52 protein-coding genes, 3 pseudogenes and 1 riboswitch (2 of these 56 cut by a window edge) are annotated in these 56,125 nt (G+C 75.2%); of the genes and pseudogenes, 25 read left to right on the plus strand and 30 right to left on the minus strand.

What is annotated here, in order from left to right; translation table 11 throughout:
- Together Ae505Ps2_RS15070 and Ae505Ps2_RS15075 are read right to left on the minus strand one after the other, a co-directional pair.
- Positions 1–236, minus strand: partial view of an LLM class flavin-dependent oxidoreductase gene (locus Ae505Ps2_RS15070; RefSeq protein WP_075307383.1) — the 5' portion only. 1,171 nt of this gene lie to the left of the window's left edge; 236 of the gene's 1,407 nt are visible here — the first part of the coding sequence; the start codon lies at positions 234–236; the stop codon falls past the left edge of the window.
- A complete protein-coding gene (locus Ae505Ps2_RS15075; RefSeq protein ID WP_075553721.1) occupies positions 233–1,456 on the minus strand; it encodes an acyl-CoA dehydrogenase family protein in 1,224 nt (407 codons plus the stop codon). The genes Ae505Ps2_RS15070 and Ae505Ps2_RS15075 overlap by 4 nt, the downstream gene beginning before the upstream one ends.
- 523 nt (positions 1,457–1,979) lie before the next feature.
- Here Ae505Ps2_RS15075 and Ae505Ps2_RS15080 point away from each other — a divergent pair.
- Complete coding sequence (locus Ae505Ps2_RS15080; protein WP_075333617.1) at positions 1,980–3,149, plus strand: LLM class flavin-dependent oxidoreductase; 1,170 nt, start codon at positions 1,980–1,982, stop codon at positions 3,147–3,149.
- Between the two features lie 76 nt (positions 3,150–3,225).
- On the opposite strand, the gene Ae505Ps2_RS15085 is transcribed toward Ae505Ps2_RS15080, so the two are convergent.
- The 9 genes from Ae505Ps2_RS15085 to Ae505Ps2_RS15125 all read right to left on the minus strand — a co-directional run bounded on the left by Ae505Ps2_RS15085 (position 3,226) and on the right by Ae505Ps2_RS15125 (position 11,991).
- A complete protein-coding gene (locus Ae505Ps2_RS15085) occupies positions 3,226–4,209 on the minus strand; it encodes an ABC transporter substrate-binding protein (protein WP_020623945.1) in 984 nt (327 codons plus the stop codon).
- On the minus strand, positions 4,206–4,616 hold the full coding sequence (locus tag Ae505Ps2_RS15090) for a cupin domain-containing protein (RefSeq protein WP_075312065.1): 411 nt from the start codon (positions 4,614–4,616) through the stop codon (positions 4,206–4,208). The genes Ae505Ps2_RS15085 and Ae505Ps2_RS15090 overlap by 4 nt, the downstream gene beginning before the upstream one ends.
- Before the next feature lie 68 nt (positions 4,617–4,684).
- Positions 4,685–5,770, minus strand: a complete 1,086-nt coding sequence (locus tag Ae505Ps2_RS33435; protein WP_075553722.1) for an Rrf2 family transcriptional regulator — start codon at positions 5,768–5,770, stop codon at positions 4,685–4,687.
- Positions 5,767–6,882: an LLM class flavin-dependent oxidoreductase gene (locus Ae505Ps2_RS15100; RefSeq protein ID WP_075307375.1), complete on the minus strand. Its 1,116-nt coding sequence runs from the start codon at positions 6,880–6,882 to the stop codon at positions 5,767–5,769. The genes Ae505Ps2_RS33435 and Ae505Ps2_RS15100 overlap by 4 nt, the downstream gene beginning before the upstream one ends.
- On the minus strand, positions 6,879–7,577 hold the full coding sequence (locus Ae505Ps2_RS15105; protein ID WP_249265275.1) for an ABC transporter ATP-binding protein: 699 nt from the start codon (positions 7,575–7,577) through the stop codon (positions 6,879–6,881). Before Ae505Ps2_RS15105 ends, Ae505Ps2_RS15100 begins: the two co-directional genes overlap by 4 nt.
- Positions 7,578–7,594: 17 nt before the next feature.
- Positions 7,595–8,440 (minus strand): ABC transporter permease, encoded by an 846-nt coding sequence (locus Ae505Ps2_RS15110; protein WP_075307371.1) that lies wholly within the window; start codon positions 8,438–8,440, stop codon positions 7,595–7,597.
- 741 nt (positions 8,441–9,181) lie between these two features.
- On the minus strand, positions 9,182–10,057 hold the full coding sequence (locus Ae505Ps2_RS15115; protein ID WP_233147604.1) for an ABC transporter permease: 876 nt from the start codon (positions 10,055–10,057) through the stop codon (positions 9,182–9,184).
- A gap of 10 nt (positions 10,058–10,067) precedes the next feature.
- Positions 10,068–10,868, minus strand: a complete 801-nt coding sequence (locus tag Ae505Ps2_RS15120) for an ABC transporter ATP-binding protein (protein WP_075307369.1) — start codon at positions 10,866–10,868, stop codon at positions 10,068–10,070.
- 28 nt (positions 10,869–10,896) lie between these two features.
- Positions 10,897–11,991, minus strand: a complete 1,095-nt coding sequence (locus Ae505Ps2_RS15125; protein WP_075307367.1) for an ABC transporter substrate-binding protein — start codon at positions 11,989–11,991, stop codon at positions 10,897–10,899.
- A gap of 583 nt (positions 11,992–12,574) precedes the next feature.
- A riboswitch (SAM riboswitch) is annotated at positions 12,575–12,669 on the plus strand.
- Between the two features lie 5 nt (positions 12,670–12,674).
- On the opposite strand from Ae505Ps2_RS15125, the gene Ae505Ps2_RS34240 reads away from it, so the two are divergent.
- The 8 genes and pseudogenes from Ae505Ps2_RS34240 (at position 12,675) to Ae505Ps2_RS15160 (ending at position 20,946) form a co-directional block, all read left to right on the plus strand.
- Positions 12,675–12,773: a putative leader peptide gene (locus Ae505Ps2_RS34240; protein WP_337819522.1), complete on the plus strand. Its 99-nt coding sequence runs from the start codon at positions 12,675–12,677 to the stop codon at positions 12,771–12,773.
- Positions 12,774–12,893: 120 nt separating this feature from the next.
- Complete coding sequence (locus Ae505Ps2_RS15130; RefSeq protein ID WP_075553723.1) at positions 12,894–14,147, plus strand: LLM class flavin-dependent oxidoreductase; 1,254 nt, start codon at positions 12,894–12,896, stop codon at positions 14,145–14,147.
- Positions 14,144–15,520 carry an NtaA/DmoA family FMN-dependent monooxygenase gene (locus Ae505Ps2_RS15135; RefSeq protein ID WP_075307363.1) on the plus strand — a complete coding sequence of 459 codons (1,377 nt, stop codon included), beginning with the start codon at positions 14,144–14,146 and terminating at the stop codon, positions 15,518–15,520. Before Ae505Ps2_RS15130 ends, Ae505Ps2_RS15135 begins: the two co-directional genes overlap by 4 nt.
- A complete protein-coding gene (locus Ae505Ps2_RS15140; RefSeq protein WP_249265276.1) occupies positions 15,517–17,148 on the plus strand; it encodes an ABC transporter substrate-binding protein in 1,632 nt (543 codons plus the stop codon). Before Ae505Ps2_RS15135 ends, Ae505Ps2_RS15140 begins: the two co-directional genes overlap by 4 nt.
- On the plus strand, positions 17,145–18,095 hold the full coding sequence (locus tag Ae505Ps2_RS15145) for an ABC transporter permease (protein ID WP_075307361.1): 951 nt from the start codon (positions 17,145–17,147) through the stop codon (positions 18,093–18,095). The genes Ae505Ps2_RS15140 and Ae505Ps2_RS15145 overlap by 4 nt, the downstream gene beginning before the upstream one ends.
- Before the next feature lie 95 nt (positions 18,096–18,190).
- Positions 18,191–18,994 (plus strand): annotated as a pseudogene (locus tag Ae505Ps2_RS15150) (ABC transporter permease).
- Positions 18,991–20,620, plus strand: a pseudogene (locus tag Ae505Ps2_RS15155) (ABC transporter ATP-binding protein). The pseudogenes Ae505Ps2_RS15150 and Ae505Ps2_RS15155 overlap by 4 nt, the downstream one beginning before the upstream one ends.
- A 122-nt stretch (positions 20,621–20,742) precedes the next feature.
- Positions 20,743–20,946 carry a hypothetical protein gene (locus Ae505Ps2_RS15160; protein ID WP_020622181.1) on the plus strand — a complete coding sequence of 68 codons (204 nt, stop codon included), beginning with the start codon at positions 20,743–20,745 and terminating at the stop codon, positions 20,944–20,946.
- A 186-nt stretch (positions 20,947–21,132) separates the two neighbouring features.
- On the opposite strand, the gene Ae505Ps2_RS15165 is transcribed toward Ae505Ps2_RS15160, so the two are convergent.
- Positions 21,133–22,053 carry a TIGR03564 family F420-dependent LLM class oxidoreductase gene (locus Ae505Ps2_RS15165; protein WP_043276436.1) on the minus strand — a complete coding sequence of 307 codons (921 nt, stop codon included), beginning with the start codon at positions 22,051–22,053 and terminating at the stop codon, positions 21,133–21,135.
- Between the two features lie 47 nt (positions 22,054–22,100).
- Between Ae505Ps2_RS15165 and Ae505Ps2_RS15170 the strand changes: the two genes are divergently transcribed.
- Positions 22,101–22,904 carry a helix-turn-helix domain-containing protein gene (locus tag Ae505Ps2_RS15170; protein WP_083695752.1) on the plus strand — a complete coding sequence of 268 codons (804 nt, stop codon included), beginning with the start codon at positions 22,101–22,103 and terminating at the stop codon, positions 22,902–22,904.
- A gap of 101 nt (positions 22,905–23,005) precedes the next feature.
- Here the strand turns inward: Ae505Ps2_RS15170 and Ae505Ps2_RS15175 are convergent, their stop codons facing one another.
- From Ae505Ps2_RS15175 to Ae505Ps2_RS15195, 5 genes are all read right to left on the minus strand, one after another.
- The gene (locus tag Ae505Ps2_RS15175; RefSeq protein ID WP_020622184.1) at positions 23,006–23,494 is read right to left on the minus strand and encodes a carbonic anhydrase; all 489 of its coding nucleotides are present in this window, start codon (positions 23,492–23,494) and stop codon (positions 23,006–23,008) included.
- A gap of 264 nt (positions 23,495–23,758) precedes the next feature.
- Complete coding sequence (locus tag Ae505Ps2_RS34025) at positions 23,759–26,911, minus strand: arabinosyltransferase domain-containing protein (protein ID WP_170917046.1); 3,153 nt, start codon at positions 26,909–26,911, stop codon at positions 23,759–23,761.
- Positions 26,912–27,243: 332 nt separating this feature from the next.
- Positions 27,244–27,918: a fasciclin domain-containing protein gene (locus Ae505Ps2_RS15185; RefSeq protein ID WP_075307353.1), complete on the minus strand. Its 675-nt coding sequence runs from the start codon at positions 27,916–27,918 to the stop codon at positions 27,244–27,246.
- 130 nt (positions 27,919–28,048) lie between these two features.
- The gene (locus tag Ae505Ps2_RS15190) at positions 28,049–29,593 is read right to left on the minus strand and encodes a molybdopterin-dependent oxidoreductase (RefSeq protein WP_233147602.1); all 1,545 of its coding nucleotides are present in this window, start codon (positions 29,591–29,593) and stop codon (positions 28,049–28,051) included.
- A 122-nt stretch (positions 29,594–29,715) separates the two neighbouring features.
- A complete protein-coding gene (locus Ae505Ps2_RS15195) occupies positions 29,716–30,666 on the minus strand; it encodes a LysR family transcriptional regulator (protein WP_075307351.1) in 951 nt (316 codons plus the stop codon).
- Between the two features lie 327 nt (positions 30,667–30,993).
- On the opposite strand from Ae505Ps2_RS15195, the gene Ae505Ps2_RS15200 reads away from it, so the two are divergent.
- The 3 genes and pseudogenes from Ae505Ps2_RS15200 to Ae505Ps2_RS15205 all read left to right on the plus strand — a co-directional run bounded on the left by Ae505Ps2_RS15200 (position 30,994) and on the right by Ae505Ps2_RS15205 (position 33,216).
- The gene (locus Ae505Ps2_RS15200; protein WP_075554244.1) at positions 30,994–32,136 is read left to right on the plus strand and encodes a Glu/Leu/Phe/Val dehydrogenase dimerization domain-containing protein; all 1,143 of its coding nucleotides are present in this window, start codon (positions 30,994–30,996) and stop codon (positions 32,134–32,136) included.
- 172 nt (positions 32,137–32,308) lie between these two features.
- Positions 32,309–32,355: pseudogene (locus Ae505Ps2_RS34245) on the plus strand (hypothetical protein); the annotation flags it as partial.
- Between the two features lie 93 nt (positions 32,356–32,448).
- Complete coding sequence (locus tag Ae505Ps2_RS15205; protein WP_233147601.1) at positions 32,449–33,216, plus strand: aldo/keto reductase; 768 nt, start codon at positions 32,449–32,451, stop codon at positions 33,214–33,216.
- A 10-nt stretch (positions 33,217–33,226) separates the two neighbouring features.
- Here the strand turns inward: Ae505Ps2_RS15205 and Ae505Ps2_RS15210 are convergent, their stop codons facing one another.
- Genes Ae505Ps2_RS15210 through Ae505Ps2_RS15220 form a run of 3 tightly spaced genes read right to left on the minus strand, consistent with a single transcriptional unit; the run spans position 33,227 to position 34,633 of the window.
- On the minus strand, positions 33,227–33,649 hold the full coding sequence (locus Ae505Ps2_RS15210) for a DUF5313 family protein (RefSeq protein WP_075307349.1): 423 nt from the start codon (positions 33,647–33,649) through the stop codon (positions 33,227–33,229).
- A gap of 31 nt (positions 33,650–33,680) precedes the next feature.
- On the minus strand, positions 33,681–34,346 hold the full coding sequence (locus Ae505Ps2_RS15215) for a DUF1990 family protein (RefSeq protein WP_233147600.1): 666 nt from the start codon (positions 34,344–34,346) through the stop codon (positions 33,681–33,683).
- 56 nt (positions 34,347–34,402) lie between these two features.
- The gene (locus Ae505Ps2_RS15220; RefSeq protein WP_043277734.1) at positions 34,403–34,633 is read right to left on the minus strand and encodes a hypothetical protein; all 231 of its coding nucleotides are present in this window, start codon (positions 34,631–34,633) and stop codon (positions 34,403–34,405) included.
- A 58-nt stretch (positions 34,634–34,691) separates the two neighbouring features.
- Here Ae505Ps2_RS15220 and Ae505Ps2_RS15225 point away from each other — a divergent pair, with 58 nt between their 5' ends.
- From Ae505Ps2_RS15225 to Ae505Ps2_RS32045, 8 genes are all read left to right on the plus strand, one after another.
- Positions 34,692–35,444: a DUF1990 family protein gene (locus Ae505Ps2_RS15225; protein ID WP_083695753.1), complete on the plus strand. Its 753-nt coding sequence runs from the start codon at positions 34,692–34,694 to the stop codon at positions 35,442–35,444.
- Positions 35,445–35,468: 24 nt separating this feature from the next.
- The gene (locus Ae505Ps2_RS15230; protein ID WP_020623456.1) at positions 35,469–36,377 is read left to right on the plus strand and encodes an enoyl-CoA hydratase-related protein; all 909 of its coding nucleotides are present in this window, start codon (positions 35,469–35,471) and stop codon (positions 36,375–36,377) included.
- 192 nt (positions 36,378–36,569) lie between these two features.
- On the plus strand, positions 36,570–37,346 hold the full coding sequence (locus tag Ae505Ps2_RS15235; protein WP_075307343.1) for an rRNA adenine N(6)-methyltransferase family protein: 777 nt from the start codon (positions 36,570–36,572) through the stop codon (positions 37,344–37,346).
- A 171-nt stretch (positions 37,347–37,517) separates the two neighbouring features.
- Positions 37,518–38,843, plus strand: coding sequence for an MFS transporter (locus tag Ae505Ps2_RS15240; RefSeq protein ID WP_075307341.1), 1,326 nt, complete (start codon positions 37,518–37,520; stop codon positions 38,841–38,843).
- Complete coding sequence (locus tag Ae505Ps2_RS15245; RefSeq protein ID WP_337819521.1) at positions 38,840–39,811, plus strand: NtaA/DmoA family FMN-dependent monooxygenase; 972 nt, start codon at positions 38,840–38,842, stop codon at positions 39,809–39,811. Before Ae505Ps2_RS15240 ends, Ae505Ps2_RS15245 begins: the two co-directional genes overlap by 4 nt.
- A gap of 21 nt (positions 39,812–39,832) precedes the next feature.
- Complete coding sequence (locus Ae505Ps2_RS34250; RefSeq protein WP_349289827.1) at positions 39,833–40,207, plus strand: hypothetical protein; 375 nt, start codon at positions 39,833–39,835, stop codon at positions 40,205–40,207.
- Positions 40,208–40,516: 309 nt separating this feature from the next.
- Positions 40,517–41,086, plus strand: coding sequence for a hypothetical protein (locus Ae505Ps2_RS32040; protein ID WP_170917047.1), 570 nt, complete (start codon positions 40,517–40,519; stop codon positions 41,084–41,086).
- Between the two features lie 62 nt (positions 41,087–41,148).
- Entirely contained in the window at positions 41,149–41,877 is a 729-nt protein-coding gene (locus Ae505Ps2_RS32045; protein ID WP_075553726.1) for a phosphodiester glycosidase family protein, read from the plus strand.
- On the opposite strand, the gene Ae505Ps2_RS15260 is transcribed toward Ae505Ps2_RS32045, so the two are convergent.
- The 4 genes from Ae505Ps2_RS15260 to Ae505Ps2_RS15275 are packed head-to-tail and all read right to left on the minus strand — an operon-like array spanning position 41,835 to position 46,277.
- Positions 41,835–42,485, minus strand: coding sequence for a TetR/AcrR family transcriptional regulator (locus Ae505Ps2_RS15260; RefSeq protein WP_075312051.1), 651 nt, complete (start codon positions 42,483–42,485; stop codon positions 41,835–41,837). The genes Ae505Ps2_RS32045 and Ae505Ps2_RS15260 overlap by 43 nt on opposite strands.
- Before the next feature lie 27 nt (positions 42,486–42,512).
- Positions 42,513–43,562 carry a PDR/VanB family oxidoreductase gene (locus tag Ae505Ps2_RS15265; protein WP_075553727.1) on the minus strand — a complete coding sequence of 350 codons (1,050 nt, stop codon included), beginning with the start codon at positions 43,560–43,562 and terminating at the stop codon, positions 42,513–42,515.
- Complete coding sequence (locus Ae505Ps2_RS15270) at positions 43,559–44,470, minus strand: metal-dependent hydrolase (protein ID WP_075307333.1); 912 nt, start codon at positions 44,468–44,470, stop codon at positions 43,559–43,561. Before Ae505Ps2_RS15270 ends, Ae505Ps2_RS15265 begins: the two co-directional genes overlap by 4 nt.
- 19 nt (positions 44,471–44,489) lie before the next feature.
- Positions 44,490–46,277: an SDR family oxidoreductase gene (locus tag Ae505Ps2_RS15275; RefSeq protein ID WP_075333610.1), complete on the minus strand. Its 1,788-nt coding sequence runs from the start codon at positions 46,275–46,277 to the stop codon at positions 44,490–44,492.
- Between the two features lie 128 nt (positions 46,278–46,405).
- On the opposite strand from Ae505Ps2_RS15275, the gene Ae505Ps2_RS15280 reads away from it, so the two are divergent.
- Positions 46,406–47,296 (plus strand): alpha/beta hydrolase, encoded by an 891-nt coding sequence (locus Ae505Ps2_RS15280; protein WP_075307329.1) that lies wholly within the window; start codon positions 46,406–46,408, stop codon positions 47,294–47,296.
- A gap of 9 nt (positions 47,297–47,305) precedes the next feature.
- Positions 47,306–48,109 carry a crotonase/enoyl-CoA hydratase family protein gene (locus Ae505Ps2_RS15285; protein WP_051050258.1) on the plus strand — a complete coding sequence of 268 codons (804 nt, stop codon included), beginning with the start codon at positions 47,306–47,308 and terminating at the stop codon, positions 48,107–48,109.
- Between the two features lies 1 nt (position 48,110).
- Here Ae505Ps2_RS15285 and Ae505Ps2_RS15290 read toward each other — a convergent pair whose 3' ends face one another.
- The 5 genes from Ae505Ps2_RS15290 to Ae505Ps2_RS15310 form a co-directional block, all read right to left on the minus strand.
- The gene (locus tag Ae505Ps2_RS15290) at positions 48,111–49,370 is read right to left on the minus strand and encodes an Nramp family divalent metal transporter (RefSeq protein ID WP_043279857.1); all 1,260 of its coding nucleotides are present in this window, start codon (positions 49,368–49,370) and stop codon (positions 48,111–48,113) included.
- Between the two features lie 95 nt (positions 49,371–49,465).
- Complete coding sequence (locus Ae505Ps2_RS15295; RefSeq protein WP_075333608.1) at positions 49,466–49,951, minus strand: GNAT family N-acetyltransferase; 486 nt, start codon at positions 49,949–49,951, stop codon at positions 49,466–49,468.
- 4 nt (positions 49,952–49,955) lie between these two features.
- The gene (locus tag Ae505Ps2_RS15300) at positions 49,956–50,582 is read right to left on the minus strand and encodes a YigZ family protein (RefSeq protein WP_075307325.1); all 627 of its coding nucleotides are present in this window, start codon (positions 50,580–50,582) and stop codon (positions 49,956–49,958) included.
- A 312-nt stretch (positions 50,583–50,894) separates the two neighbouring features.
- A complete protein-coding gene (locus Ae505Ps2_RS15305; RefSeq protein ID WP_083695757.1) occupies positions 50,895–51,203 on the minus strand; it encodes a hypothetical protein in 309 nt (102 codons plus the stop codon).
- Between the two features lie 13 nt (positions 51,204–51,216).
- On the minus strand, positions 51,217–52,902 hold the full coding sequence (locus tag Ae505Ps2_RS15310) for a sodium:solute symporter family protein (RefSeq protein WP_020625350.1): 1,686 nt from the start codon (positions 52,900–52,902) through the stop codon (positions 51,217–51,219).
- Positions 52,903–53,216: 314 nt separating this feature from the next.
- Between Ae505Ps2_RS15310 and Ae505Ps2_RS15315 the strand changes: the two genes are divergently transcribed.
- Positions 53,217–54,008: a DeoR/GlpR family DNA-binding transcription regulator gene (locus Ae505Ps2_RS15315; RefSeq protein ID WP_060714509.1), complete on the plus strand. Its 792-nt coding sequence runs from the start codon at positions 53,217–53,219 to the stop codon at positions 54,006–54,008.
- A gap of 14 nt (positions 54,009–54,022) precedes the next feature.
- Entirely contained in the window at positions 54,023–55,102 is a 1,080-nt protein-coding gene (gene galT, locus Ae505Ps2_RS15320) for a galactose-1-phosphate uridylyltransferase (protein ID WP_075312049.1), read from the plus strand.
- 262 nt (positions 55,103–55,364) lie between these two features.
- Here the strand turns inward: galT and Ae505Ps2_RS15325 are convergent, their stop codons facing one another.
- Positions 55,365–56,125: the 3' portion of an NlpC/P60 family protein gene (locus Ae505Ps2_RS15325; protein ID WP_075553728.1), read on the minus strand. Its footprint extends 364 nt past the window's final position; 761 of the gene's 1,125 nt are visible here — the last part of the coding sequence; the start codon falls outside the window, past its right edge — the gene reads right to left on this strand; its stop codon occupies positions 55,365–55,367.

Consider the following 56,125-nt stretch of genomic DNA (forward strand, 5'->3'; position numbering starts at 1 on the left):
GGTTCGGGGCCGTCGCGGTAGACGTCGTAGAGGCCGACGACGTCGGCGATGAACAGGCTGGTGAACCCGCCGCGCTCCAGCAGCTGCGCCAGCTCGGTCCAGTAGCGCAGGTCGTGGAAGGTGTGCGAGCGGTCCTGCGGGTGGCGCCACAGGCCGGGTGACTGGTGCCCGGCGCACGTCATGTCGAAGGCGTTCAGATGGATGCGGCGCGGTGCCGGGTCGATCGCGCGGCTCATCGCTTGCCGGCGCTCCAGGCGTAGGGCAGGTCGGTCCCGTTGAGCACGTGGTCCCCGACCGACTGCAGCTTGTAGATCAACGGGTTGTGCACCGAGATGACCCGCGCGTTGCGCCAGTGCCGGTCCAGCCGCAGCTTCTCCGAGGTCACGGAGGCACCGCCGACCTCGAACAGCTGGGTGGTCGCGTCGAGCACCGCGGGGATGATCGTGGCCTGGGCATGGGCGACGTCGAGCTCGACCCGGTCGAGCAGCTCCGGGTCCTCCCCGCCCGCGGCGAGCAGCGTGTCGAGCTGCTCGGCGATGGCCAGCACCAGGGCACGCGAGGACCAGGCGGCCGCCGACAGCCGCCCGATGACCTGCTGGACGAGCGGGTCGTGGCGGGGCAGGTCGGCCGGGGCGTGGGTGAAGGTGCGGGTGCGCTCGCGGACCCAGGCGCTGACGTCGTCGGTGGCGCGGCGGGCGATCCCGGCGAGCACGGCGAGCTGGACGAGCTGCAGGTAGGAGGTGCCCCAGCCGCGGCCCTCGGTGCCGTACCCGGGTCCGAGGACCCGCTCGCGGGGGACGGCGACGCCGTGGAACTCGGTGGTGCCGCTGGCGGTGAGGCGCTGCCCGAAGCCGTCCCAGTCGTCGTGCTGCACGACGCCCTGGGCGTCGCCGTCGACGAGCACGGACACGCGCTGCCCGTCGAGGTCGGCGGCGACCAGGATCTGGTCGGCGTAGAGGCTGCCGGTCGAGTAGTACTTGGTGCCGTCGAGGCGGTAGCCGTCGCCGTCGGAGGTCAGGGTGGTGCGGTAGCGGTCGATCGCGCCGACGCCGGGCTCGGTGATGGCGTTGCCGACCAGCCGCCCCTCGGCGACGGCCGCCAGCCGGGCGTCGCGGTCCGGGCCCGGGGCGGCCAGCAGCAGGTCGTCGACGTACCACCAGTGCACGCGCAGTGCCTGCGGCAGGTTCGACTCAGCGGCGGCGAGGTCGACGAGCAGCCGGAACTGCTGGCGCACGGTGGCGCCGTAGCCGCCGAGCTCCACGGGCAGCCGCAGGGCGCCGAAGCGCTCCGCGCGCAGCGCGGCCACCTCGTCGTGGGCCAGGGTGCGGCCCTGCTCACGGGCGACCGCGCCCTCGGCGATGCGGGCGAACACCGGCGCGAAGACGGTGTCGAGCTGCTCGTCGGTCCAGGCGGCCCGGCCGTCGGTGCCGGTGGGGGCGGGGGAGGTCGTGGTCATGGGGGTCCTTCCGGTGGGGCCGGTGGCGCGCCGGGCACGGTGGCGGGGTGGTGACGCGGTGGTGGCGGGGTCGGGGCACGGACGGTCGCCGCCGTGCGGGGCCGGTCGCACGGGCGGGTCCGCTCCGCCCTGCGGCAGGCGGGCCGGCCGGAGGTGGCCGTCGGAGGCGGTCCCGGTGCGGCGGGCGCGTGGGGCGGGCGCGGAGCGGATCCGGGCTTGTGGGTGCGCGGCCTCAGCGGCGGCGGAGCGGGCGACGACACAGCGCCGACGCCACGCGCGCGAGGTCGACATGGCCCCGCGTGGTCAACAGCACCGATCCGGTCACGGGGTCCACGGTAGCCGCGACCGGCTCCGCTTCCCAAGGCGTCGGCGACCCGGATCACCGGCGTCCTGCCTGGTGGGAGACCCGCTCCCAGGCGTCCGGACAGGTGTCCCGCGGGGTGGACGGTCCACTGTGGAGCATGGTGTGACCGTCGTCCCCACCGACTTGCGCCGGCCGGTTCCGCCCTGTTGCGTCTGCCGGATGGGAGTCACGCTGCACTGGTTCCTGCCCACGATGGGCGACGGCCGCCATCTCGTCGGGGGAGGCCACGGGAACGCGACCGGGTCCGCCGGCGCCCTCCGCCCCGCCTCGATCGGCTACCTCACCCAGGTCGCTCGTGCCGCGGAGCAGGCCGGGTTCGACGGTGCCCTCACCCCGACCGGCGCCTGGTGCGAGGACGCGTGGCTCACCACCGCGATGCTCGTGGCCCACACCGAGCGCCTGAGGTTCCTCGTCGCGTTCCGGCCCGGGTCGATCTCCCCGACGCTCGCCGCCCAGCAGGCCGCCACCTTCCAGCGGCACTCCGGCGGCCGGCTGCTGCTCAACGTCGTCACCGGCGGCGAGTCGCGCGAGCAGCGCGCCTACGGCGACTTCCTCGACAAGGACTCCCGCTACGCCCGCACCGGGGAGTTCCTCTCGGTCGTCACCCGGCTGTGGCGCGGCGAGACCGTCGACCTCGACGGCGAGCACGTGCGGGTCGAGCAGGCGTCGCTGTCGCGGCTGCCCGACCCGGTCCCGCCGGTCTACTTCGGCGGCTCCTCACCGGCCGCGGCCCAGGTCGCCGCCGAGCACGCCGACGTCTACCTGACCTGGGGCGAACCGGTCGAGGCCGTCCACGAGAAGATCGAACGGATCCGCAAGCTCGCCGCAGACCGCGGGCGCACCGTGCGCTTCGGGATCCGGCTGCACGTGATCACCCGCGACACCGCCGACGAGGCGTGGGCGCAGGCGCACCGGCTCCTCGACGCGCTCGACCCCGAGACCATCGCGGGTGTGCAGGCGGGTCTGGCCGCGAGCGAGTCGGAGGGCCAGCGCCGGATGCGCGCGCTGCACGGCGGGGTCAAGACCTCGGTCGAGGAGCTGACGATCGCCCCGAACCTGTGGGCCGGTGTCGGCCTGGTCCGGGGTGGTGCGGGGACCGCGCTCGTCGGCAGCCACACCGAGGTCGCGGATCGGATCGCCGAGTACCACGAGGCCGGCATCGACGAGTTCGTCCTCTCCGGCTACCCCCACCTGGAGGAGGCGTGGTGGATGGGCGAAGGGGTCATGCCGGTGCTGCGCGAGCGCGGCCTGTGGACCCCGCCCGACGGCGTCGCCGATGTCACCGACGCCGCCCGCTCCGTGCCGTTCGCCGCCGACTACCGCACGTGAACCACGCCGCGCCCGCCGTGGCGCGGCAGGACGGACCGGACCCGCCCCACCGATCGGTGGGGCAGGTCCGGCCGGGTCAGGAGCCGGAGGGGGCGCGCAGGTCCTCGACCGCGGAGGCCACGTCCACCCGGTTGCGCAGCACGCCGTAGTCGGAGTAGCGGTCGGCCACCCCCTGCAGCTCGGCGACGAGCTCCGGGGACAGCGGCTGGGTGTCGCGCAGCGCCCGCTGCGCCATCAGGTCGGCGACGGCGGCGGGCCGCTTGGTCAGCTCCGCGTAGATGGCGGCGTTCTCCCGGGAGTTCTCCCGGGCCCACTGCAGCGCGCGGCCGTAGCGCTCGGTGAAGTCGGTCAGGGCCGCGCGGGTGCCGGCGTCGTCCAGCGCCGCGGTGTTGGCGTCGAGGAAGGTCAGCCCGGTACCGAGGCCCTTCGCGTCGCGCAGGACCCGGGCGCCGGACTCCTGCTGGGCGACCGCGGTGTAGGGGTCCCAGGTCGACCAGGCGTCGATCGCGCCGGAGTTCATCGCGGCGGCGGCGTCGACCGGCTGCAGGAACGAGATGGTGACCTCGTCCGGCCGCACCCCGGCCTCCTCCAGCGCGCGCAGCAGCAGGTAGTGCCCGATGCTGCCCTGGGTGGTCGGCGAGACCGTCTTCCCGCGCAGGTCGGCGACCGACCGGATCGGCGAGTCCTTCGGCACGAGCAGCGCCAGCCCGCCCTGGCTGGGGGACCGGGTCGCCTCGACGATCTTGATGCGGTCGGTGGAGGACAGCGCGGTCAGGGTGGGTGCGTCGCCGGCGACGCCGACGTCGATCGCCTCGCTGCGCAGCGCCTCCAGCAGCGGCGCGGCCGCCGGGAACTGTGCCCACTCGACCCGGTACGGCGCGCCGTCGAGCGCGCCGGAGGCGTTGAGCAGGGCCTGCTGGATGCCGGCCTGGTCACCGACCCGCAGGGTGACCTGAGACAGGTCGACCGGGCCGTCGTCGGCCGCGCCGGAGCAGCCGGTGAGCAGCAGCGCGAGCGCGGCGAGCAGGGCGGGCAGGGCGAGCAGCGGACGGCGGGTCACGGGGTGGTCTCCGGGTCGGTGAGCGGGGTGAGCGAGGGCAGGTTCACGACGATCCCCTCCTGCGTGCTGCGGGAGATGACCACGACGGCCGGCACCTCGGGGTCGGGGTTCTCCTCGCGGTGCGGGACCCACGGCGGCACGAACACGTAGTCGCCGGGCTCGGTCTGCAGGACGACCTCGCCGGTGCCGTCGTGGAACACGAACCGGGGTCGGCCGGAGACGACGTAGATGGAGGTCTCGGCCTCGCCGTGGTGGTGGTCGCCGGAGTTCGTGGCGGGGGCGACGTGGGTCTCGCCGGTCCAGAGCTTCGAGGAGCCGACGGTCCGTCCGCTCACGGCCTCGCGGCGGGACATGCCGCTGGTCTGGGCGGTGTCGCCGGACAGGTCGGCACCGCGGACGAGGTGCACCCGGGCGTGGTCCGGCGGGGTGGGGGCGAGGTCGGGGTGGAACGGGTCGGTCCCGTGCGCGTGCGTGGTCACCGGGTATCGCCCTCCAGGGCGGTCAGGGTGCGGGTGGTCAGGAAGTCGGCGACGGTGCGCTCCAGGTCCGCCCACAGCGGGGCGGCCGGGCCGGTCCCGCGGACCGAGGCGATCGAGCCCTCGGTGGCGCGCACGACGTCGGCGACGGTGATCTCCGCGGCCGGGCGGGCCAGCCGGTAGCCGCCCTCGCAGCCACGACGGCTGGTCACCAGACCGGCCCGGCGCAGCGCGAGCATCACGTTGACCAGGGAGTTGAGCGGGACACCTCGGGCGCGGGCCATCGCGTCGCAGGTGACGGTCGCACCGGCGGCGGCGACGAGCTCGGCGAGTGCGCGCATCGCGTGGTCGAGCCGCGCGGAGACGTTCAGTGGCGCGGCGCGGCGCGACCGGGCGGGCCCCGCCGCGACGGGCGCCACCTCCTCGGCGAAGCGGGCACCCTTGGCGAGGCGTTCGAGGAACTGCACGAGCCGTGCGGCGACGATCCGGTGGAACTGGTCGTTCAGCACGTCGTGCACCCCGTCGACGACGACGGCCACGTCGTCGCCCGGACGGGCCAGCGACCGGATCCCGGCGACCGGGGCGACCGGGTCGGCGTCGCCGTGCAGCCACAGCACCGCCGCGTCGGGCAGCGGGTCGGACGGCGGCGGGGGCGGGACCTGCGCGAGCGCGCCCCAGGCGAAGTCGGGGTCGGACTCGAGGAGCCCGCGGTGCACCGGGCAGGCGGTCCGGGCGTCGAGCTCCCCGGCCCGGTCCGCGGGCGGCTCGCCCGGGGCGCCCGTGGGCAGCCCGGCCAGCACGAGCCCGTCCGGGCGGACGGCCCCGGCCAGCTCCCAGGCGCGCAGCGCGCCGGTGTCGGACCCGAGCAGCACCCGGGCCCCGGTCGCGCCGGCCAGTGCGGCGGTGACCTCGTCGGCCCCGGCACCGGGAGCGGGCACGGCGAGGGTCCACCCGTCGACGGCGAGCCGCCGCCCGAGGCGGGCGTAGAGGCCGGGGTGCTCGCCGCGGCCGGTCAGGACGGCGACGGTGCCCCGCGAGGTCCCCTCGGGCGTCCACACCGTGCCGGTGGTGGCGGGTGCGCTCACGCGGGGACCCCCACCCCGGCGGCCGCGCCGCGGCGGGCGAGCTCGGCGCGCACCGCGGGCAGCAGCTCGCGGCCGTAGCGGCGGGCGTCGTCGATCGGGTCGTAGCCGCGGATGAGCAGCGTGGTGACACCGATGTCGACGTAGTCGGCGAGCGCGGCGGCGACGGTGTCCGGGGTGCCGACCAGCGCGGTGGAGTTGCCGGCCGCTCCGGAGGCCGCCGCGGTGGCGGTCCACAGGCAGCGGTCGTGGAGCTCCCCGGCCTCGGCGGCGGCGAGCAGGCGCTGGGACCCGACGTTGGCCGGCGCCCCCGGCTCGCGCATCCGGGTGCCGGTGAACGAGCCGTGACCGCCGCGGGCGGCGACGATCCGGTCCCGTACGTCGTGCGCGCGGGCCCAGGCCTGCTCCTCGGTGTCGCCGAGGATCGGGCGGAACGACACGCTGATCCGGGGCGGCTCGGTGCGGCCCGCGGCGCGGGCGGCCTCGTGCACCCGGGCGATCTGCTCGGCGGTCCCGGCCAGCGGCTCGCCCCACAGTGCGAAGACGTCGGCGTGCCGCCCGCCCACCCGGTACGCGGCCTCGGAGGACCCGCCGAAGTACACCGGGATCGGGCCGAGCGGGCGGATCTCCTGGGCGACCCCGGCGACCCGGTAGTGCTCGCCGGCGTGGTCGAAGGGCTCGCGCTCGGTCCAGGCCCGGCGCACGACCGAGAGGTACTCGTCGGTGCGGGCGTAGCGCTCGTCCTTGCCGAGCCAGTCGCCGTCGCGGCGCTGGTCGGTGTCGCTGCCCCCGGAGATGACGTGCATCGCGACCCGGCCACCGCCGCTGAAGTGGTCGAGCGTCGCGTACTGGCGGGCGGCCAGGGTGGGGGCGGTGAAGCCGGGCCGGTGCGCGACGAGGAAGCCGAGCCGGTCGGTGTGCGCGGCCGCGTACGCGGCGACCTGCAGCCCGTCCGGGGTGGACGACGAGTGGCCGATGAGGACCTTGTCGAAGCCGGCCTCCTCGTGGACGGCGGCGAACCGGCGCACGAGCGCCGGGTCGAGGACCGGGCCGGTGGCCGGCAGGATCTCCGAGACCTCCTGGGTCCCGATCATGCCGATGAACTCGATGCTCATGTGCGCTCCTGGGGTCGGTGCACGCCGAGGCGGCCGAGCAGGTCGGCACGCAGGCGCTGGAAGTCGGGGTCGGTGACGTCGCGGGGGCGGGGGAGATCCACCGGTGCGTCGTGCGCGATCCGGCCGCCGTCCATCACCAGGACGCGGTCGGCGAGCACGAGCGCCTCCTCGACGTCGTGGGTCACGAGCAGCACCGCGCACCGGTGGCGCTGCCACAGCTCGTCGACGAGCCCGCGGGCGGTGATCCGGGTGAGCGCGTCGAGCGCGGAGAACGGCTCGTCGAGCAGCAGCAGGTCCGGGTCACGGACGAGGGCGCGGGCCAGCGCCGCGCGCTGGGCCTCGCCGCCGGAGAGGACCTTGGGCCACACGTCGGTGCGGTGGGCGAGGCCGACCTCGGTCAGGGCGGCCTCGGCGCGGGCGCGGTCGGGGCGCCCTGGCAGGCCGAGCACGACGTTGCGCCACACCTTCTTCCACGGCAGCAGACGCGGCGCCTGGAACCCGACGGCCCGTCGGCGGGCGACGGTGACCTCGCCGCTGACGTCGTTGTCGAGGTCGGCCAGGATCCGCAGCAGGGTGGACTTGCCGCAGCCCGAGGCCCCGAGCAGCGCCACGAACTGACCGGGCTCGATGTCCAGGTCGAGGTCGGTCAGGACGGCCCGGTCACCGAAGTGCCGGCCGAGGCCCCGGACCGACACGGGTCGCGCAGTGGTGCTCACCGTCCGCTGAACGCCGGTCGCCACGACAGCAGCCCCCTCTCCAGGGTGCGCACGACGAGGTCGCCGACCAGCCCGAGCACCGCGTAGAGCGCGAGGCAGACGACGATCACGTCGGTCTGGAAGAACTCCCGGGCGGTGTTCATCTCGTAGCCGATCCCGGAGGTGGCGTTGATCGTCTCGCCGAAGACCAGGGCGAGCCACGCGGTGCCCAGCGCGTAGCGCAGACCGACCAGGAACTGGGGCATCGCCGAGGGCAGGATCACGTGGCGGACCTGGCCGAACCAGCCGAGCCCCAGGGTGCGGGCGGCCTCGACGAGGGTCGCGTCGACGTTGCGGATCCCGCCGAACAGGTTCATGTAGAGCGGGAAGGTCACGGCGAGCGCGATGAGCGCGATCTTGGGTTCCTCGCCGATGCCGAACCAGATGATCAGCAGCGGGATGAGCCCGATGACGGGCACCGTGCGCAGCATCTGCACGGGCGCGTCGATCACGTCCTCGCCGCGGCGGAACAGCCCGGACAGGGTGGCGAGCAGCACGGCGGCGACGAGGCCGATCGCGATGCCGGACAGCACCCGCACGCTCGACACGGCCACCGCGCTCTGCAGCGCGCCGTCGGCCCACATCTCGGCGGCGGTGACCGCGACGGTCGCGGGCGAGGCGAGGACGTCGCGGGGGAGGATCCCGGTGCTCGACAGCACCTGCCACAGCGCGATGAGCACGACCGGGGAGGCGGTCTTGACCACCCAGCGGGGCACCCGGTCCGGGCCTCGGGTGTGGCGGGTGCGGAGGGTCTCGACCTCGGGTGGGGAGCTGGTGCGCTCCCGTTCGGAGGTGGTCGTCATGGGGGCTCCTGGGGCTCGGAGGGCATGCCCGGCCGGCCCGGGTCGCCGGTGCGGCTCGGGCGGTGCGGATGCCGGATGCGGATGCCGGACGCGGAGGTCCGGTGCGGAGGTCGGTGCCGGACGGACGTGGCGGTGTGGTGCGGGTGGGCCGTCGCCGGGCGGGTCGGGTGCGGGTGGGGCGCCGGCGGTGCCGGCACGCCGTGGCTCGACGCGTCGGGCGGTACGGCGGGACCGGTGCCCTCGCGTCGGCCGGTGGGGTCAGTGCTGCCGGGCGGTCCGGTGCCTCGGTGGGGCCGGTGCGGCGGCGCTGTGGGGAACCGCCGCACCGCCCCGGAACGAGGTGGACCCCGGCGGGAACCGTTCCGGTGGGCCGGGTGCCGGGCCGGCACCGCGGTCGTGGTTCGCCGGTGGTGCGGTCGCGGTCACCGTCGGGTGCCGCGGTCGGCCGGGCGGTGCGGTCGGCGGCGCGGCGCGGCGGGAGCGGTGTCAGGACCGACAGAGCGCCGACGCGACGCGCGCGAGGTCGATGTGCGCGCGCGTGGTCAGCGGAACCGGAACGGACATACGGTGACGGTAACCGGCCCGCGTCCGAAACCCAACCCCTGGAGTTGGGATTGGGGTCACGGCGTTTCGGCTGGTGGGAACGGTTCTGATCGCCCGTCCGGACACCTGGGCAGCACACGGCACGAGCGGGCCGTCCGTACGGGGTACGTCCGGACGGCCCGCTCGGGTACCGGCGGGTCAGACGGTGAGGGCGAGCCCCCGGGCCCGCAGCACCCGTCGCTCCAGGGGGCGGAAGACCAGCAGCTCCACCCCGATGCCGACGATGAGGATCAGCAGGATCGCGGCGAACACCTGGACGATGTCGTTCACGTCGGCGCCGTTCTTCAGGTAGGCGCCGAGCCCGACCCCCAGCGCCGGGCCGGCGGCGATGATCTCCGCGGCCATCAGCGAGCGCCAGGAGAACGCCCAGCCCTGCTTGCAGCCCGCGAGGTAGCCGGGCAGCGCCGCGGGGAGCAGCACGTAGCGGGCCATCTGGTAGCCGGTGGCGCCCAGCACCTGGCCCGCTCGCGGCAGGATCGGCGGCACCTGGTCGATCCCCGCCACCAGGCCGTTGGCGATCGAGGGGACCGAGCCGAGCAGCACCACGAAGAAGATCGTGGTGTTGGTCAGCCCGAACCAGAGCACCGCGGCCGGCACCCAGGCCACCGACGGCAGCGACTGCAGGCCGGTGAGCAGCGGGCCGATCGCCGACCGGATCACCGGCACCTTGGCGACCAGGACGCCGAGCGGGGTGGCGATCACCAGGGCGAGCAGGAAGCCGAGCGCGGCCCGGCTGATCGAGGTCCACAGGATCGACCAGATCTCGCCGCTGGCGACCGTCGCGCCGAACGCCTCGGCCACCGCGCCCGGTGCGGGCAGCTTGTACTCCGGCGTGATCGCCGAGGCCCAGACGATCTGCCAGACCAGGACGATCAGGGCGAGCGCGACCAGCGGTGGCAGCCAGGTCCGCAGGAACCGCTGCCACCACGGGGTGGTGCGCTCGACCGGGGTGTCGAGGGCGTCGAGCCCGGCGACCGCGGCGGCGGAGTCCCGGTCGTTGTCGACGACCGTCATCGAGGAGTCCTCACGCGGCATGGCTGGTGATCACCTGCCGCAGTCGTCCGGTGATGTCGTCGTGCAGCTCGGCCTGGGCCTCGGCGTCGTGTCCGTCGGCGGGCACCGACCATTCGCGGACCACGGTGCCGGGACGCGAGGACAGCAGCACGACCCGCTCGGCCAGCCGGACCGCCTCGCGCACGTCGTGGGTGACGAACACGATCGTCGTGCCGGTGGCCCGCCAGACCCGCAGGAGCTCGCCCTGCAGCACGTCTCGGGTGATCGCGTCGAGTGCGGCGAACGGCTCGTCCATCAGCAGCAGCCCGCCGGTGCCGGGCTCGTCGCCGAGTCCGGTCGCGGCGGCGAGCGCCCGGGCCAGCGACACGCGCTGGCGCATGCCACCGGACAGCTCGTGCGGCCGCTTCCCGCCCACGCCCTCCAGCCGGACCAGGGTGAGCAGCTCCTCGGCCCGCTCACGCCGGGCCGCCCGGCCGTGCCCGGCGAGCTTGAGCGGCAGCTCGACGTTGCGCAGCGCGGTCAGCCACGGCATGAGCGCGGCCTCCTGGAACATGAACGACGGTCGGGCGGACCCCACCGCGACCTCGCCCGCGGTCGGCTCGTCGAGCCCGGCGAGCAGGTTGAGCAGCGTCGACTTGCCGCAGCCGGAGGCACCGAGCACGCAGACGAACTCGCCGTCGCCGACCCGCAGGTCGATCCCGTTGAGCGCGGTCACCGCCCCGGGGCCGGTGCCGAAGGTCTTGGCGACCCCCGACAGCTCCACGGCCGTGTCGCGGGCCGGGGGGCGCCGGGTGGTGAGGTCGACGGTCATCGGTGGTTCCCCTCGTCGGTCGGGATGGTCAGTTCGCGGCGGCGAGACCGGCCGGGTCCACGGCGGCCTCCCCGGAGCTGGTGCGGACCGCGTCGATCGCGGTCGGGTCGAGGAAACCGGTCAGGTTCGCCTCGCTCTGCGCGATGCCGGCGGTGACGGAGTCCTTCGCCAGCTGCGGGAAGGTCGAGGCGAGCGGGTCGGTGTCGAAGGACAGCTCGGTGAAGGCGCGGTCGAGGATGTTCGCGGCCAGGGGCTTGCCGGTGATCTCGCCGATCGCGGCGTTGGACACGGTCTTGGCCTGCGCCGGGTCGCTGCGGATGAAGGAGATGGCGGCCTGCTCGCCGCGCAGGATCGCCTCGACGGTCTGGGGGTGCTGCTGCAGGAACTCGGTCCGGGCGATGACGACGGTGGTCGGGAACTTCCCGTCCGGCCACAGGGCCTTCTCGTCGACCAGCACCTTCGCGCCGGCGTCGACCAGGCGCGAGCTCCACGGCTCGGGCAGCCACCCGCCGGCGAGCTTGCCCTGCTTGAACAGGTCGAGGGTCTGCGGGTTGTCGATGTTCTGGACGGTCACCGCGTCCGGGCCGTCCCCGATCGGGAGGTTGTTCTCCTTGAGCCAGGTCTTGAAGGCGATGTCCTGGGTGTTGCCCAGCTGCGGCGTCGCGATGATCTTGCCCTTGAGCTGCTCGGGCGAGGTGATGTCCGGGCTGGTCACCAGCTGGGCCCCGGCCGAGGTGGAGCCGGCGACCAGACGCACCGCCTCGCCGTTCGACTTGGTGAAGGCGTTGATCGCCGGGCCGGAGCCGATGAACGCGACGTCGATCGAGCCGCCGAGCAGGGCGTTGACCTGGTCCGGGCCGGCGTTGAAGGTCTGGGTGGTGAGCTTCGTGCTGCCCAGCTCCTTGGCGAACAGGCCCTGCTTCACCCCGACCAGCGCGGGGGCGTGGGTGATGTTCGGGAAGTAGCCGACGCGGACCTCGGCGGCGGGGGAGGTGGCACCTGCGGCGGTGGTGCTCTCGGCGGCGCGGGAGCAGCCGGCCATGAGTCCGAGCGCGGTCAGCAGCGCGAGCAGGACGGCGGCGGTGCGCACCCGGGAGCCGGGGCGCAGGACGTGCGGGGACATCGCGGGACGGGGTCCTTCCGTGGTGGGCGGCGGGCGGTCGGGACGACCACGGCGCGCCGGGTCCGGCCGGCCGGGACGGCGTGCCGGGATGCGGGACGGGTGGCGGGCCGGACCGGTGTCCGGCGGGCGATCCCTGTTCCGGCTGATGCGTCGGACGCCGGACGTGTGGCGTTACCGTCCGCGGAAGAGCGGGGACCGGTACGGCTCGGTCAGCGACAGAGCTCGCTGTAGGCGGGGGCGCGCCGGCTCGGCCAGAACGGCTCGAGGCCGGTCGGACGCACTGGCACCGCGCGCCGTGCGGCTCGGGCCGGCTGGTGGGGGGGAGGGCTCGGTCGCACCCCCTGCGAACCGGTGGGGGCGCGAGGGCCTCCGTCGGCTCGTCGTCACCCGACCAGGGTGCGTCGTGGTCACCTCTCCGGACAACCTGGTGTCCACCCCCCAGGAAAGCGACCGGCTTGTCCGGACAGGTCGAGCCGGTTAGGCGTCCCGATTCCGCCGGTCGGGAGCTTCGGTGCGGCGGGCATCACTGGGCCGGCTCCGCGGGTTGACACCATCGGGCACGGGCTCCCTACAGTCGGGGTGCACACCATCCGGAGCGGCCGAGAGACCCGGCTCGACGACGCCGCAGCAACCCCCCGCAGCAGCGGGTGCGGGTGCTCCAGCCGGGTTCGATGGAGGAGATCATGCGGTCGATCGCGGAGCAGGTGCGCGGCGCGCACCACCCTCGGTACCGGCGCCACGTCGACCTGATGCGGGTGGCCGGCGCGACCTGTCGGGCCTGACACCGCCCCGTCCCGCGCTGCGCGTCGCCCGCCGGCGCCCCGTCGGCGGTGGCGTCCGCCCCCCCCCGTGACGTCCCACCCGTTCCGTCGCGCCCCGTGCGACGAGGAAGCGATGCCCTCATGTCCACAACGGACACCTCAGGCCGGCCGCTGCACCTGGCCGTCGCGCTCGACGGCGCCGGCTGGCACCCCGCCGCCTGGCGCGAGCCCGGCGCCCGGCCCGGCGAGCTGTTCACCGCGCGCTACTGGGCCGACCTCGCCCGCACCGCCGAGCGCGGGCTGCTCGACCTGCTCACGATCGAGGACGGGTTCGGCCTGCAGTCCGGGGACCACCTCCACGGGGCACAGCGCCGCACCGACCGGGTCCAGGGACGCCTCGACGCCTCGCTGGTCGCCGCCTTCCTCGCCCCGCTGACGTCGCGGATCGGGCTGGTCCCGACCGTCACCACCACCCACACCGAGCCGTTCCACGTCGCGTCCGCGCTGGCCACCCTCGACCACGACAGCCACGGCCGTGCCGGCTGGCGGGTGCAGACCTCGGTCCGCGCCGACGAGGCCGCCCACTTCGGGCGCCGCACCGTCCCCGGGCTGCGCCGCGCCGACCTCGACACCCCGGCCGGCCGCGCGCTGGTCGCCGAGCTGTTCGGGGAGGCCGCCGACGTCGTCGAGGTCGTGCGCCGGCTGTGGGACTCCTGGGAGGACGACGCCGAGATCCGCGACGCGCTCACCGGGCGCTTCGTCGACCGCGACAAGCTGCACCGGGTCGACTTCGCCGGGGAGCACTTCGGCGTCGCCGGCCCCTCGATCGTGCCGCGTCCGCCGCAGGGCCAGCCGCTGGTCCTGTCACTGGCCCACGGCTACGAGCCGGCGTTGCTCGCCGCCCGGGTCGGCGACGTCGTGGCCACCACCCCGCACGACGCCGACGACGCCGCCCGCATCGTCGCCCAGGTCCGCTCCGCCGAGGCCGCGGCGGGCCGCACCGCACCGCCGCTGCGCATCCTCGGCGACGTGGTCGTGGTGCTCGCCGACACCCAGCGCGCCGCCCGCGAGCGGCTCGCCCGGCTCGACGCACTCGACCCGCTCTCCTCCGACGCCGCGATCCTCGCCACCACCCCCGCCGGGCTCGCCGACACCCTGCTGTCCTGGCGCCGCGCCGGGCTCGACGGTTACCGGCTGCGCCCGGCCGTCCTGCCGACCGACCTCGACGCCGTCGTCGACGGCCTGGTCCCCGAGCTGCAGTCCCGCGGCGCGTTCCGCACCGCCTACGGCGAGACCACCCTGCGCGAGCGCTTCGGGCTGCCCAGGCCCGCCAGCCGCTACGCCGCCGGGGCCGGGTCCGCCGTCGTCCCGACCTTCTCCGGAGCCACCGCATGAGCAACAGGAAGCAGATCGTGCTCGGCGCCTACTTCCCGGGCGTCAACCACGACACCGTCTGGAGCGACCCGGCCTCGGGCAGCCACATCGCCTGGGAGTCGTTCGAGCACTGGGCGCGCACCGCCGAGCGCGGGCGCCTCGACCTGCTCTTCCTCGCCGAGGGCCTGCGGCTGCGCACCCGCGGCGGGGAGATCTTCGACCAGGACGTCGTCGGACGCCCGGACACCTTCACCGTGCTCGCCGCGCTGGCCGCGGTCACCGAGCACATCGGTCTGGCCGGGACGATCAACTCCACCTTCAACGAGCCCTACGAGCTGGCCCGCAGGTTCGCGACGCTGGACATCCTCTCCGGCGGGCGCGCGGCGTGGAACGTCGTCACCAGCTCCGACGCCCCCACCGGCGAGAACTTCCGCCGCGGCGCCTACCTCGGCCACCACCAGCGCTACGAGCGTGCCGGGGAGACCCTCGCCGCGGTCCGGGCGCTCTGGGACTCCTGGGGTTCCGACGCCGTCGTCGCCGACCCCGCGTCGGGCACCTTCCTGCGCGACGGCCACGTCGGCGACTTCGCGGTCTCGGGCAACCAGTTCGACATCGCCGGGCGCTTCACCACCCCGCGCAGCCCGCAGGGCCACCCCGTCGTGCTGCAGGCCGGCGAGTCCCCGGCCGGTCGCGACTTCGCCGCCGCGTCCGCCGACGCGATCTTCTCCCGGTACCAGAAGTTCGACGAGGCCCGCGCCTTCTACGACGACGTCAAGGCCCGGGTCCGCAAGGCCGGCCGCGACCCCGACGAGGTGCGGATCCTGCCCAGCGCCGGCGTCGTGCTCGGCGACACCGACGCCGAGGCCCGCGAGCGTCACGAGTACATCCACGACCAGCAGGTCGACCCGTGGACCTCGATCGTGCTGGCCGAGATGGTCTGGAACCGCGACCTGTCCGGCTACGACCCGGACGGGCCGCTGCCCGACGTCGAGCCCACCCCCGAGGCCCCGAAGTGGATCGAGGGCCGGGCCCCGCTGACCCAGGACGCGCACGCCACGGTCGCCGCCTGGCGCGAGCTCGCCGATGCCCACGGGTACTCGCTGCGCGAGACGGTCAAGCACGTGTTCGACCGCGCCGTGTTCGTCGGGACCCCCGAGCACGTGGCCGACGAGATCGACCGCTACGTCCAGAACGACGCCTCCGACGGGTTCATCCTCGGCTCCCACGTCAGCCCGTCCGGCCTCGACGAGATCGTCGACCGGGTGGTGCCGATCCTGCAGGAGCGCGGGGTGTTCCGGACCGACTACACCCCGGGCGCGACGCTGCGGGAGAACCTCGGTCTCGCGCACCCGTCGCGGTTCGGCGAGCGCCACACCCCGGCTGTGACGGCGTGAGCCGCCGGTTCGGGTCCGGGCGGGGCGTGACCGCCGGCCGCTGCGCGGTGCTGCTCGCCGCCACCGCGCTGGTCCTCACGGCCTGCGGATCGGGCGCCGGTGGCGCCGGTGACGATGCCGGGCCGCCCCGTCCCGGCGGCACCCTGGTGTTCGCGGTGTCCTCGGACCAGGGCTGCGCCGACCCGCAGCAGGTGCAGAGCAACGACTCGATCTACTCGCTGCGCCAGATCGTCGACTCGCTCACCGACCAGGACCCGTCCACCGGGGCGATCGTGCCGTGGCTGGCGACCCGCTGGTCGTCGAACGCCGACGCCACCGCCTGGACCTTCACGCTGCGCCAGGGCGCGACCTTCTCCGACGGCGCCCCGGTCGACGCGGCCGCGGTCAAGGCCAACTTCGACCGGGTCGGCTCGCTCGGCGCCCGCGGCAGCCTGCCCAAGGGCTACCTGGCCGGGTACGTCGGCACCGACGTCGCGAGCCCGACCGAGTTCACCGTCCGGTTCTCCCGGCCCAACGTGCAGTTCCTGCAGGGCACCTCCACCCACAGCCTCGGCCTGCTCTCCCCGGCCAGCGCCGCCCGCTCCGACGACGAGCGCTGCGCGGGCGTCGTCGGCTCCGGGCCGTTCACCCTCGAGCGCTACGCCAAGAACGACGTCACCGTGCTCGCCAAGCGGGCCGGCTACGACTGGGGCTCGCAGCTGTTCACCCACCCCGGCGAGGCCTGGCTCGACCGGGCCGAGTTCCGCGTCGTCCCCGAGTCCGGGGTGCGGGCGGGCAGCGTGCAGTCCGGCGAGGTCGACGCGATCGCCAGCGTCGGCCAGCAGGACGAGGCCCCGCTCACCGCGGCGGGCGTGCAGCTCCCGGCCCGGCCGAACCCCGGCCTGCCGTTCGGGATCACGTTCAACCAGGGCACGCCGCTGGGTGCCGACGCCGCCGTCCGGGAGGCGGTGAGCCGGGGCATCGACCGCAACGAGGTCGTCGCCGCGGTGTACCCGAGCCAGACCCGCGCGGCGACGAGCCCGCTGTCGTCGACGACGCCGTCCTACGCCGACCAGTCCGCGCTCGTCGGCTACGACCCGGCCGCCGCGACCGCCGCCCTCGACCGCGCCGGCTGGGTGCCCGGTCCGGACGGCATCCGCGCCAAGGGCGGGCAGCGGCTGACCGTGCCGCTGACCTTCGCGCAGAACATCGGCGCGACCAAGCCCGCGCTGGAGCTGATCCAGCAGCAGCTGCGCCGGATCGGGATCGACGTGGCGCTGCGCGAGGTCCAGATCGCCGAGACCCAGGCCGTCCTCGACGGCGGTGACTTCGTCGCCGCGTGGGGCAACCTGACCCGGGCCGACCCGGACATCCTGCGGTCGACCTACGGCACCGACGGAGTCAACCGGTACCGGTTGCCCGACGGGCCGCTGCAGGCACCGCTGCTGGCCCAGGCCGCGACGGTGGACCCCGCGCGGCGCGCGGCACTCGTCGGGCAGGCGCAGGCGCTGCTCGCGCAGCGCTTCGACACCGCGCCCGTCGTCGAGCTCACCACGGTGCTCGGCGTCGGCCCGGACGCGCACGGGGTCGCGTTCGACGCGTCCTCGCGCATCCAGCTCCACGACGCCTGGAAGTCCGACGCGCGATGACCCTTCCCTACCTGCTGCGCCGCCTCGGGCTCGCCGCCGTCGTGCTGTGGGCGGCGTGGACGGTCAGCTTCGTCGTGCTGTACCTGCTGCCCGGTGACCCGGTCGCGACCATGGCGTCGGCGTCGGACGGCGAGCCGGTCTCCCCGGCCGAGCTCGCCGCCCTGCGCGCCCGCTACGGCCTGGACCAGCCGCTGCCGGTGCAGTACGTGACCAAGCTGTGGGCCGCGCTGCACGGCGACCTCGGGACCTCCTTCGTCAGCGGGCAGGACGTGCGGACCGCCGTCGCCGAGGCGCTCCCGCCGACCCTGCAGATCGCCGCGGCCGGGCTGGTCGTGGCGGTCGTCGCGGGCACCGCGGTCGCCGTCGCGGCGACCTGGGTCCGGTCGCCGTGGCTGCGGCAGGTGCTGGCGTCGCTGCCGTCGCTGGCGGTGTCGCTGCCGGTGTTCTGGGTCGGGCTGATGCTGGTGCAGCTGTTCTCGTTCTCCCTCGGCTGGCTGCCGTCGGTCGGCGACCGCGGTCCGGAGTCGCTGGTGCTGCCCGCGGTCACCCTCGGGCTCCCGACCGGCGCGCTCGTCGCCCAGGTGCTGGCCAAGAGCCTCGGCCAGGCACTGGACTCGCCCTACGTCACCACCGCCCGCGCCAAGGGCGTCGGCGAGGCCGCGGTGCACCTGCGCCACGCGCTGGGCAACGCCGCGATCCCCGCCCTCACCGTCCTCGGCTACGTCGTCGGCAACGTGCTCGCCGGGTCCGTCGTCGTCGAGACGGTGTTCACCCGACCCGGCCTGGGCCGGCTCACCGTCGCCTCGGTCGGGGCGCAGGACATCCCCGTCGTCCAGGGCATCGTGTTGTTCGCGGCACTCGCGTTCGTCGTGGTCAACCTGCTCGTCGACCTGGCCTACCCGCTGCTCGACCCGCGGGTCGCCGTCGCCTCCGGGAGCTCCCGATGACCCTGCTCGACCGCGACCTGGCCACCCCGGCTCCCGCGCCCGGCGCGGAGCCGGTTCCGGCCCCGCGCCGCCCGGCGGCCCGGCTCGGCCGCCTCCTGCGGGCCCGGCCCGGGCTCGTGCTCGCCGCGGCGATCGTGCTGCTGGTGCTGACCGCGGCGTTCGTGCCGTCGCTGCTCGCCCCCGGCGACCCCGCCGTCGGCGACACCGCACGCCGGCTGTCCCCGCCCGGACCGGGCCACTGGTTCGGCACCGACCACCTCGGCCGCGACGTGTGGACCCGCGTCGTGCACGGCGCCTCGCTGTCGCTGCAGGCCACGGTGATCGCGGTCGCCGTCGCGCTCCTCGCGGGCGGGCTGATCGGGCTGGTCGCCGGGTTCGCCGGTGGCTGGGTCGACGAGGTCCTCATGCGCGGCGTCGACGTGCTGCTCGCCATCCCGGCGATCCTGCTGTCGCTCGCGCTCATCACCGCGCTCGGCTTCGGCACGGTGAAGGTGGCGATCGCGGTCGGCGTGGCGAGCGTCGGGAGCTTCGCCCGGGTGATGCGTGCCGAGACCCTGCGGGTGCGCCGCGCCCTCTACGTCGAGGCCGCCCGCGCCGTCGGCACCCGCTGGTACGTCTCGCTGTGGCGCCACGTCCTGCCCAACGCGGCCTGACCGGTCGCCGTGCTCGCCGTGCTGGAGTTCGGGCTGGCGATCCTCGCGGTGTCCGCGCTGAGCTTCCTCGGCTACGGCGCCCCGCCACCGGCCTCGGAGTGGGGCTCGCTGGTCGCCGACGGCCGGAACTACCTGGCCGTCGCCTGGTGGGTGTGCGCGATGCCGGGCCTCGTCATCGCCGCGACCGTGCTGTCGGTCAACCGGATCGCCCGGGCCCTGGACGGCGAGTGGAGGCGGTCGGCATGAGCGCCCTGCTGGAGGTGACGGGTCTGGAGGTCGCCTACGCCGCCGGTGGCGGGACGGTGCACGCCGTGCGCGGCGTCGACCTGACCGTCGCGCCCGGGGAGGTCGTCGCCGTCGTCGGGGAGTCCGGGTCGGGCAAGACCACCCTGGCCTCCGCGGTGCTCGGGCTGCTGCCCGCCGCAGGGTCGGTCACCGCGGGCACGGTCGCACTCGACGGCACCGTCCTCACCGGGCTGTCCGAGCGCGCCTACCGGTCGGTGCGCGGAGCCCGGATCGGGTTCATCCCGCAGGACCCGGGCGTCGCGCTGAACCCCGTGCAGAAGGTCGGTGTGCAGGTCGCCGAGGGCCTGCGCGCCCACGGGCTCGCCGACCGCCGCACGGCCGCGGCCCGCGCCGTCGAGCTGCTGGCCGCGGCCGGTCTCGACGATCCGGGGACCCGCGCCGGGCAGTACCCCCACCAGCTGTCCGGCGGGATGCGCCAGCGGGTGCTCATCGCGATCGCCCTCGCCGCCGGACCCTCGCTGGTCGTCGCCGACGAGCCGACCAGCGCGTTGGACGCGACCGTCGCCCGCCGGATCCTCGACCACCTCGACGCGCTGCGCCGCGAGCGGGGCACCGCGCTGCTGCTGATCACCCACGACCTCGCCGTCGCCACCGACCGGGCCGACCGGATCGTCGTGATGCGGCACGGTCGGGTCGTCGAGCAGGGCACCCCGGCCGAGCTGCTCGCCGGGGCGCAGGACCCCTACACCCGGGAGCTGCTCGCCGCCGCCCCCGGTCTCGCGATCACCGCCCCGCCGGTGCTGCCGCCCGTCGACACGGCGGGGACCCCGGTCGCCGAGGTCCGCGACCTGGTCAAGGAGTTCCCGCTGCCGCGGGCGCGAGGGTCCTGGACGCGGCGCACCCACCGCGCCGTGGACGGGGTGTCGTTCACGATCGCCCGCGGCGAGACCGTCGCGCTGGTCGGGGAGTCCGGCTCGGGCAAGTCGACGACGGCGCGGCTGCTACTGCGCCTGGAGGACCCCACCTCCGGGCAGGTGCTCCTCGACGGCGAGGACGTCACCCGCGTCCGCGGCGAGGCGTGGCGTCAGCTGCGCCGCCGCGCCCAGCTGATCTACCAGAACCCCTACGCCTCGTTGGACCCCCCGGTTCGCCGTCCGCGAGATCGTCACCGAGCCGCTGCGGGCGTTCTCCGTCGGGTCGGCCGCCGAGCAGGCCGACCGGGCCGCGGAGCTCGTCGACCGGGTCGCGCTGCCGGCCGGGGTGCTCGACCGGCGGCCCGAGGAGCTGTCCGGGGGACAGCGCCAGCGGGTCGCGATCGCCCGCGCGCTCGCGCTCTCGCCGGACCTCGTCGTCGCCGACGAGCCGGTGTCCGCGCTCGACGTCTCGGTGCAGGCCCAGGTGCTGGAGCTGCTCGCCGAGCTGCAGCAGCGCGACGGCCTGTCCTACCTGTTCATCTCGCACGACCTCGCCGTGGTGCGGCGGGTCGCGCACCGTACCGGCGTCCTGCGCGACGGACGGCTCCGCGAGCTGCGGCCCACCGCGGAGCTGTTCGACGACCCGCAGGACGAGTACACCGCAGAGCTGCTCGCTGCGATCGCCGGTAGACGGGCGGGGGTGGTGTCGTGACCCGCACCGTCCTGTCCCGGCGGCGTCACATCGACTACGTGCGGATCTCCTCGACGCTGTGTCGTCGCGGCCGATCGACCCGACCGATCGACCCCGACAGCCACGTCACCAGGAGACATCCCATGAGCGTTCCGACCCTGCCCACCACCGATCCGGGTACCCAGCTGCTCGACGGGCTCGACGCCCTCGTGCGGCGCCACCGCGCGCTGCGTGGCGGCGGCGACCCCGTCAACGACGCCCTGCACGCCGAGCTGATCACCGCCGAGGTGGCCCAGCAGCTCGCGGCGGCCCGCACGGCGCTGCGCCGCCGACCGCGCGTCGCCTGATCCCCGTCCGCCGGGACGCGGCACGCCCGTCGCGTCCCGGCGGACCCGGGACGACGCCGAGATGCAGCTCAAGGGGCGCGGAGTGACCCCGTGCGCCCGCTGGGCCGCATCTCGGCGGGCGAGGGAGCGCGCGCCACGGTGCCACCGGGCAGCCGGCGTACGGCCACCGCCCGGGCGCGGTACTGCTCAGGACCGCGCGATCCGGCCGAGTACGGCCACGGTGCGGGCCCGCTCGGCGGCGTCGCCCAGCGGGCTGACCAGCAGGTCGGTGGCGCCGGCGTCGGCGTAGCGGGCGATCCCGGCCGCGATCGTGTCCTCGTCCCCGGCGACGACGAGCCCGCCCGGGGAGCCCAGCCCCTCCCGTTCCAGCACCCCGGCGTAGGACGGCAGCCGGGCGTAGTCCGCGTAGTCGACCGCGGCCGCTGCCCGCACCCGGTCCGGTGCGGTCGTCGCCGACACCGGCACCCCGACGACCACCCGCGGCGACGGCCGTCCGGCGGCCGCCGCGTCGAGCAGCGGCCGGACGTGCTCGGAGATCGTCCGCGGCCCGGTGAGGAAGGTGATGGTGCCCGTGGTCCGCTCACCCGCCAGCCGCAGCATCCGCGGGCCCAGCGCACCGAGCAGCAGCGGGACCTCGGGCGTGGCGCCGGGCACCGCCGTGTCCGCCGGGTCCGACCCGGGACCGGACGAGCCGGGGACCCGTTCGCCGCGCAGCAGCGGGGCGAGCACGTCGAGGTGGTCGGTCAGCGCGGCCACCGGCCGCGTGAACGGCATGCCGTACACCTCCAGCAATCCCGGGTGGCTCACCCCGAGACCGAGCGTGAGCCGCCCACCGGACGCCGCCTGCACGGTCAGCGCCTGCGCGGCCAGCACCCGCGGGTGCCGCGGCTGCACCACGACGACCGACGCGCCCAGCTCGACGTCGGGGACCTCGCGGGCGACGGCGGCGTACAGGGTGAGCGTGTCGGCCCCGTACCCCTGGGGCAGCCACACCGTGCGCAGCCCGGCGGCGGCCACCACCCGCGCCCGCGCCACGATCTCCTCGACCAGGTTCGCGGGTGGGGGATCATCGAGCCCGGCCGCGAGGTTGACACCGATACCGATCATGGGGTCCACCGTCCGCCGGCGGCCGGGACCGGACCAGGAGCGAACCGATGGGGGTACCCGTGGTGACAGGATCGGCGTCGGCGCGTGTGCGGCCCACGACGACGACCGACCGCCGCCGGGAACTCGGCGCCTGCCTGCGCTCCTACCGTGAGCGCGTCGCGCCGGCCGCGGTCGGTCTGCCCGACCGCGGCCGGCGCCGCACGCCGGGGCTGCGCCGCGAGGAGGTCGCGGCGCTCGCCGGGGTCGGTCTCACCTGGTACACGTGGCTCGAACAGGGCCGGGTGACCGCCTCGGACGAGGTGCTCGCCGCCGTCGGCGGGGTGCTCGGCATCGACGCCCCCGGGGTCGCACACCTGGTCCGGCTGTCCCGCGACGGCGCGGCCCCGGCGGCGACGGCGCCCGAGGAGCTGCTGCCGGTGCTCACGAGCTGGCCCGGTGACCCGGCGGCGCTGCTCGACGCCCAGCTCGGCGTCGTCGCGGTGAACGACGCCTGGGAGGCCGCGATCGGCCGCCCGGCCGACGGGCACCCGGGACGCCGGCACGTGCTGTGGCAGCTGGCCGCCGACCCCGCGGCCCGTGCCCGGATCGGCCCCGACCCCGACGAGCTGCTCACCGCACTGCACCGCAGGTTCCGGATGGCCTCCGACCTCGACCCGGCCGCCCCGGGCACCCGCGGGGTCCGCGACGTCCTGCACGCCGAGGCCCCGGAGCGGGCCCCGCTGTGGGAGTGCCGCGGGGTCGGCGCGTTCGGGCGGCCCCGGGTACGCCTGGGCGGTGTCGAGCGCACGGCCTACCTGCTGGGCGAGGCCGGCGCACCGGGGGCGGCGGTGCTGGTGCTGCTGCCGTCCTGACCCCCGCGGCCCCGGTGGCGGTTCGCCGACGGTCGCACCCGGGCCGCGGTCGTCGCACCCGCCGCGACGGGTGCGACGACCGCACGGGCGGTGCGGCGGGCCTACTTCACCTCGTTCAGCCGCCCGGTCGCGACGTCGAACACGAAGCCGCGGACGGCGTCGGTGTGCGGGATGAACGGGTTGGTCCGGATCCGGGCGAGCGACTGGCGGACGTCCTCGTCGAGGTCGTCGAACGCCTCGGCGGCCCACTGCGGCTTGATGCCGGTCTCGTCGCGGATCGAGGCCTTGAACGCGTCGTCGGTGAAGGTCAGCATCCCGCAGTCGGTGTGGTGGATGAGGATGATCTCCTCGGTCCCCAGCAGCCGCTGGCTGATCGTCAGGGAGCGGATCTCGTCGTCGGTGACGACGCCGCCCGCATTGCGGATGACGTGGGCGTCGCCCTCGGCCAGGCCGAGGATGCGGTAGACGTCGAGCCGGGCGTCCATGCAGGCGACGACGGCGATCTTGCGTGCCGGCGGCAGCGGCAGCGGGCCGGAGAAGCTCTCGGCGTAGCGGGCGTTGTTCTCGAGCAGTTCGTCGGTGACGGACACGGGGTCCTCCGGAGTGGTGGTCGGTGACGCGGGCGTCGTACCCGCGCGCGATGCACGGGGCGGCCACGCGGCGACCCGGGGGTCGCTACGCGGCCCACCGACACAGCTCGTCGAACGCGACGATGCGCCGACCGGGCCAGAACGGCTCGAGCAGGGTGCGCATCACCGCATGATTCGATCGCGATACCCGGTCCGGAGCAAGGAGCCGTCCACCGGATGGACCTGCGGCGGGATGTGTCCGGACACATCCCCGACCCACGGGGGTCAGGGCACCGGGAGGGCGGGGTACCCGATCGGACTCCGGTCGCCCTCCCAGCCCCAACGGCGCACCGGGACCGAGCTGACGTCGTAGGCGTCGACGGCGAGGTCGGTGTCGATCCGGACGACCGCACCCCAGTCGGCCTGGCCCGGGACGTCGGCAGTGTCGATCCGGGTCGCGACGACCTGCTCGGTGGTGGTGCGGCGCATCGCCGCGAAGCTGCCCCCGGCGACGTCGGCGAAGGACACGTCCACGGCGAACCCCAGCGACGACGGACCCAGGACCAGGTAGCGCGGGGTCTGCACCAGACCGGCCCGGACGGCGGGCAGGTCGCGCAGACAGGGCGCCGCCCAGAGGATCGACCAGTCCACGTAGACCGGCCCGTCGGCGTCGCGCAGCATCGGCACCACCGGCGCCGAGGTGACCACCCGCGGGGCGGCGGCGGCCACCCAGCCGCCCGGCCCGACGGTGGTGTCGACGGCGTGCAGCCGCACCCGGTCGACGGCCGCCGGGAACGCGGAGACGGGCACCCGCACGGTGCGCCAGCCCGACCGGTCCAGCGGCACGGCCTCCTGCACCCGCTCGGCGGGGTAGGTGCCGCGGGCGCCGGTCGCGGTGTCGTCCAACGACACCCGGCCGTCCGGGCCCGGCGAACCGGCGCGGGCGTACTCCAGCTCCAGGGTGTTGCCCTGCCCGGTCCGCCCGGCGACGTCGACCGACAGCACCCGGTCCGGTGGCCCCGGTGTGACGGCGAACCAGCGGGTCCGGAGCTCGCCGGTGGTGCCCGCTCCGCCGTCGAGGCTGCCCCAGGCGAGCCCGCCGCGCGGCGGGGCGTCGACCCAGCCACGGCCCTCGGTGAACCCGGTGAGCGTGTCGGCGCCGCCCGCGGCGGGCAGCGCGCCCCCGTCGACCCCGACCGTGACGTGGTCGAGGATCCCGCAGGTGTCGCGGCCGGTCAGCTCGCTCCACAGCTGTCCGCCGACGCTGTAGTCCCCGCCCTGGCGCACCGGGGCGACGACGAACGACGCCACCACCACCGACACCCCGGTGAGCAGGGCCACCACGACCACCCCGGCGGGCAGCGCCGCCGCGGCCCGGGCCACGCAGTCCCGCCCGGTCCGGTGCCGTCCGTGATCCGCCCGTCGACCTGCCAGCAGACCTGCTCGTCGGCCCGCCCGGTGGACCGCGGCGGCCGACACGACCAGCACCGCCAGCGCCACCAGCGCCCACACCAGCGGCGAGTCCAGCGGCGTGAACGGGCCGTCGGCGCGCGGCACACCCCAGCCGGACCACAGGAACCACTCGTTGCGCCCGCTGAAGGCCAGCGCGGCGAGTACGGCCGCCGCCACGGTCCCGGCGGCGGCCGCGCCGCGCACGGTCGGGTCGCCGGGCCGCCGGGCCGCGGCCACCACCAGCACCACCCCCGCCGCGGCGGCGAGCGCCCCGACCCCGGCGAGCGTCCCGAAGTAGTGGGTCCACTTCGACGGTGCCGGGGTGAGCAGCACGAACCCGAGTGCGAGCCCGACCAGCGGCACCGGGGCCCACCGCAGACCGGGACCCCACCGGTGCGCGCCGCGGGCGACCAGCGGCAGCGCCGCGACCAGCAGGGCGATGGCGAGCAGCACCGGCACCCGGCGGCCGAGGCCGCCCTGCTCGGTGCCGAATCCGAGCAGGTAGTCCCATCGGCGCAGCTCCTGGAACCACGGTGTGGCCGGACCGTAGAACTGGTGCATCTGCGTGGCCCGCGCGACCGTGTACAGACTCTGCCCGGTGAACACCGGCGTGAGCCCCGCCGCGGCGATCCCGGCCGCGGCGACGGTCGCCGCCACCCCGACGGCGATCCCCCCGCCGCGGTGGCGGACGACCCGCCGCCACAGCGCGGGCAGCAGCAGCACCAGCGGACCGGCGACGGTCACCGCCGACGGCGTCACCGCCAGCGCCAGCCCCGCGGTCAGCGCCGCGGCCGCGGTCCACGTCCCGCCGCGGAGCCCGGGCCGGGCGGCGGCGCGCAGCGCACAGCACAGCGCCGCGGTCGTCGCGAGCGCCGCGAACGGCTCGGGGCGGACCCCGAGGTTCAGCGGCAGCCACCACGCCAGCAGTGCGACGCCGAGCGTGCCCCGCACCCAGGCCCGTCGGTGGTGGCGGGCCAGCACCGCGGGCAGCGCGACCCGCGACAGCAGCAGCCACACCGCGATCCCGGCGAGCACCGACGGCACACGCAGCACCAACGGCCCCACACCGGTCTCGGCCAGCGCCCGGACCAGCCGGATCACCAGCGTGTACGGCGCCTCCGAGGCGTTGCCCCAGCGGTAGACGTTGCCGAAGTCGCCGGTCGCCGTGCCGGTCGCGTTGCGCGCGATGGCCTCGGTGAAGCCGTCGTCGGTCGACAGCGGCCCGAGCACCGTCCACCCCGCCAGCGTGGCGACGACGAGCACGTCCGCGGCGGCCCGCCCGATCCCGGCCGGGGTGCCCACCGCGGCCAGCCGGGCCCGCCGGACGCGGGCCGTCCCGCGGCGGCGCCGGAACCGGTCACCGGCCAGACGGGCCAGCAGCACGGCGGCGACGGCGGCGGCGAGCCACTGCAGCCCGAGCAGCGCCGTCTTGGCCGGCGACGAGGCGGCGGCGAACCAGTCCGCGGTCCGCGCGGTGACCCGCAGCCCGTCGGCGTCGGCGGGGGAGAGCTGGGTGCCGAACGCGGCCACGGCGCGCACGACATCGCCGGGGAAGGCGCGCGGGGCGCCGTCGCCGAGGGTGACCCGGGACCCGGCCTCGTCGGTGTCGAGGACCAGCCCGCAGGCGTCGCCGGACGGGACGGGCGCGCGCAGCAGCTCGCGGCCGCCGACCTGGACCCGCAGCTCCCCGCCCGCCCCGGTGAGCACGGCGAACCCGGTCCCCGGGGCACCGGGCCGCTCCGAGCCCACGACGGTCGTCGATACCCCGGTTCCGGCGGAGCGGGCCTGCGCGGCGCGCAGCACCCGGCAGAGCACCTCGACGCGCACCGCCTCCGGCGCGGCGGGCTGGAACGCCGCCGTCGTCGACGTGGGCCGCTCGCCCGCCCGCGGCCAGGACACGGTCGTCGTGCGGGTGTCGACGGGGGCGAACGGCACCAGCACGGCGAACAACCCCGCCAGCAGTCCGGCGACCAGGGTCGCGACCACCAGGCGACGGGAGACGGGCGACGGGGCGGAGCGGTCTGAGGGGTGCATCGACTTCCGGATCGACTCGGCGGGGGGAGCGCGGCGCGGGACCGGGCCGTCCGTCCGACGGCGGCGACCGGCACCGTGTGCAGGCCGGTCACGCCGTCGGGGATCGAGCCGTGTTCCCGTTCCGTCTGCACCGTGCCGGTCCGCTCGGTCGCGCGCACGCGCAGGGTGCGCTCACCGGGTCCCGGTTCGATCTCGATGCGCCACGTCCGTCGTGACAGCAGGGTGTTCGTACGACGGCGGGCCCGGGGTTCGCACCCCGGGCCCGTCGTGTCGTGCGGCGGTCGTCAGCTCTTGGGCATGAGGACCTTGTCGATCACGAAGACGGTGGCGTTCGCGGTCGGGATGTTGCCGCAGAGGATGTTCGCGGTGTTGCCCTGGCCGTCGGTGACGGTGGGGGCCTCGGGGGTGCCGCCGATGGTGAGGTCGCCGCCGGCCAGCTCGGTGAGGGTCTTCTTCTCCACGATGCCCGCGGCGTCCAGGCGCTCGGGGGTCACGTGGTAGGAGAGCAGCCCCTGCAGGGCACTGGTGTCGGCCAGCAGGGCGTTGAACTTCTGCTCGCCGAGCTGCTTCTGCACCGCGGCGAAGGCGTCGTTCGCCGGGGCGAAGACGGTGATGCCCTTCTGCTGGTTCAGGGTGTCGGCCAGGCCGGGGACCTTGCCGACGGCGGTGACCAGCGTGGTCAGCAGCGGGTTGGTGCTCGCGGCGGTGGCGACCGGCTGCGGGCCCATCGAGTCGAGCGAGCCGGGCTCGTTGCCCTGCGGCAGCTGGCTGCAGGCCGGGCCGAAGACGTCGGCGTTGGTGGTGACGCCGTCGGCGGCGGCGGTGGTTGCCGGTGCCGAGGAGGTGGCCGGGGCCGCGGCCGGCGGGGCGGCGGTGTCGCTGCCGCCGCCACAGGCGGTGAGGCCGAGCGACAGGGTGGCGAGCAGACCGACGGTGGCGAGGGTGCGAGAAGCGCGCATGGCTGGATTCCCTTTCGAGGAAACTGTCTGTCCTACATGGACTGTCGATTGATTGTTCGGGTCGTGGGGCCGGGCGGTTCGGGTGTTCCGGAAGATTTCCGGATCTTTTTTCGACGGCTCGGGAATCGGTTCAGACGACGGTGACGATGGTGCTGGGCCACCCCGTCGCACCGTCCGGGATCGGGTCGACACGGACGTCGGTCTGGACGAGCCCGCGGCGGTCGGTGGCGCGGGCGGTGAGCGTGTGGCTGCCGGGGGAGAGGTCGAGCTCGGCCCGCCACATCCGCCAGGTGTTCGGGTTGACCTCGGTGGCCAGCTCGGCGCGGACCCACGGGCCGTCGTCGGCGCGGACCTCGACGGCGGTGATCCCGACCGGCTGCGCCCACGCGACCCCGGCGACCTGCACGCGCCCCGCCGGCAGCCGGGAGAACCCGACCGGGGCGTCGATGCGGCACTGGGTCTTGATCGGGGCGCGCTCGGCCCAGCCGCGGTCGCGCCAGTAGACGCTGCGCTCGGCGAAGGTCGTCAGCTCGATGTCGGCGAGCCACTTGGTGGCCGAGACGTAGCCGTAGAGCCCCGGGACGACCATGCGGACCGGGAACCCGTGCTCGACCGGCAGCGCCTCGCCGTTCATGCCGAGTGCGAGCAGCGCGCCGCGGCCGGGCTCCAGCACGGTCGCGGTCGGGGTGCCCGCGGTCCAGCCGTCGCGGCTGGTGGAGACGATCTGGTCCGCGGCCGGGTCGACGCCGGCCTCCAGCAGCAGCGGGGCCAGCTCGACGCCGACGAAGTCCGCGGTGGACACCAGGTTCCCGCCCACGGTGTTGGAGACGCAGGTCATCGTGATCGTCCGCTGGACCAGCGGACGTCGCAGCAGGTCGTCGACGGTGAGGACGAGCTCGCGCCCGACCCGGCCGTGCACCCGCAGCGACCAGTCCTCGGCCCGGACCGCGGGGATCGTCAGGGCGACGTCGATCCGGTAGAAGTCGGCGTTCGGGGTGACGAACGGAACGGTCCCGAGCTGGGGGAACGCGGCCGAGGCCGGCACCGGCGGCGCGGTCTCGGCGAGCGTCGCCGCGGCCAGCCTGCCGGTCAGCGCGGCCCGTGAGGCCATGATCCCGCTGCCGGCGGAGGACAGCGCCAGGCCGGTCCCGCCCACGACGAGCGTCCCGGCGGCGACCGCCGCCGACGCCCCGGTGAGCACGGTGCGCCGGGGGACACCGTCACCGTCACCGGCGCCGCCGTCCCCGGTGCGGGTGGTGCCGGGACGGCGGGCGAGGCCGTCCAGCCCCCGCTGCACCGCCACACCCACCACCAGCGCGACGACCGGCGCGGCCAGGTCGGTCGCGGTCGGCACCGGCCCGGTCAGCACCGCCGCCACCGCGAGCAGCCCCAGCACGGCGACCGCGGCGGTTCCCACCACCGCCCGCCGGCGCGCCGCGAGCCCGGCCAGTGCGCCGAGCAGCACCAGCAGCACACCGATGCCGGCGAGCAGGACCGGCTTGTCGGCCGTCCCGAACGCGGACTTGGCGAACTCCACCACCGGCTGCGGCGAGAGCCGCACGACCGCGTCGCCGACCGCCACGAACGGTGACGACGCCGGCGCCACCAGGGCCGCCACGAGGTGCCCCGACGCCACCGCCGCAGCGATCGCCAGCAGTTCCACCAGGATCGCCACGGAACGCGACGGAAGGACCAGGGGCCCGTTTCCCTCGGTCCGGTTCTCGGTCAGCACAACCGTTCTTCGGAACCCCGGCGGAAACGGTTCGACCGGCCCGCGGATTCCGCCGCGGAACGGGGTCAGGTCAGGCCGAGCGACTCCGGCTGCACCGGGATCGGGGCGTCGGCGCCGAGCCCCTTCTGCGCCGCCGCGGTCCGGACGGCCTCGATCACCAGCGGCACCGCGGCCCGCCGCGCGGTGGTGGTGCGGTAGGCCAGCGACACCGTGCGGGTGAGGGCGTCGCCGAGTGCGACGATGTCGACCCCCGGCGGGCGCAGCGCCAGGCCCAGGTCCGTCACCAGGGTGACACCGAGCCCGGCCGCGACCATCGCCATGGCGGTGGCCTGCTCCTCGACCTCGTGGTCGATCCGCGGCTCGAAGCCCGCGCTCTGACAGGCCAGGCGGGCCGCCTGCCCGAAGTGCGACCGGGCGGGCGAGACGATCCACGGGTGCTCGGCCAGCTCCGCCAGCATCACGCTCGCGGCGGGCACCGCCCCGGCGGGCACCGCCGCGTAGACCCGCTCGACGGCGATGACCGCCCGCTCCAGGCCCTTGTCCCACGTCATCGGGTAGTTCGAGTAGTCGATGACGAACGACAGGTCGAGCTCGCCGTCGCGCACCGCGGCCGCTGTCTCCTCCGGGGCGAGCTCGCGGGTGCGGACCTCGACACCGGGGTGGGTGCGGGCCAGCGCGGTCAGCGCGTCGGGCAGCAGACCCGAGGCGACCGAGGCCCACACCCCGGCGGTGAGCTTCGCCGCAACGGTCTCGCCCGCCTCCTCCAGCGCCTGGGTGGCGCGCTCGACCGAGGCGAGGATCTCCTCGGCGTGCTCGGCCAGCAGGACACCGAGGTCGGTGAGCTGGACCCGGCGCCCCCTCCGCTCGAACAGCCGCGTCCCGACGTCGCGCTCGAGCTGCGCGAGCTGCTGGGACACCGCCGACGCCGTGTAGTGCAGCGCCGTCGCCGCCGCCGTGATGGTTCCCCGCCGGTGCAGCTCACGCAGCATCCGAAGCCGAGACAGGGACAGCTCCATGCGACCGAGCCTATTGCGCTGTGCAGGAACGGTGAACAGCGGCGTGAATGATCCGTAAATGGACGCGGGGCCCGGTGCGCCCGCAACCTGGGGCCACCGGTCGGGAACGACTGCCGCCGGGGGGACGACGAGGTCCGCGATGTCGACGAGACCGGAACGGCCCCTGGTGGCGACGACCGGTGCAGTACGAGCAGGAGGTGGGTCGCCATGACGACGATGCAGAACCCGGCCGGGGGCACCCCGCAGACGGCGGCCACGGCCGCCCCCTACGTCCCCGGCGCCCCGGCGCCCACCGTCGCCCCGGTCGTCCGCCGTCCCGAGCCCTACATGCGCCTGCAGTGGAACGACGCCGTGACCGGCGCCGTCGGCTACCTGGTTGTGCACACCCTGCGGGCGGGGCTCGCCACCGGCGGCACCCGGATGCGGGCCGGCTGTACGTTGTCCGAGGTCGAGGACCTCGCACGCGGCATGGCCAACAAGACCGCCACCTTCGACCTGCGGATCGGCGGGGCCAAGGGCGGCATCGACTTCGACCCGAAGGACCCGCGTGCCGTCGAGGTGCTGCAGCGCTTCTGCGAGGCCATGCGCCCCTGGATCGACGCGCACTGGGTGACCGCGGAGGACCTCGGCGTCCCGCAGCACCTGATCGACGAGGTCTTCGAGAAGCTCGGCCTCGGCCAGAGCTACCACGCCGCGATCAGCCGCGCCGCCGACCCGGCCGCCACCCTGGAGCGGGTCCGCACCGGGCTGAAGGCCGAGGTCGACGGCGGGTTCGAGCTGGGCGACGTGATCGGCGGCTACGGCGTCGCGCACGCCTGCCTGGCCTCCGCGGTGTCCTGGGGCCAGATCCCGGCCGACACCACGGTCGCGATCCAGGGTGTCGGCACGATGGGCGGTGCGGCCGCCTACTACCTGCACGAGGCCGGGATGAAGGTCACCACGCTGGCCGACGCCGCGGGCACCCTGCACTGCGCGGACGGGCTCGACGTGCCCACGCTGCTGGACCTGCGCGACGGCTACGGCGAGATCGACCGCTCCCGGCTGCCCGCCGGCGTCGAGCAGCTCCCGCGCACCGCGATCCTGTCGGCCGAGGTCGACATCCTGGTGCCGGCCGCGATCTCCTACGCGATCACCCCGGACAACTCCTACGACGTCCGCGCCCGCGTGATCGTCGAGGCCGCGAACGCCGCGACGACCCCGGAGGCCGAGGCCATGCTCGCCGCGCGCGGGGTGCCGGTGCTGCCGGACTTCGTCGCGAACGCCGGTGCGGTCGCCTGGGCCTGGTGGCTGCTGCTCGGCGAGGTCGACGACGACCCGCAGAACTCCTTCGACCGGCTGCGCACCGTGATGCACGCCAAGGTCGCGCAGCTGCTGGCCGCGTGGACCGAGGACGGCGTCACCCCGCGCGAGACCGGGCACCGTTGGGCCGACGACCCGGCGCCGACCACCGGTCCGGTCGTCATCCCCTGATCCCACACCCGGCGCCCCGGGCCGCCGTGCGACACCCCGACGGTGGGTGCCGCGCGCCGGCCCGGGGCACCGGTACGTGTCGGGGTGGGTATCCGGGTGAACCGCGGCGCGCGTCGGGCCGGATCCTCGGGACATGACTCCCGTGACCACACCGCAGCCGGTGCTCGGCACCATGAACTTCGGCACCCGGGTCGACGAGGCCACCTCGTTCGCGCTGCTCGACCGCTTCGTCGAGCGCGGCGGCGTCTGGCTCGACACCGCCGATGTCTACGCGTTCTGGAACGACCCGGCCGGGGAGCCCGGAGCGAGCGGGTGCTCGGAGCGTGGCTCGCGGCGCGGCCCGGCGTCCGCGAGCAGGTCCGGATCTCCACCAAGACCGGGGTGCGGGGCGGGCTCGGAGCCGCCGCGGTCCGCACCGCCGCACGGGGCAGCCTGGACCGGCTCGGCGTCGGGTCGGTCGACCTGTTCTGGGCGCACGTCGAGGACCGCCGCACCGACCTCGACGAGACGGTCGCCGCGCTCGGTGCCCTGGTCACCGACGGGCTGGCGGCGCGGCTGGGCGCGTCCAACCACGCGTCGTGGCGGGTCGAGCGGGCCCGTGCGGCCGCCGCCGCGCAGGGCGTCGCCGCGTTCGACGCCGTCCAGTACCGGCACTCCTACGTGCTCCCGCGCCCGGGCGCGGCGCTGCCCGACTCCGGGCACATGCTGCTCGACGCCGGCGCGGCGGATCTCGCGGCGACCGAGGGCCTGACCCTGTGGGCCTACACGCCGTTGGTCAACGGGGCCCTGACCCGCACCGACCGCGCCCTGCCCGACGCCTACGACCACCCCGGCACCACCGCACGGCTGGCCGCGCTCGACGCCGTCGCCGCCGACACCGGCGCCACCCGCAACCAGGTCGTGCTCGCCTGGATCATGACCGGGGGGCACGGCCGGACCGGGCTCGCGGGCGAACTCGCCGTCGGACCGGCATGGCCGCTGGTCGGGGTCAGCCGGACCGCCCAGCTGGACGAGGCCCTCGACGCCCGGGACCTGCACCTCACCGAGGAGCACCGGGCGGTCCTCGACGGCGCGGCGTGACCGCGGCCGCTCAGCCCCGGCGGTCGTCCCGCTCGCGTTCCGCCCCGAACTCCCGGTCGTGCCGCAGCCGGGCGTCGACGTGCTGCTCGGCACGGCGCGCCTCCCGGGTCGCCGCGGCCGCCCCCACCGGGTAGCCGGCCTTCATCACCCGGGTCTCGCACGCCTCGACCGTGTAGACCGCCGAGTAGAAGTAACCGATCACCGCGCCCGAGGCGATGGCGCCCAGCCGCACCCACGGCGGGCCGGGCACCACCAGGTACAGCAGGGCCAGCAGCGGGATCAGCTGGACCGTGGTGCGGACGAGGTGGCGCAGCACCCAGGTGCGGGTGGTGACGTCGTGGAGCACCCAGCGCCGGTTGCGGGCCGGCAGCCGGGCGCCGAAGGCGTAGGCCACCCAGCGGAACGGGTTCGGCCGCCGGATCGGGTCGTCCATCTGCAGGTTCCCTCCGGGTCGGGCACCCGGGTCAGACACCCGGATGCCGGACGAGCACGGCGAACGGGTCCGTCCAGTGCCGTCCGGCGTTCTGCGGGGCGACGGTCACACCGTCGGCACCCGGCAGCGGCTGCGGCAGCGGCCTGCCCGCCGCCGCGTCGGCGACGAGCTCACGCACCCGCTGCCCGGCCCGATGGTAGAACTCCAGCTGCACCGCCCGGCCGAACAGCCCGAAGCCGAGCCGGAACAGCGGGTTCGGGATGTGCGCGGGCCGGGAGAACGCGCGGATGACGAACTCGACGTCGCCGGTCGTGAGGGTCTTGACCACCTCGTAGGTGAGCCGGCCCTCCTCCAGGTGTCCGTGCAGGGTCTCGTAGGTCCAGCCCCAGACGCGCCGGCCGTCGACGGTCTCGTCGACCAGCCCGGTGACCCGGACGCCGAGGTGGAAGCGCATCGGCCCGAACCGGCCCTCCAGCAGCATGTCGCGGCCCAGCAGCGGGTCGGCCGGGCGGAACACGCCACGCAGCCGGTTCGGGGCGGTGAACTGGTAGTCGCGCAGGATCGCGCAGGCGCGTTCCCAGGCGCCGTCGGGCACCGGGTCACCGGGGGGCTCGGTGCCGACCAGCGCCCGGCCGTGGTCGACGTGCCAGCGCGGGTCGTGGGAGTCGATGGGGGTCTCGGCGTCGTCGAAGTTCACGCCGCGTGCGGCGAGCCCGTCCAGGTCGGCGCGACGGTCCTCGGGGCCGGGGTGCTTCAGGACCGAGCGCCCTTCTCCTCGCGCCGCATTGCGTCGCCGATCAGCCAGAACATCGACGGCCACAGGCCGACGAAGATCGCGCGGCGTTCGGCGTTGCCGCGCTCGTCCTGGTCCACGGTCTTCGCGCGCAGCCACAGCGCGATGGCGAAGCCCACCGAGCCGAGGGAGAACCACTGGAGCTGGGCACCGCGCACACCGGCCCGGTGCAGGACACGTCCGACCGTCATGGCGGTCCGTTCCCCGCTGCCGGCGGATGTAATCCCGCACAGGGGGTACCCGTGGTCGATGCGGACCCCCACGACGGCCTCGACGAGCGGACGGACCACCCCGGTCACCGGTGACCGGCGGTCCCGCCGGGTGTCGGCGGTGCTCCGCTGGCCGGTGGGTCTGCTGCTGGTGTCGTGGCGCTACTTCTGGCGCACCACACCGATCCACCGCAGCGACGTCGTCGGCGACCTGGGTGACCTCCCGCCCGCCTCGCCGCAGGGCGCCGACGCCGACGACGTCCAGCGCCCGTCGGACGGGTACGGCACCCTGCTGCACCGGCGCTACGGCGTGCGCATCCGCGGGTCCCGGTGCAGCCCCGAGGAGCTCATGACGCGCCTCGCCGCGGACCCCGACCGCTGGTCACCGGAGTTCGCGGTGTTCCGCCGCACCCGCGGCGAGCCCGGCGGGATGGACGTCGGCGACGAGTTCCTGATCCGCATGCCCGGCCCGTGGGACGGCCCGGTGCGGGTGGCCGCCGCCGGGCCCACCGAGTTCTCCTTCGTCACCCTGGACGGGCACCTGGAGGCCGGTCGGATCGACTTCCGCACCCGTCGCGACCCGGATCACCCGGAGATGCTGCGCTTCGACATCGAGTCCTGGGCACGGCCCGGGGACCGGCTGTCGCACGTGCTCTACAACACGCTGCGCGTGGCCAAGGAGGTGCAGTTCAACATGTGGACGCACGCCTGCATCCGGGCGGCCGCCATCGCCGGCGGCCGGCCGGACGGCGGCGTGACGGTGCACACCCGGCGGTTCCCGACCACCCGGTGACGCGGCGGGGCAGACTCGCCGGTCATGAGCACCGACGCTCCCGCCTTCACCGAGATCTCCTACGACGTCGACGACCGGGTCGCCACGATCACCCTCGACCGTCCGGACCGGCTCAACGCGTTCACCGCGACGATGGCCCGCGAGCTGATCGCCGCCTACGACCGCGCCGACGCCGACGACACCGTCCGCGCGATCGTGCTCACCGGTCGCGGCCGCGGCTTCTGCGCCGGCGCCGACCTGGGCCGCGGCGGCTCCTCGTTCGACCCGACCGACCCGGAGCGTGCCGCGGACCGCGCGGGCATCGGCACCATCGGCGGCGTCGTCCGCGACGGCGGCGGCACCGTGACCATGCGGATGGCGGCGTTGCGCACCCCGGTGATCGCCGCCGTCAACGGGCCCGCGGTCGGCATCGGGGCGACGATGACGCTGCCCGCCGACATCCGCCTGGCCGGCGCCTCGGCCCGGTTCGGGTTCGTGTTCGCCCGCCGCGGGCTCGTCCCGGAGGCCGCGTCGAGCTGGTTCCTGCCCCGGATCGTCGGCGTCTCCCGGGCGATGGAGTGGGCCGCGACCGGCCGGGTGTTCGACGCCGCCGAGGCCCTCGACGGCCGGCTGGTCTCCCGCGTCCTGCCCGACGACGAGCTGCTCGGCGCGGCGTACGCGATCGCCCGCGAGATCGCCGACAACACCTCGGCGGTGTCGGTCGCGCTGACCCGGCAGCTGCTGTGGGGGATGCTCGGCGCGCCCAGCCCGTGGGACGCCCACCGCGCCGACTCGGCCGCGATCGCGCACCTCGGGCAGGGCCGCGACGTCGCCGAGGGCGTCACGTCGTTCCTGGAGAAGCGCCCGCCCGCCTTCCCCGACACCGTCTCCGAGGACTACCCCGGCCACGTCCTGCCGCACTGGCCCGCCCCGCCCGCCGACCTGACGGACTGAAATCCGGGTGCGCCGGTGCCCCCGGCGCCCCTACCGTGCCCCCGTGGCCTCGATACGCCTGCGCGTCGCCCGACGGCGGCGCCACACCTGATCCCTGCCGATCTCCTGGCGCCGCCGTCCGAGCAGCCGGTCCTCGTACCCCTGCCGGGCGGCGCCCCGCCGCGCCCCCGGCTCCCCATCCGGGAGCCTCCTGTGCGATCCCCTCTGCCACGTCCGCTCGGCCGTCACGAGCACGGCCAGAACTTCCTCGTCGACGACGCCGTCCCGGCCGCGATGGCCGCCGTCGTCGCCGGGTACCCGCCCCGGCCGCTGCTGGAGCTGGGCCCCGGTGACGGCGCGCTGACCGCCGCGCTGCTGCGCCTGCCCGGCAGGCCCCTGACCGCGGTCGAGCTCGACCCGTACCGGGTGGCCCGCCTGCGACGACGCTTCGGCGGCGGCCTCACCGTCGTCCACGGCGACCTGCTCGACGTCCGCCTCGACCGGCCCGTCGACGTGGTGTCCAACGTCCCGTTCGCCCTGACCACCCCACTGCTGCGACGCCTGCTGGCCGCCCCGCGCTGGGCGCACGCGCTGCTGCTGGTACAGTGGGAGGTCGCCCGCAAGCGGGCCGCGGTCGGCGGCACCAGCGCCCTCACCGCCCGCTGGTGGCCGTGGTTCACCTTCACCCTGCACGACCGGGTCCCGGCCAGGGCGTTCCGGCCGGTCCCGGCCGTCGACGGCGGGGTGCTGGAGATCGCCCGCCGGGAGGTGCCGCTGCTCGACGCCCGGCCCCGGGACCACCACCGGATCGTCGACGCGGTGTTCACCGGCCGTGGTCGCGGGGCCGTCGACGTCGTCGGGCGGCGGTTCGGCCGCGCGCTGGCACGGGACTGGGCGCGCGAGTGCGGGCTCGGGCCGCGGACGCTGCCGCGTGACCTCGACGCGGGGCACTGGGTCCGGCTGCACGCCAGGGTGGCCGGGCGGAGGTGACCCCGGTCCCGCTCCGTTGCGCCGGGCGGGGGCGGTCTGCTCGGGTGGGCGACGTGGAGCACTCGGAGCTGACCCGGCGGCGGTGGCTGGACCACGGCCGCCTGTCGTCGCACGCCTGTCGCTGACCCGCCCCCGACGCCCCCCGCTCCGCCTCACACCGGCAGGTCACCCGTGTCCAGTTCCCCTTCTGCGACGCCCGGCGCCACCCCGCGCCGCGCCGCCGTCGCCAGCCTCGTCGGGACCACCATCGAGTGGTACGACTTCTACCTCTACGCCACCGCCGCGGCGCTGGTGTTCGCCCCGCTGTTCTTCACCGACGCCGACCCGGCCACCGGGGTGCTGGCCTCCTTCGCGACCTACGCCGCCGGGTTCGGGGCACGGCCGATCGGCGCGGTCGTCGCCGGGCACCTGGGTGACCGGATCGGCCGCCGCGCCGTCCTGGTCGGGTCGCTGGTGCTGATGGGCGTCGCGACGACGCTGATCGGGCTGCTGCCGACCTATCCGACCGTCGGGCTGCTGGCCCCGGTGCTGCTGGTGGTGCTGCGGCTGGCCCAGGGGCTCGCCGTCGGCGCGGAGTGGGCCGGTGCGGTGCTGATGGCCGTCGAGCACGCCGAGACCGAGCGTCGGCGCGGTCTGTTCGGCAGCTTCCCGCAGATCGGCTCCTCGGCCGGGATGCTGCTGGCCTCGGGCGTCTACACCGCGGTGCTCGCGATCGCGGGCAGGGAGGCGTTCCTCGCCGGCGCCTGGCGGATCCCGTTCCTGCTCAGCGCGGTGCTCGTCGTCGTGGGGCTGGCCATCCGGCTCACCCTCGCCGACCCCGCGGTGTTCACCGCCGCCCGCGACGCCGGGACACTGTCCCGCCGTCCGGTGCTGGAGGTGCTGCGCACCGACTGGCGCACCGTGCTGCTGACCGTCGGCAGCCGGATCGCGCAGAACGCGCTCTACATCCTCGCGACCACCTTCGCCCTCACCTACCTCGCCCGGGGCGAGTCCGGCGCGGCCGAGAGCGCCGGCCTGACCGCGGTGATCATCGCGTCGGCGATCGGGCTGTTCTCCACGCCGCTGTGGGCGGTCCTGTCCGACCGGGTCGGCCGCAAGCCGGTCTACCTGTTCGGCGCGATCGGGGCGCCGCTGTTCCTCGGGGTGTTCTTCCTGCTCCTCGACACCGGGGCCACCGTGCTGGTCGTCGTCGCGATGGTCGTGCTGGTCAACCTGTTCCACGACGCCATGTACGGCCCACAGGCCGCCTGGTACGGCGAGCTGTTCGACACCCGGCTGCGCTACAGCGGGGCCTCGCTGGGCTACCAGGTCGGCTCCGTCCTCGCCGGGGCGACGCCACTGATCGCCACCGCCCTGCTCTACGCCGGCGGCGGGACCCCGTGGCTGATCTGGGCCTACCTCGGGGTGCTGTTCGCGATCTGCATCGTCTCCACCGTCCTGCTGCCCGAGACCCACCGCGGCGGGCTCCGCACCGCCCGCGAGAAGGTGGTGGCATGACCGGCCGCATCCTGCTCAACGCCTTCGACATGGCCTGCGTGGGCCACCAGTCCGCGGGGCTGTGGCGTCACCCGTCCGACGAGGGGCACCGCTACACCGACCTCGACCACTGGACCTCGCTCGCCCGGATGCTGGAGGACGGCGGTTTCGACGCGCTGTTCCTCGCCGACGTCCTCGGCGTCTACGACGTCTACGGCGGCTCCCGCGACGCGGCCGTCCGCGCCGCCGCGCAGGTCCCGCTCGCCGACCCGCTGCTGCTGGTCCCCGCGATGGCCGGGGTGACCTCACGGCTCGGGTTCGGGGTGACCGTCTCGGTCGCCTACGAGCACCCCTACGCGCTGGCCCGGCGGTTCACCACCCTCGACCACCTCACCCGCGGCCGGGTCGCGTGGAACGTCGTCACGTCCTACCTGGACTCCGCGGCACGCAACCTCGGCCGGTCCGGGCAGATCCCGCACGACGAGCGCTACGAGCTCGCCGAGGAGTTCCTGGAGGTCTGCTACAAGCTGTGGGAGGGCTCCTGGGACACCGATGCCGTGGTCCGCGACCGCGACCGCGGCGTGTTCACCGAGCCGGACCGGGTGCACGACATCGCCCACCACGGCCGCTGGTTCGACGTGCCCGGCCCGTTCCTGTCCGAGCCGTCCCCGCAGCGCACCCCGGTGATCTTCCAGGCGGGCGCGTCGCCGCGCGGCGCCCGGTTCGCCGGCACCCACGCCGAGGCCGTCTTCGTGTCCGGCCCGTCGCCCGCGGTGGTCCGCCGCTCGGTCGACGCGGTGCGCGCCGAGGCCGCCCGCGCCGGGCGGGACCCCCGCTCGGTGAAGGTGTTCGCGATGCTCACCGCGATCGCCGGGGAGACCGACGACGCCGCCCACGCGACCCTGGCCGAGTACCTGGAGCTGGCCGACCCGTCGGCGGCGCTGGCGCTGTTCGGCGGCTGGTCCGGCGTCGACCTGGCCGGGGCGTAGCCGGAGCAGAAGCTCGAGTACGTGCAGACCGACGCGACCCGCTCGGCGCTGGCGTCGTTCACCGGGCCGGACCGCGACTGGACGGTCGGCGAGCTCGCGGAGTTCATCACCGTCGGCGGGCGCGGGCCGGTCGTCGTCGGGTCCGGGGTGACGGTCGCCGACGAGCTGGAGCGCTGGGCCGCCGAGGCCGACCTCGACGGCTTCAACCTGGCCTACGCCGTCACCCCGGGGACGATGGCCGACGTCGTGACCCACGTCGTTCCCGAGCTGCGACGCCGCGGCCGGATGCCCGCCCCCGCCGACGCGGGCGGCCCCACCCTGCGCGAGCGGTACGGCACCGGCGACGGCGCCCGGCTCGCGAAGGACCACCCCGGTGCGGCGCACCGGACCCGCTGACCCGCACCGGAGCCGCTGACCCCGCACCGGACCCCGGCCCCGTGCCGGACCCCGACCCCGCGCCGGCTCGGGTGATCGCCAGGAGTGGAGCGGCCGGACGGGTGCACTGCCTCCGGCGCTCCACTCCCGGCGATCATCGGCGGAGCCCCGGGCGCACGGCCCGGGTTCACGGAGCCCCGGTCACCCCGTCGGGGACCACCGGACCCCGACCGGGTGGCCCTGCGCCACCGTCGCGTGACGCCCCGCGCCATCGCCGCACCGGCGTGGTCACCTCGGCCCCGGCCGGGTGGCGATCGGGGGAGTGCGGGCATGGCGGGATGGACGGGCAGCCGGGGCGCGGCGGTGGCGACGGCGGTCGTGGTCGGGCTGCTGGTACCGGTCACCCAGCAGGCGTCCGCGGGCCCCGCCCGGGTCGCGCCGCCCGTCGCGGCCGTCGTCCCCGCGGCGCCCGGGCCCACCGCGGAGACCGCGGAGACCGCGTCCACCGGGGCCACCGCGGAGACCGCGTCCACTGCCGAGACCGCTTCCATTGGCGAGACCCCGTCCACCGTGGCGCTCGGGTCCACGGCGACGTCCGGGTCCACCGGGGCCGATGCGCCCGTCGCCCCGGCCCCGCAGGCCCCCGCCATCACCCACCGCGAGGAGCGGGTCGACACCCCGGCCGGGCCGGTGACCGTCGACGTCGTCGTCGCCGACCTGAACCGGGCCGAGCTGCGCGCCACCCTGCTCACCGGTGCGACGGTCGGCGAGCGGTCCTCGGTTCCCGCGCACGCGCAGCGTGGCGGGGCGGGGCGGCAGCCGCGATCAACGGTGACTTCTTCGACCTGGGGCGCAGCAACGCCCCCGCCGGGCCCTCGGTCCGCGACGGCCGCGCGCTGACCTCCGCCGTCCCACCGGGGCGGCGGCTCGCCCCGGGCGTCCCCGGCGCCGAGCAGGGCGACGTGCTCGCCGTCGACGACGACGGCACCCCGCGCCTGGACCGGCTCACCCTCGACGCCTCCGCGACCGGCCCGCAGGGCCGCCTCCGGATCGACACCCTCAATGCCTACGCCGTGCCGGTCGGCGGGATCGGGCTGTTCACCTCCGACTGGGCGGGCGACCGGGCCGCCACGCTGTGCGGCAGCGACACCGACCGGAACGCGCCGTGCGCACCGGACCGGGTCGAGGTCGTCGTCCGCGACGGCGCGGTCACCGCGGTCCGCCCGCCCGGCGGGGGAGCGATCCCGGCCGGGGACCAGGTCCTCGCCGGCCGCGACCAGGGCGCCGCCGCGCTGCGACGGCTCGCCGTCGGCGACCGGGTCACCGTCCGGTACGCGCTCGCCGCCGCGTCGGGGACACCGCCGCGGACCGCGGTCGGGGCGTCGCCGATCCTGCGCGACGGTGCACCCGTCGCCGGGCTGGACGCCCGCTCCCGCGACCCGCGCAGCGCCGCGGGCCTCACCGCGCAGGGACGGCTGATCCTGCTCACCGCCGACGGCCGCGAGTCGACCTCGGTCGGCATCACCCTGGCCGAGACCGCCGAGCAGCTGCGCCGGGCGGGCGCCGTCGACGGTGTCAACCTCGACGGGGGCGGTTCCTCGACGATGGTGTTCCGCGGCCAGGTCGTGAACAGCCCGTCCGAGGACGCCTACCGGCTGGTGCCCAACGCGCTCGGCGTCGTGGAGAACTGAGCGTCCGGGTCGCGGGCCACGGTCACCCCGAGCATCGCGAACAGCTGCTCCACCAGCCAGTCCCGCAGCTCGGCGCGGGCCGGCACCCGGCCCGCCTCCAGCCACACCAGCACCGAGCCCTCGACCAGCGCGACCCAGCCGCGCAGCGTCATCAGCTGCAGCGGCGTCGGGTCGGGCACACCGCCGCGCACGCACAGCAGGTCCACGATGTGGTCGCGCACGCCGTCCACCATCGCGTCGGTCTCCCCGGTGGAGACGACCGAGCCGCTGCGCAGCAGCGCGACGTAGGCCCGCGAGTGCCGGCCGACGACGTCGAGGAACACGTCCAACGCGTCGGCGAGCTGGGAGTCCAGCGGACCGTCAGCGGGCAGCGCGACCCGGTCGATGAGCTCCTCGGCGACACTGCCCAGCGCCGCGACGTGCAGCTCCTCCATCCCGGAGAAGTACCGGTAGAACAGCGCCCGGGACACGTCCGCGGCCCGGGTGACGTCCTCGACGGCCACCTCCTCCGGCGAGCGGGCGCCGTAGAGGTCGAGCGCGGCCGACACCAGCTGCGCGCGGCGGGCCTCGGGCGTCATGCGCCGGGGTGGACGTGCGGGTGAGGTCATCACCGACGAGGGTACGGACCCCATGCCTCAGCGCCCGAGGTCGACGACGATCGTCCCGTCCGTGGCCCGCCCGACGCACAGCGCGGTCCGGCCCGGCCCGGCCGGGTCGCCGACGGTCGTGCCCTCCACCAGCCGGACGTGGCAGGTCTCGCAGAACCCCTGCCGGCAGGAGTAGGGCACGTCCGGGCGCAGCGCGCGCACGGCGTCCAGCGCGGTCCGGTCGGCCGGGACCGCGACGTCCGGGCCGCCGACGATCCGGACGGTGAACGGGCGGCCGCCGCGGATCGGGGGCGGGGAGAACCGCTCGGAGTGGAACCGCTGCCCGGCGGGCAGCGCCCGGCGCAGCGCCTCGATCATCGGCGGCGGGCCGCAGCAGTAGACGGCGGCGTCCGGGTCGGTCCCGGCCAGCAGCTCGGCCGCCGTGGGGACGCCCGCGACGTCGTCGGGGCGGCGGACCACACGATCCGGGGCGAGCGCGGCGAGGGCGTCGGACAGCGGCATCGACGCCCGGTCCCGGCCGGTGTGCACCAGCCGCCACCCCACCCCCGCGGTGTGCGCGGCCCGGACCATCGGCGCGATCGGGGTGATCCCGATGCCACCGGCGACGAACAGGTACGACGGCGCCGCGGCCAGGGGGAACGCGTTGCGCGGGCCGTGCAGCCGCAGCCGCGCCCCGGGGCGCAGGGCGTGCACCTCGTGCGAGCCGGAGCCCCCGGGCACCCGCCGCACCGCGATCCGGTACACCGACCGGTCGCCCGGGTCGCCGCACAGCGAGTACTGCCGCAGCAACCCCGAGGGCAGCTCGACGTCGACGTGCGCGCCGGGCCGCCAGCCCGGCAGCGGCCCGGTGCCCGCCGGGACGAGGTCGAGCTCGGCGACGTCGGGGCAGGGGCGGCGCACGGCGTGCACCTCGACGACCACGGTGCGGTCCACCGGGGTGACCGGGCGACGGCGCCGGCCACCGGCCGTCGCCAGGGTCTGGGTCACCGCCGTGAGCACCGACAATGCGGTCGCCCCGCGGTTCGGGTGCGGCGGCGGCGCGGCCGAGCCCGCGCCGGACAGCAGCGCGGTCCTCATGCCGCGGACCCCCCGGCCGGGTCGGCGTGCCCCGCCTCGGCGGCACGGGCGGCGGGGGAGACCGCGAGGTAGGCCACCGCCGCGTCGGTGTCGCCGTGAGCGGCCGGGTGGAACCGCGGGCTCAGGTAGGTCAGCACGGCGCGGGCGAACAGCCACGGGCCGGGCACCAGCCCACGCCGGGAGTCCCGCAGGTAGTCGCGCAGCCGGGCCCGGCGCTGCGGTGTCCCGCGCAGGTGCGGGTCGCGGTCGCACAGGTGCCGGGTGCCGTCGGCCCACAGCTTCGCCAGCGCCGGCCCGGCCACCGCCATCGCCCGGATCCGGCGCAGCCACCGCCCGTCGAGGTGGGTGTAGAGGTCGTGCGCGACGCTGCGGTGCTCGACCTCCTCGGCGCCGTGCCAGCGCAGCATGTCCAGCATGTGCGGGTCGGCCCCGGCCGCGTCGAGAGCGTCGGCGTCGAGGATCCACGAGCCGAGGACGGCGGTGAAGTGCTCGATCGCCGCGATCAGCCCGACCCGCTCCACCAGCCACTCCCGGGCCGCGTCGCCGGTGAGGCCGCGGTCGCCGAGCAGCTCCGTGAAGATCCACTCGACCTGCTCGACGAAGCGGGTCACGTCCACGCCCGCCTCGACGAGGTGGTCCAGCGCCCCCTGGTGCGAGGTCGCGTGCACGGCTTCCTGGCCGATGAAACCGCGCACGTCCTCGGCCAGCGCCTCGTCACGGACCATCGGCAGCGCGCGGGAGAAGACCTCCACGAACCAGCGCTCCCCCTCGGGCAGCAGCAGGTGCAGCACGTCGATCAGGTGCGAGGCGAACGGCTCGCCGGGGATCCAGTCGGTCCGCAGGGTGCTGAAGTCGAACCGGACGTCGCGGGCCTGCAGCGCGATCCGGTCCTCGGTCGGGTCGGTCATGGCGATGCTCCTGGGAGACTCAGCGGGTCCCGTCGACCCGGGCGAGTGCGCGGACGAGTGCGGGGGACAGCCGGGAGGCGAGCAGCCCGACGTGCGCCTCGGCGGTGACCGGGGCGATCGGCAGGTCCCGCTCGACGGCGCGGACCAGCCGGGCGGCGACGCGCTGCGGGGTGTACCCGCGTCGGGCGTAGGCCGCCGCGACGTCGCGACGGCGGACGGCCTGCGTGGCGTCGTCGGTGCCGGCGAAGCGGGTGGCACCGGTGATCGGGGTGTCGACGAACCCGGGGCACAGCGCGGTGACCCCGACCCCGGCGCCCGCCAGCTCGGCGCGCAGGCACTGCGACAGCATGAGCACCGCCGCCTTGGTCGTGGCGTAGGCCGGCAGCGAGCGCGACGGCAGGTAGGCCGCCGCCGACGCGGTGTTGACGATCGTGCCGCCTTCGCCGTGTGCGGCGAGCAGCGCGCCGAAGTGCCGGCAGCCGTGCACGACGCCCCACAGGTTCACGTCGACGATCCGCTGCCACTCCTGCGTCGTCGTGTCGGCGAACGACCCGGCGACGGCGATCCCGGCGTTGTTCACGACGAGGTCGGGCACCCCGTGCTCGGCGGCGACCCGCTCGGCGAGCGCGGCGACGGCGGCCTCGTCGGCGACGTCGACGACCGCGGCCACCGCACGCCCGGGCCCGTGCCGCCGGGTCACCAGGTCGACGGTCTCCGCGGCGCCGGCCTCCGAGACGTCGGCGACGACGACCCGTCCCCCCAGGTCGGCGAGCCGGCGGGCGATCTCGCGGCCGATCCCGCTGCCCGCCCCGGTGACGACGGCGAGCGAGCCGTCCCAACGCGACGCCCGGCCCGGCCGCCCCCCGCTGCGGACCAGGGCGGCGCCCCGGGCCGCCGCCCGCTCCAGCGCGGGCGAGGTGGTGCCGCCGGAGCGCTCGGCGACGAGCTCGCGGACGCAGCGCGCGACGACACCCGCCCGCTTGCGGACGATCCAGTGCCCGCCGGGCAGGTACCGGACCCGCAGGTCGGGGGCGTACGCGGCGGCGCTCGTCGCCATCGCGGGAGTGACGTAGGCGTCGCCGAGCGGGGCCAGGATCTGCACCGGGACGTCGGTGCGCCGCGGCCGGGGGCGTCCGAGCCGCCGGGGCAGGTTCCGCCGGTAGAGCTCCAGACCGTTGACCGCGTCGCGCACCGAGGGCCGCGGGATCCGCTCGGTCCGCGCCACCATCGCGCCGAGCAGCCCGCTGCGGACCATCAGCTCGGGCAGCACGGGCATCCGGAACGCCAGGGTGTACCAGGAGTGCAGCGCCTGGGTGAGCACCGGCCGCAGGTCGCGCAGGCCGCGGCGGCGCAGGAACAGCCCCACGTGGTCCAGGCACGGGCCGGAGACCGAGGTGAACGACGCGACCCGGCCGTCCATCGCCGAGGGGGCGCCGTCCTCGCGCGTCACGGCGTGCCAGGTCTGGATCGCGCCCCAGTCGTGCGCGAGCAGGTGCACCGGAGAGTCGGGGGAGAGGGCGTCGGCGACCGTGCGCAGGTCCGCGGCGAGCAGCTCCAGGTCGTAGCCGGCCGGGGCTCCGGGGGCGGCGGAGCCACCGTGGCCGCGCACGTCGTAGGTGACGACGTGGTGGTCCGCGGCGAGGTCCGCGGCCACGCGGTCCCACACGTGCCGGTCGTCGGGATAACCGTGCACGGCGACGACCGTCGGGTGCGACGGGTCGCCCCGTTCCTCCACGACCAGGTCCAGGTCGTCCCGGCTGCGCACCGTCCGGACGCGGCCGGCGGGCTCCACCTCGTTGTGAGACACACCGTCATCGTAGAAAACGTGTCAACAAGACGCCACCCCTGGTCGCCGCCGCGCTGCCGGGCGTCGTCGGGGCCGCGGGGAGGTAGGTTCTCCACGGCCGTCCCCGCACCACGATCCGAGGTCCCAGCGTGTCCACCGCTCCGCCCACGTGGTTCACCGACGCACTCGCCGATCCGGGCGAGCCCGGGCGCACCGAGAGCGACGGCGTCGAGATCCGTTTCCGCAGCTGGGGCACCCCTGGCGGGCCCGGCGTGCTGCTGGTGCACGGCGGCGCGGCACACCTGCACTGGTGGGACCACATCGCTCCGCTGCTGACCGAGGGCACCCGCCGGGTGGCGGCGGTCGACCTGTCCGGGCACGGTGACTCCGGGCGCGCGCCGTCCTACGACCTGGACCGCTGGGCCGCCGAGCTGCGTGCCGTGATCGACGCCGCGGGCCTCGGCCCGCGTCCGACGCTGATCGGGCACAGCATGGGCGGGTACGTCACGCTCACCGCGGCACTGCGCTACGGCGAGGAGCTGGCCGGGTCCGTCGCCGTCGACTCCCCGATCCGGGACCGGTCGCCGGAGGAGCTGGCGGCACGAGAACAGCGGGCGTTCGGTCCGGTGAAGGTGCACCCCGACCGCGACGCGCTGGTCGCGCGGTTCCGCACCATCCCCGGCCAGCCCGGTGACCTGCCCTACGTGCACCGGCACATCGCCGAACGCAGCGTGCGCGCCGTCGACGGCGGCTGGAGCTGGAAGTTCGACCCGCGCATCTTCGGTGGGATCGCGCTGACCCCCGGCGACCTGGGCCGGCCGGGCTGCCGGATCGCGCTGTTCCGCGCTGAGCACGGCCTGGTCCCGGCCGACATGGGGGAGATGGCCGTCGACCGGATGGGCCGGGCCGCGCTGGTCGTCGAGATCCCCGGTGCCGGGCACCACATGATGATCGACCAGCCGCTGGCGCTGGTGACCGCGTTGCGGACCCTGCTGGCGGACTGGGAGCACTCGGTTCCGGTGGTGGCGCCCGCGATCTAGGGTGGGCCCATGACAGAGCAGTCAGAACTGACTCCTTCCGGGACGGCCGCGTCCGACGAGGACGTGCTGGTCGAGCGGCGGGACGGCGTCCTGCTGATCACGATCAACCGCCCGCACGCCAAGAACGCCCTCAACGAGAGCGTCGCGCGGACCGTCGCCGCGGCCGTCGACGAGCTCGACGCCGACCCCGACCTGCGGGTCGGCGTGCTGACCGGGGCGGGCGGGGTCTTCTCGGCCGGGATGGACCTCAAGGCGTTCCTGCGCGGCGAGCGGCCGTCGGTGCCCGGGCGCGGCCTCTGCGGGATCACCCAGGCCCCGCCGGTCACCCCGATGATCGCCGCCGTCGAGGGCTGGGCCCTGGCCGGTGGGTTCGAGATCATGCTGGCCTGCGACCTCGTCGTCGCCGGGCGTGGCGCCCGCTTCGGGGTGCCGGAGGTCAAGCGGTCCCTGGTCGCCGCCGCGGGCGGGGCGCTGGAGCTGGCGAACCGGGTGCCCCGGGCGCTGGCGCTGGAGATGCTGCTGACCGGGGACCCGATCGACGCCGCGCGGGCCGAGGCCGCCGGCCTGGTCAACTCCGTTGTCGACGACGGCACCGCGCTCGAGGCGGCGCTGGCGCTGGCCGCGCGGATCGCGGTGAACGGGCCGCTCGGCGTCGCCGCGTCGAAGCGGATCGTGCGGGAGAGCCCGGACTGGGGCGCCGACCGCTGGGAGCGCCACGACGCGATCGTTCGCCCCGTGCTGACCTCGGAGGACGCCCGCGAGGGCGCCACCGCGTTCGCCGAGAAGCGCGACCCGGTCTGGCGCGGTCGCTGAGTCAGGCGACGAACGCCTCCCAGATCAGGAAGGCGTTCAGCCCCACCACGACCGCGGCGACGACGACCGCCGCGGCCGTGGTGACGCGGTGGTTGACCAGGTCGCCCATCACCTCGCGGCGCGCGGTCAGCCACACCAGCGGGACCAGCGCGAACGGGATCCCGAACGACAGCACGACCTGGGAGAGCACCAGCGCCTGCGTCGGGTCGATCCCGATGCCCAGCACGACCAGAGCGGGGGCGAGGGTCAGCAGCCTGCGCAGCAGCAGCGGGATCCGGCGGCGCAGGAACCCGGCCATGATGACCTGCCCGGCGTAGGTCCCGACGCCCGACGACGCGAACCCCGAGGCGAGCAGCGCGATCGCGAACCCGTACGCGGCGACGGCGTCGAGCTCGCTGCCCAGCCCGGCGAAGATGCCCTCCAGGGTGTCGGTGCCGGGCACGTCGGTGCCGGCGAACAGGGCGGCCGCGACGACCAGCATCGACAGGTTGACCAGCCCGGCCACGCCCATCCCGAGCGCGATGTCGGTGCGCCCGACCCGCAGCAGGAACCGGGTGTCCTCCGGGCCACGGGCGACCAGGCGGCCCTGGGTCAGTGCCGAGTGCAGGTAGATCACGTGCGGCATCACGGTCGCGCCGAGGATGCCGGTGGCCAGCACCAGCGACCCGACGCCGTCGAAGCCCGGGACCAGGCCCGCCGCGAGCGCGGGACCGTCCACGTCGGTGCGCGCCACGGTGGAGACCAGCCCGACCAGGATGATCGCGAGCAGGAAGACGATCGCCCGCTCGAACGGCCGGTGCCCGCGCGACTGCAGTCCCAGCAGCACGAACGCGATCACGCCGGTGATCACCCCGCCGGTGAACAGCGGGATCCCGAACAGCAGGTGCAGTGCGACGGCGCCGCCGATCACCTCGGCCAGGTCGGTCGCGATCGCGACGAGCTCGGCCTGGGCCCACATGAACCGGTTCCGCCACGGGGTGAGGTGCTCGCGGCACAGCTCGGGGAGGTTCTTGCCGGTCGCGAGCCCGAGCTTGGCCGAGAGCGACTGGATGAGCATCGCCATCAGGTTGGCGACGACGATCACCCAGACCAGCAGGTAGCCGTAGCCGGCGCCGGCGGAGAAGTTCGTCGCGAAGTTGCCCGGGTCGACGTAGGCGACGGCGGCGACGAACGCGGGCCCGAGGACGGCGAGCCTGCCGCGCCACCCGCGTCGGCGCAGCTGCTCCACGCTGACCGGTGCGGCCGTGTCCGTGCTCGTCATGTGCGCCCCCGTGAAGTGATGAGGTCTGGCGAAGACACAGTGTAGGCGCGACTAACTCTGCAGGTACAGAGGTGCAACGATGCAGACCGTGCGGGTCACAGGTAGCGGTGCATCACGTGCAGGCCGGTGGTCGTGCCGTCGGGCAGGGCGAACGCGTCGGGCACCGTGCCGACCGTGGCGAAGCCGAGCGAGTGCCACAGCGCGACCGCGCGGGTGTTGGTCGCGACGACGGCGTTGAACTGCATCGCGGCGTACCCGTCCGCGCGGGCGAGGGCCAGCACGTGCTCGCCGAGCGCGCGCCCGGTGCCGCGCCCGGCCTCGCCGGTGTCGACGGCGAAGCTCGCGGTCGCGACGTGCGAGCCCGGCCCCGGCTGGTTGGGCCCGGTCTTGGCGGTGCCCACGACCCTCCCGTCCCGGACCGCCACGACGACCCGTGCCGGCGGCGGGAGCATCCACATGCGGGTGATCCAGGCGTCGTCGGCGTCGGGCGGGACGGTGTAGGTCCGGCCGTCGGCGAAGATCGGGCGGAGCACGTCGAGGACGGCGGGGAGGTCGTCGGCGGTGGCGGCGCGGATGTGCACGCGCTCAGGGTAGGTAGAGGTCGCGCGGGCCGGCGTCGAGCGCCTCGACGTCGCCGCCGGTGTGCTCGGCGAGCCAGTCGGCGAAGGCACCGGTGTCGGTCTCGGCGACGGCCACGGTCAGTGTGACGTCCACGCCGTGCGTGACGTCGCACAGCCGGTACGGGGAGTGGTGCAGGTCGTGCTCCAGGCGCCCGGCGCGGTCGTGGCCGACGGCGAGCAGCAGCTCGCGGTGCCGGACCCGGCGCAGCTCGCCCACCGCGTCCAGGGTGGCGGTCAGGGCACCGGAGTAGGCGCGGACCAGCCCGCCCGCGCCGAGCTTCGTCCCGCCGAACCAGCGCGAGACGACGGCGACGACGTCGGTCAGCCCCCGGCGGGTGAGCACCTCCAGCATCGGCACGCCCGCGGTGCCCGACGGCTCGCCGTCGTCGCTGCTGCGGGCGGTGAGGTCCCCGGTGGCGGGGTCGCCGATGCGCAGCGCGGTGCAGTGGTGGGTGGCGTCCGGCCCGGCCCGGCGGACGCGGTCGATCACGGCCTGGGCCGCCGCGACGTCGGCGACGCGGGCGACGGTGCAGAGGAAGCGCGACCGCGCGATCTCGATCTCGTGCGCGCCGTCGCGGGCGATCACCCGCACGCCGCGACCGGCCTCACATCGTGACCGCGCTCGCGATCGGCGGCGCATCGGGATCGATTCAGTGCATCCTGGAAGGGTCCGGTGACGAGGCCGCCCGCCTCACCCGGCGGGCTCCCTCGTCCACAGCTGGCGGTTCTGCCGCCGACACCGAAGGGAATCCCATCCATGATCGACACACTCCGCGTCCTGCGTTCCGGCCTGACCCGCGTGGTGCGCCGGATCGACGACTACACCCTCGCGGCGTTCAACCCGGTCTACCCGAACCGCGCCGGCCGCGAGCGCTGAGGGCACTCCCGGCCGGCGTGGTCCGGGTCAGTCCTGCTCGTCGGCCGCCGGCGGGGCCAGCTTCAGCGGCCGCAGGTACACCCACAGCACGAACAGCACCCCGATCACCAGCATGCCGATGCCGGTGTCCAGGTTGAGGTTCGTACCGCCGGTCTTGGCCAGGTTCTCCGGGTCGTTCCCCGACACGATGCCCATGATCAGCAGCACGATGCCGTAGACCCCGAACAGCAGGGCGATCACCGACCGCAGGTCGAACAGGTTGGCCGCGGTCGTCGAGACCGGGGCGTCGGTCCCGGCGCGGTCGCCGGGGGTGTGGTCTGCACTCTTCGAGCTCATCGCAGGTCTCCGCTCAGCCGAACGCGATGTAGAGGACGACGGTCATCGCGAGCACCAGTGCACCGAGCACACCCGGGCTGCGGTACCAGCCCGCGTCGTCGCCGTCGGTGGAATGGGTGCGGGCCTCCTTGGGCGTGAGGCTCCAGGTCAGGCCGACCAGCTCGGCGTCCGGCTTCGGGGTGGTCACCAGCGAGACCCCCGCGGCCACGCCGACACCGACGACGAACGCCGCGATGGCGCCGACGAAGCTGCCCGCCTGGCTGGACATCGTCCAGACCTCGGTGCGCACCAGGATGTCGACGAGCACCGCCGCGGCGGTGCCGGAGAGCAGGCCGATCCAGGCCGACGGCCCGGTCATGCGCTTCCAGAACAGTCCCAGGATGAAGATCGCGAACAGCGGTGCGTTGAAGAAGCTGAACAGCGACTGGATGTAGTCCATCAGGTTCGCCGAGCCCGAGGCGATGAACGCGGTGCCGATCGCGAGCACGCAGCCGACGATCGTGACCAGCCGGCCGACGCCGAGGTAGTAGCGGTCGGCGCGGCCCGGGCGGACCCAGTCCTGCCAGATGTCGTAGGTGAACACCGTGTTGAACGAGCTGATGTTCGCCGCCATGCCCGCCATGAACGCGGCCAGCAGGCCGGCGATCGCGACGCCGAGGATCCCGTTGGGCAGGACCTCCTTCATCAGCAGCGACAGCGCGTTGTTGTAGGTGATGCCCTCGACGGCGTCGCCGCCGCCGGACTTCACCGCGGCGATCTGCGGGACCAGGATCCCGGCGATCATGCCCGGGGTCACGATGACCAGCACGACCAGCGCCTTCGGGAACGCACCGATGATCGGGGTGCGCCGGGCGGCCGACATCGACTTGGCCGACAGGGCGCGCTGGACCTCGGCGAAGTTCGTCGTCCAGTAGCCGAAGGACAGGACGAACCCGAGGCCGAACACGATGCCCAGCACGGACAGGAACGGGTTGGCGATCTCGGTGAGCGGGGTGCCGGGCCAGGCGTTGAGGTCCGCGCCGCCGCTCGGGCCCTCGGTGACCGCGCGGGTCAGGCCGTCCCAGCCGCCGACCCGGTTGAGTCCGGCGACGGTCAGCGGGATCAGCAGCGCGAGGATCACGAAGAACTGCAGGACCTCGGTGTAGATCGCGGCGGACAGCCCGCCGAGGGAGATGTAGCCCAGGACGACGACGGCCGCGACCGGGATCGCCAGGTACAGCGACCAGCCGAGCAGCGCCTCCAGGACCAGGCCCAGGGAGAACAGGTTGACCCCGGCGATCAGGATCGAGGCGACCGCGAAGATCACCGCCTGCACCCGCTGGGTGGTCTTGTTGAACCGCTTGAGCAGGAACTCCGGGACACTGCGGGCCTTGGAGCCGTAGTAGAACGGCATCATCACGATGCCCAGGAACACCATCGCCGGGATCGCGCCCAGCCAGTAGTAGTGCACCGTCGGGATGCCGAACTGGGCCCCGTTGGCGACCATGCCGATGAGCTCGATCGCGCCGAGGTTCGCCGAGATGAACGCCAGGCCGGTGATCCAGGCCGGCATCGACCGGCCGGACAGCAGGAAGTCGAGGCTGGAGGAGACCGAGCGACGTGCCGCGAAGCCGATGCCGAGCACCAGCACGAAGTAGAAGGCCACCAGCAGGTAGTCGACCAGGTTGGGGTTGAGGCGCAGGACCTCCTGGGCGGTCATGCCGTGCCCTCCCGGGACGTCCCCGGGGCCCGCCGGGCCGTCTCGTGATGCTCCATCTCGGATAGCTCCTCGCCGTCGAGTGCGTGTGCTGCCGGTCCGCCGGCCGGTGGTGCACGACGGCGCGTTGCGCGGACCAACGCACAAGCTAGACCGGACTCGATCAGAAGTGAACACTTTCGCTCGATTTCGAGACCGGTCGGTGACCTGGATGCCCCTCGGGTGGCCGATCGATACGCTCGGTCGACCCTTGCCGCACGTTCGGTTGTGTTGCATTCTGTGCGGGTGAAGCCCCGACGGTGTCCGGCCCGGACACGATGAGCCTGCTCGCCGAGCAGCGGCGCGAGGTGATCGTGGAGCAGGTCCGCACCCGCGGCGCGGTGCGGGTGTCCGAGCTCGCCGACCACCTCGGTGTGTCGGAGATGACCGTGCGCCGCGATCTCGACGTGCTGGCCCGGCGCCGCCTGGTGGACAAGGTGCACGGCGGCGCGACGGCCGTCGGCGAGCACACCACGTCCGAGCCCGGGTTCGCCGCCAAGTCGGTGTGCGAGCTGGAGGAGAAGGACGCCATCGCCGCCGCGGCCGCCGAGCTGGTGACCCCCGGTGCCGCGATCGGCCTGTCCGCGGGTACGACGACCTGGCGGCTCGCCCGGCTGCTCGCAGCCGTGCCGCGGCTGACGGTGGTGACCAACTCCGTCGCCGTCGCGGACGCGCTGCACACCGGCGGCGCCGACTCCCGCGGGACCACGGTGATCCTGACCGGAGGTGTGCGGACGCCGTCGGAGGCGCTGGTCGGCCCGGTCGCGATCGCCGCGCTGCGCTCGCTGAACCTGGAGACGGTGTTCCTCGGGGTGCACGGGATGAGCGCCGCGGCGGGCTTCTCCACCCCGAACCTCACCGAGCGCGACACCAACCGCGCCCTGATCGAGTCCGGTAGCAGGCTGGTGGTCGTCGCCGACCACACCAAGTGGGGCACCGTCGGGATCTCGACGATCGCCGAGCTGTCCGAGGCCGACGTGCTCGTGACCGACAGCGGTCTGGCCGACGCCGACCGTGCGGTCCTCGAGGGCGAGGTCGACCACGTGATCATTGCCCGGCCCGGAAGGTGACGTACGTGCAGAAGGTGCAGAAGCTGGCCACCCGGATGGCCGACGGCCGGGAGATCCTCTGGTTCGACGGCCCCGACCACGCTCCCCGGGACCCGGCCGACCTGGTCGACGCCCGCGACCTCCCGCGGGTGGTGCCCGCCTCGCAGCTGCGCTACGACGCGCTGGCCGGGGAGTGGGTGACGATCGCCGCGCACCGGCAGGACCGCACCTACAAGCCGCCGGCCGACCAGTGCCCGCTGTGCCCCAGCCGCGACGGTCGCCACACCGAGGTGCCGAGCCCGGAGTACGGCGTCGTCGCGTTCGAGAACCGCTTCCCGTCCTTCGGGTCCGCACCCGGCGCGCCGCTGCCCGAACCGGGCCCGGTGCCGCAGGCGGCGTCGGGGCGGTGCGAGGTCGTCTGCTTCACCGACGACCACGACACCCCGTTCTCCCGGCTCACCCCCGACCGGGCGCGCCTGGTCCTGGAAGCGTGGGCCGACCGGACCGCCGAGCTGGGTGCCCGGCCGGGGGTCCGCTACGTCTTCCCGTTCGAGAACCGGGGCGCCGAGATCGGCGTGACGCTGTCCCACCCGCACGGACAGATCTACGCCTACCCCTACGTCCCGCCGTTCCCGCAGCGGATGCTGGCCCACGTCGCCGCGCACCGCGAGGCCACGGGGGAGAACCTGTTCGACACGCAGCTGGCCGCCGAGCGGGCGGGGGAGCGCGTCGTCGTGGCCGGGGAGCACTGGACGGCGTTCGTGCCGCAGGCGGCGCGCTGGCCGGTCGAGGTGCACCTGTACCCGCACCGGCCCACCCCGGACCTGCCCGCCCTCGACGAGGCCCAGCGCGCCGAGTTCGCGACCCTCTACCTGGACGTGCTGCGCCGCCTCGACGCCCTCTACGACGACGAGCTCCCCTACGTCGCGGGCTGGAACCAGGCACCGGTGCTGGAGTCCGACGGCCGCTCCGACGCCCGGCTGCACCTGCGGCTGCACTCGATCCGCCGGGCCCCCGGGAAGATCAAGTACCTGGCCGGGTCCGAGTCCGGCGCGGGCGCGTTCATCTCCGACGTGCTGCCCGAGGCCGTCGCGGAGCGGCTCCGCTCGCTGTAACCGCAGCCCGGCCACGGGGAGCCACCCGCCGGTGCCGCCCGCGGTCCGCCGGTGATCCGCAGCCCGCGCGGTGATCCGTTGTTCGCGCGTGTTCAGACGCGCGCGTCCCGCGGATCACCGCGCGCCCGGCGGATCACCGCGCGGGCTGCGGGTCTGCCTGCGTGCGGGCTGTGGGTCGCGGCGCGGGGCGAACGGGTCCGGACGTGCGTCGAGGCCGCACCCCTCCCCAGGGGTGCGGCCTCGAAGGCAGGGTGCGGCGGGGTCAGACCCGGACGGCGTTGTGGAACGGCATCGAGTCGATGTCGGAGTACTTGACCGGCTCGCCGCTGGTGGAGGCGTGGAGCACCTTGCCGTTGCCGGCGTAGATGCCGACGTGGCTCACCGGCGAGTAGAAGAACACCAGGTCGCCGGGCTTGAGCTGGCTCTTGGAGACCGGGGTGCCGTCCATCTGCGACTGCGCGCTGGAGGTGCGCGGCAGGTCGATGCCGATCTGCTCGAACGCCCATACCATCAGGCCGGAGCAGTCGAACGCGCTCGGGCCGGTGGCGCCCCACTTGTAGGGCTTGCCGAGCTGCTGCTTGGCCTGCGCGAGCGCCTGGGCACCCTCGGCGGAGCCGCCGGTCAGGCCGCCGACGATGTCGCCGATCACGCCGCCACCGTCGCCGTCGTCGTCCCCGCCGTGCCGGGCCGACGCCGCGGCGGCCTTCGCCCGGGCCTCGGCCGCCTTCGCCGCGGCCTCCTTCTGGGCGACGGCGGCGATGCGGGCCGCGTCGGCCTTCTCGAAGGCCTGCGGGACCGACGCGGTGACGTGCTCGAACCCGCTGGTCAGGGTGGACGCGGCGTCGCTGGTGCCAGTGCCGCCGTGCTCGGAGCCCGCGGCCGGGATCGACAGCTTCATCGTGGCCTCGTTGGCCGCGCCGGTGAGGTCCATGTCCGCGGAGGTCTCGGGGGACTGCTCCGGCGAGCTGAGGGTCGACACGACGCCCATGACCGCGGTGGCGCCGACGAGCGTCGCCGACATGG

Source organism: Pseudonocardia sp. Ae505_Ps2 (assembly GCF_001932425.1).
Lineage (GTDB): Bacteria > Actinomycetota > Actinomycetes > Mycobacteriales > Pseudonocardiaceae > Pseudonocardia.

Coding starts and splice junctions, on each gene's coding strand:
- Ae505Ps2_RS15075 (WP_075553721.1), bottom strand. CDS start 1,456: ATGACCACGACCTCCCCCGCCCCCACCGGCACCGACGGCCGGGCCGCC.
- Ae505Ps2_RS15080 (WP_075333617.1), top strand. CDS start 1,980: ATGGGAGTCACGCTGCACTGGTTCCTGCCCACGATGGGCGACGGCCGC.
- Ae505Ps2_RS15100 (WP_075307375.1), bottom strand. CDS start 6,882: ATGAGCATCGAGTTCATCGGCATGATCGGGACCCAGGAGGTCTCGGAG.
- Ae505Ps2_RS15110 (WP_075307371.1), bottom strand. CDS start 8,440: ATGACGACCACCTCCGAACGGGAGCGCACCAGCTCCCCACCCGAGGTC.
- Ae505Ps2_RS15115 (WP_233147604.1), bottom strand. CDS start 10,057: ATGACGGTCGTCGACAACGACCGGGACTCCGCCGCCGCGGTCGCCGGG.
- Ae505Ps2_RS15120 (WP_075307369.1), bottom strand. CDS start 10,868: ATGACCGTCGACCTCACCACCCGGCGCCCCCCGGCCCGCGACACGGCC.
- Ae505Ps2_RS15125 (WP_075307367.1), bottom strand. CDS start 11,991: ATGTCCCCGCACGTCCTGCGCCCCGGCTCCCGGGTGCGCACCGCCGCC.
- Ae505Ps2_RS34240 (WP_337819522.1), top strand. CDS start 12,675: ATGCGGTCGATCGCGGAGCAGGTGCGCGGCGCGCACCACCCTCGGTAC.
- Ae505Ps2_RS15130 (WP_075553723.1), top strand. CDS start 12,894: ATGTCCACAACGGACACCTCAGGCCGGCCGCTGCACCTGGCCGTCGCG.
- Ae505Ps2_RS15135 (WP_075307363.1), top strand. CDS start 14,144: ATGAGCAACAGGAAGCAGATCGTGCTCGGCGCCTACTTCCCGGGCGTC.
- Ae505Ps2_RS15145 (WP_075307361.1), top strand. CDS start 17,145: ATGACCCTTCCCTACCTGCTGCGCCGCCTCGGGCTCGCCGCCGTCGTG.
- Ae505Ps2_RS15160 (WP_020622181.1), top strand. CDS start 20,743: ATGAGCGTTCCGACCCTGCCCACCACCGATCCGGGTACCCAGCTGCTC.
- Ae505Ps2_RS15165 (WP_043276436.1), bottom strand. CDS start 22,053: ATGATCGGTATCGGTGTCAACCTCGCGGCCGGGCTCGATGATCCCCCA.
- Ae505Ps2_RS15170 (WP_083695752.1), top strand. CDS start 22,101: ATGGGGGTACCCGTGGTGACAGGATCGGCGTCGGCGCGTGTGCGGCCC.
- Ae505Ps2_RS15185 (WP_075307353.1), bottom strand. CDS start 27,918: ATGCGCGCTTCTCGCACCCTCGCCACCGTCGGTCTGCTCGCCACCCTG.
- Ae505Ps2_RS15195 (WP_075307351.1), bottom strand. CDS start 30,666: ATGGAGCTGTCCCTGTCTCGGCTTCGGATGCTGCGTGAGCTGCACCGG.
- Ae505Ps2_RS15200 (WP_075554244.1), top strand. CDS start 30,994: ATGCGCCTGCAGTGGAACGACGCCGTGACCGGCGCCGTCGGCTACCTG.
- Ae505Ps2_RS15210 (WP_075307349.1), bottom strand. CDS start 33,649: ATGGACGACCCGATCCGGCGGCCGAACCCGTTCCGCTGGGTGGCCTAC.
- Ae505Ps2_RS15220 (WP_043277734.1), bottom strand. CDS start 34,633: ATGACGGTCGGACGTGTCCTGCACCGGGCCGGTGTGCGCGGTGCCCAG.
- Ae505Ps2_RS15225 (WP_083695753.1), top strand. CDS start 34,692: ATGCGGACCCCCACGACGGCCTCGACGAGCGGACGGACCACCCCGGTC.
- Ae505Ps2_RS15230 (WP_020623456.1), top strand. CDS start 35,469: ATGAGCACCGACGCTCCCGCCTTCACCGAGATCTCCTACGACGTCGAC.
- Ae505Ps2_RS15245 (WP_337819521.1), top strand. CDS start 38,840: ATGACCGGCCGCATCCTGCTCAACGCCTTCGACATGGCCTGCGTGGGC.
- Ae505Ps2_RS32040 (WP_170917047.1), top strand. CDS start 40,517: ATGGCGGGATGGACGGGCAGCCGGGGCGCGGCGGTGGCGACGGCGGTC.
- Ae505Ps2_RS15260 (WP_075312051.1), bottom strand. CDS start 42,485: ATGACCTCACCCGCACGTCCACCCCGGCGCATGACGCCCGAGGCCCGC.
- Ae505Ps2_RS15265 (WP_075553727.1), bottom strand. CDS start 43,562: ATGAGGACCGCGCTGCTGTCCGGCGCGGGCTCGGCCGCGCCGCCGCCG.
- Ae505Ps2_RS15270 (WP_075307333.1), bottom strand. CDS start 44,470: ATGACCGACCCGACCGAGGACCGGATCGCGCTGCAGGCCCGCGACGTC.
- Ae505Ps2_RS15285 (WP_051050258.1), top strand. CDS start 47,306: ATGACAGAGCAGTCAGAACTGACTCCTTCCGGGACGGCCGCGTCCGAC.
- Ae505Ps2_RS15290 (WP_043279857.1), bottom strand. CDS start 49,370: ATGACGAGCACGGACACGGCCGCACCGGTCAGCGTGGAGCAGCTGCGC.
- Ae505Ps2_RS15305 (WP_083695757.1), bottom strand. CDS start 51,203: ATGAGCTCGAAGAGTGCAGACCACACCCCCGGCGACCGCGCCGGGACC.
- Ae505Ps2_RS15310 (WP_020625350.1), bottom strand. CDS start 52,902: ATGACCGCCCAGGAGGTCCTGCGCCTCAACCCCAACCTGGTCGACTAC.
- Ae505Ps2_RS15315 (WP_060714509.1), top strand. CDS start 53,217: ATGAGCCTGCTCGCCGAGCAGCGGCGCGAGGTGATCGTGGAGCAGGTC.